Below are 56,463 nucleotides of genomic sequence, written 5' to 3' on the forward strand. Positions count from 1 at the left end.
CAGGTGGCGCTCGTCGCAGCGCTCGCGCGGGCGGGCCTCGGCTACTCCGCCGACACTCCGCTCGCCGCTCTCGCCCTGGTGCTCGGGCTGTGCACGGCCGCCGTGCTGTGGTGGCGGTTCCTCGGCGCCGGCCCCGTCGAGCGGCTCACGGCGCGGCTCACCGGGCTCGTGCCGCGCTGAGCCGCCGGCGGCCCGGCTGGGCCCGCGGCGAGGACCTGAAATCCGCTGCGAGAACCTGAGCCCGCTGCGAGAACCTGAGCCCGCTGCGGCCCGCGGCGAGCTCGCCTGAGCTCGCAAGGTCCGCGGCGACCCCGGCTGATCCGCCGACACCCGGCGGCCCGCACACGAGCGCAGGCCGCCGGGCGTCCCCTCCCTCAGCGCGCGAGCGCCGACGCCTCCTTCGCGAGGGCCGGGCCGTGCGCCGCGAGCACCAGGTCGCGCACCGCGGTGGCCGGGAGCGACGCGGCTCCGGCCGGCAGCAGGTCCGCGTCCGAGGCCAGCACGAGCGGAGTGTCCGCCGACGAGGACGGCAGCCTCCCGTGCGTGCCGCGCACGAGCGACGCGTCCAGCGGCACCAGGTTCATCGCGTAGCGCAGCCCCAGCGCCTTCTTGGCGAGGTTGCCCGCCGCCTTCGCCTTCACCAGCGGGTCGGCCGGATCGAAGAAGAGCTCGGCCGGGTCGTAGCCGGGCTTGCGGTGGATGTCGACGCCGCGGGCGAAGTCGGGCGCGCGGTCGTCGTCGAGCCAGTAGTAGTAGGTGAACCACGCCCCCGGCCGGGCGACCACGACGAACTCGCCCGAGCGCTCGTGGTCGAGGCCGTAGCGGGCCTGCGCCTCCCGGTCGAGCACCTCGTCGACGCCGTCGAGCCCCTCGAGGATCGAGCGCACCCGCGGCAGGTCCGCCGCGTCCTGCACGTAGACGTGCGCGACCTGGTGGTCGGCGACGGCGAACGCGCGCGACGTCCACGGGTCCAGCTGCTCGCGGCCGTCCTGCACGTAGACCTCGAGCAGGCCCTCGCGGCGGAGCGCCCGGTTCACGTCGACCGGGGTGTCGGCGTCGGCGATCCCGTACTCGGCGACCACGATCACCGAGGCGCCCAGCGCCTCCGCGTCGTCGAGCAGCGGAGCGAGCACCACGTCGAGCTCCGACGCGGCCCGGCGCGCCTCGGGCGAGTCCGGTCCGAAGCGCTGGAGGTCGTAGTCGAGGTGCGGCAGGTACGCCGTGGTCAGCTCGGGCGGTCCGGACCCGTCTCCGGCCAGCACGTGCCGGGTCGCGTCGACCATCCACTGGGTCGAGCGGAGCGACGCGGTCGGCCCCCAGTACTGGAACAGCGGGAAGGCGCCGAAGCGCGAGACCAGCTCGTCGTGCAGCGCCGGCGGGCGCACGTAGGCGTCCGGCGACTTGCGGCCGTCGGCGTGGTAGATCGGGCGCGGAGTGACGGTGACGTCGGTCGACGCCCCCATCGCGTACCACCAGCCGATGTTGGCCGCGCGGTACGGCTCGCCGCTCAGCCGGCGCGCGGTCTCCCAGACCTTCTCCCCCGTGACCAGGCGGTTGTGCTGGCGCCACAGGTGCACCTCGCCGAGGTCGCGGAAGTACCAGCCGTTGCCGACGATCCCGTGCTGCGCGGGCATCGAGCCGGTGAGCATGGTCGACTGCACGCTGCAGGTGACCGCGGGCAGGACCGTGTCCAGCGGCAGGCGCCCGCCCCCGCGGGCCAGCCGCGAGAGGCGGGGCATGTCGGCGAGCGCCGTCGAGGTCAGCCCGACCACGTCGAGCAGCAGCACGGGCCTCACAGCGCCGCCGCCTGCGGGAGGAGGGGCGCCAGCAGCGCCTCTCGGGAGGCGGGCGTGAGCAGGTGCGCGGCCGCCCAGGCGAGCTCGGCGCCGATGCCCGTCGAGAGGTCGCTCGGGGCGTCGGCGAGCACCGACCAGGTGTAGGTCTCGACGTCGAGGTGGATCTCGTCGTACGGCCAGGCGGCGTCGACCGCCGAGACCGCCTCCGCCAGGACGGCCGTGGTGGCCGAGAGCGGCGCCTCCGGCCGGTGGTGCAGCGGCACGTGGAAGTGCACGCGCCACGGGCCGGTGCCGGGGAGCGTGTCCAGCGCCTCGGGCAGATCGTCCACGCGGAGCACTCCGTCGATCCCGTTCTCGCGGGTCTGGTGCAGGTAGCGCTTCTCGACGAACGGGGTGAGCGCGGCGCGGCCCGAGGGGTCCTCCAGGTGGAGCGCGGCCGAGGCCTGCACCTTGACCACGCGCAGGCCCGCGTCGCGGATGCGGCGGACGGCCGAGACCGGGTCGGCGAAGGAGACGGCGAGGTGGCAGGTGTCGAGGCACACGCCCACGTACGCCGGGTCGACCACTCCGATGCGCGGGTGCAGCCAGTCGACGACGTCGTCCACGGTGTCGAGGATGCAGCCGGGCTCGGGCTCGATCGCCAGGCGGATCGCGTGGCCGGTGGAGCGGCGCAGGTCGCGCAGCTCCTCGACGAGCCGGGCGAGGTTGCGGCAGGCGGCCTCGTCCTGCTCCCGTCCCCAGCCCTCGCGCCAGCCCAGAGGCAGCGTCGAGATGCTGCCGTCGGCGCCGGCGGGCAGCAGGTCGGCCAGGATCCGCGCGCAGTCGATCGTGTACTGCAGGCGCTCCGGCGTGGTCCAGTCGGGGCGGTAGACGTCGAGCTTCACGACCTCGGCGTGGAACGCGGCGTACGGGAAGGCGTTGAGCGTGCGCACCTCCAGGCCGTTGCGCTGCAGGGCCGCGCGGAGGACGGCGCGGTCCTCGGCGCTGGCGACCAGGCGGGCCGCGAGGTCGCGCGGGATCCACAGGCCGACTCCGACCAGTGCGAGCCCGGCGGCCACGCGCGCGGGTCCGGCGTAGACGTCGAGCTGGCGGACGACTCCGGCCAGGTCCTCGGCGGGATGGACGTTGGTGCAGTAGGAGAGGTGCATCACACGACCTCCGCCACGCGCGGCGCGCCCCGGAGCACGGAGTTGCCCTCGAAGGTGCGGCCGGCCGACTCCTGCACGTCGAAGCCCGCGACGGGCGAGAGGTCCAGGCGTCCGCTCTGCCCGTAGAACTCGACCGGGTTCTGCCAGAGCAGCCGGTCCACGTCGCCCGCGCTGAAGCCGGCGACGAGGAGGAGGCGGCCGGTCTTCGCGGTCGTGAGCGGGTCGGAGCGGCCCCAGTCGGCGGCGGAGTTGACCAGCACGCGGTCCAGCCCGATCCGCTCGACCAGCGTCACCAGGCGCGTCTCGTCCATCTTCGTGTCGGGGTAGATGGAGAATCCCATCCAGCAGCCGGAGTCGCGGACCGCGTCGACGGTGACCTCGTTGAGGTGGTCGACGAGGACCCGCCCGGGCTCGAGCCCCGAGTCGGCGACGACCTCGAGGGTGCGGCGGGTGCCCGACTCCTTGTCGCGGTGCGGGGTGTGCACCATCGCGGGGAGGCCGTGCTCGCCGGCGAGCTCGAGCTGCTGGCGGAAGACCTGGTCCTCCTCGGGGGTGAGCGAGTCGTAGCCGGTCTCGCCGACCGCGACGACGCCGTCCTTGGCGAGGTAGCGGTCGAGCTCGGGCAGGACGGCCCGGCAGCGCGGGTCGTTCGCCTCCTTCGGGTTGAGCCCGATGGTGCAGTGGTGGCGGATGCCGAACTGCGCGGCGCGGAAGCGCTCCCAGCCGATCAGGGCGTCGAAGTAGTCCGTGAACGAGCCGACGTTCGTGCGCGGCTGGCCGAGCCAGAAGGAGGGTTCGACGACCGCGCGGACGCCGGCGTCGAACATCGCCTGGTAGTCGTCGGTGGTGCGGGAGGTCATGTGGATGTGCGGGTCGAAGATGCGCATCGTCGCGCCTTTCTCATCGGTGGTGGTGCCCCGCGGTCGGGGCGGCGTTCGGGGGCGGTCAGCTCGGCAGGAGCACCGCCAGATCGTCCGGGAGCGGGCGCCCGGCCGCGCGGCGCTCGTCCGCGAAGCGGCCGGCCATCGCGCGCAGCTCGGCGTCGCTGCGCTCCTCCAGCCCGGCGACCGCCGCGAGCGGGACGCCGAGGAAGACGAGCTTGAGCACCCCGTGCCGCCAGGCGTGCGCGTCGAGGTGGCGGCGGGCGAAGGAGCCCATCGCCGCGGCGACGAGCCGGGTGTCGTTGGCGCGCAGGGCGTCGGCGGTCAGCTCGAGGCCGGCGAGGGTCGTCGCCGGTCCCGGGTCGCCGAGGGCGTTCAGCCCGGCCAGCACTCCGCGGCGCTCGGCGCCGTCCCCGCCGCGGTAGAGGCGGAGGAGGAGAGCGGCCAGGTCGTCGTCGCCGAGCGCCTGCGCGGCGGCCTGCACCAGGGCGGCGCGGGCCGCGTCGTCGTGCGTGCCGTGGACGAGGCCGTGCGGGTCCTCGGCGGGCCGGAGCGGCTCGCGTCCGGCCTCGCGGCCCGCGGCGGGGAAGAAGCGCTCGATCCGCGACGGGCGCTCGAGGACGGCGGAACGGGCAGCCGCGGTCCACGGGTGCTCGGCGTGCGAGGAGGCGCCGCCGAGCGCCTCCTCCATCGCCGCGAGGCTCGCCACGGCCAGGCGGGGCGCGTCGTGCGAGTGCCGGGGCAGCTCGACGGCGGCGATCCCGCGGTAGCCGATCTCGGCGAGGGTCGCGAAGGCGGCCGCGAGGTCGAGCGATCCGGTGCCGAGCTCGAGGTGCTCGTGCCGCTCCGGGAGCATGTCGTCGACTTGCACGTTCAGCAGCAGGTCCCCGGCGCTGCGGAGGGCTCCGACCACGCCGTCCGGCTCCACCACGACGCAGTGGCCGAGGTCGACCGTCAGACCGACCGACTCCGGGTCGCCGAGCTCGCGGCGCAGCAGCAGCGCGTCGGCCACCGTCTCCACCAGCATCCCCGGCTCGGGCTCGACGGCCAGCCGCACGCCGTGGCGCTCGGCCGTCGCGACGACGCCGCGCATCCGCTCGACGAGCAGCCGCCAGGCCGCGGCCGCATCGGCGCCCGCCGGCACGACCCCCGACCAGAGGGAGACGGCGTCGGCGCCCAGCAGCGCGGCGATCTCGATCGCGCGCTCGAGGAAGCGGACCCGGGGGCCGGCCTCCTCGTCGACCAGCGTGGGGCGGTGCTTCGCGAACGGGTCGAGCAGGTACCGCGCGCCCGTCTCGACGACCACGCGCAGGCCCAGCTCGTCGAGCCGCGACCGGACCGCCAGCGTCCGCTCGCGCCAGTCGGCCGCGAAGGGATCGAGGTGCGGGTGCCCGACGGTGAGCGCGACGGCGCGGTACCCCGCGGCGTGGATCACCGTGAGCGCGTCGTCGAGGGTGTGGTCGGCGAAGCCGTTGGTGCCGTAGCCGAGGACGGGTCCGGTGGCGCTCATGTGATGTCCGCCGTCCGCGGGCGGCGGAGCAGGAGGGAGCCGAGCGCGTCGAGCGCGAGCAGCGCCGCCCCCAGCTCGGGACGCTTCAGGCCGGCGAGCGCGGCCTGCAGCGGGATCATCCCGGTGATGCCCGCGCGGGTCGCCGTCCGCGCGGCCGCGGCCGTCGGCGTCCGCACGGCCTGCAGCTGCGCGGTGAGCACGAGCAGGAGCCAGCGCCCGAGGCCCGCGGCGGCGACCGCGGCGGGGGCGGCCCGGCGCTCGGCCAGAGCGCCGGCCGCGGTGGACAGCGCGATCGCCGCGGTGCCGGCCGAGACCGCTCCCGCCGCGACCGGAGTGGTCCCGTGCACCTCGCCGCGCGAGAGCACGGTGACGCCGAGCGTGTGCGCGGCCACGGCGGCGGAGGCGGGGGCCGCCGCGCGCACGCCGTCGACGCCCGCGCCGAGCAGCACGTCGAGACCGCGGCAGGCCGCCATCACGACCGGGCCCAGCGGAGTCGGCTTCGCGAGCAGGTCGTACGACCAGATCCCGGCCGCGAGCGGCAGCGAGAGCGCGAGCGAGCGCCGCCCGTCCACGACGGCCGCCACGGCGATCCCCGCCGCGGTCAGCGCGGCCGCCGTGCCCAGCGCCGCCGAGCGCCGGATGCGCCCCGAGGGGATCGGCCGCTCCGGCCGCTCCCGGGCGTCGAGCTCGGCGTCCGCGTAGTCGTTGAGCGCCATGCCCGCCGAGTAGAGCAGCGCGGAGGACAGCGGGAGCGCGACCGTGCGCGCTCCCACTCCGCGGCCCGCCCACGCTCCGCCCGCGACGGTGTCGCCGATCACGGTCAGCGCGGCCTTCGCGCGGACGAGCTCGAGGTAGTCGCGCAGCTCAGCCATCGCTCCGCGTCCCGCTCGTCACCGGGGTGCGGCGCTCGGCGACGAGCGCGCCGGTGCGGGCGGACCAGGCCACCAGCTCCGCGGTCTGCTCGGCGAAGCCGTGCACGTCGCTGCCCCACGGGTCCTTGAAGAAGAAGCCGAGCTCGCCGACCGGGCCCGAGACGCCGGCCTCGTCCGCGAGCGCCAGCAGGCGGGCGAGGTCGAGGATCAGCGGCGCCGCGAGGGCCGAGTCGTACGCCGACCAGATCGTCTGCACCGTGATCCGCGAGCCGAGGAAGCCCTCCGCGTGCACGTGGTCCCAGGCGGTCTTGACGTCGCCGAGGTCCGGGACGTTGTCGATGTGGAGTGGAGTGACGACGTCGTCGCCGAGGAGGCTGCGGAGTCCGCGGTTCTTCGAGACGAGCTTCGAGCGCACCGCCTCCGGGTCGGCGAGGGTCTGCCCGTCGCCGCCGCCGAGGAGGTTCGCCCCCGCCCAGGAGAGCACGCGCATCCCGCGCGCCGTGAACATCGGCGCGAGCACGCTGCGGAGCAGGGTCTCCCCCGTCTTGCCGTCCTGGCCGGCGATCGGGATCCCGGCCTCGGCGGCCCACTCCTCCAGGGCCGGCAGAGCCAGCGCGGTCGACGGAGTGAAGCAGGCGTAGGCCGCGCCCGCGACGACGGCCGAGAGGGCGGCGATCGAGCTCGGCGGCAGGAGGCGCTCGCCCGGACGCGCCAGGGCGGCGCGCAGAGCGGCGAGGTCGTGGAACTCGGGACGGTCGACCGGCAGCACCTCGGTCGAGGCGACGTCGATCACGACGACCCGGGCGAGGCCGTGGCGCTCGCGGAAGGCGACGATGTCGGCGGCCCGGCGGTCGATCTCCTCCTGCTGCGACGCGGCGTCGGAGGGGGCGAGGCGGATCTCGGCGTCGGTCGCGTCGATCCGGTCGGCCACCTCGGCGACGACCGAGGTCGGGAACATGCCGCCGGCCGCGAGGCCCGTGGCCTTCTCGAGCAGCGGAGTCGGCGAGACGTCGTGGCCGCCGATGACGATGTCGGCGAACCCGGCGAGCGGGACGTCCTCGAAGGCGGGGGTCGCGGTGGCGCACCCCGAGCTGGGCGCGGCTCCGGCGGCGATGGCGTGCAGGCCCACGGCGGCCGTGGTGGCGACGCTGCCCCGGGCCCCGATCAGCCAGAGGCCGATGGGCCCGCTCGATCGGGGGGCGCCTGTGGTGGTGGTGTCGGACGAGGTCATCGTTCTCTCCTGTCTGGAAGGGCTGGCTGAGCGGCGATCGTCGGGGCGCACCCGGGCGATCGGAGTGGGGAGGGGCCGCGGCGGGGCGCGCGACGCGCCTCCGCCTGGCCGTGTCGCGCACGACCCGCACGGGGGGCCCGCTGAGATTGCGCGACCGTGCGACGCCTGGTTTCCTCAGGTGTGCTGTCCCCCGAACCCGTCCTCCGGGCCGAGAGAAGGAGCTGAGCGTGGCCGAGCGCGCGGGTACCGCGACCGGCGACATGCTGAGGCTGTTCGCCGACGGTCGGCCGCGCACCCGCGCCGAGCTGGTCGAGGAGACGGGCCTCGCGCGGACCGCGGTGATGACGCGCCTGGAGCAGTTCTTCGAGCTCGGACTGATCGCGCACCTCGACCGCGCTCCGTCGACCGGCGGCCGTCCGTCCGCGCGTCTCGTCTTCGACCCGGCCGTCCGCTCGCTCCTGGCCATCGACCTGGGCGCGGCGCACTCGACCATCGCGCTGACCGACTTCGACGGCCGCATCATCGCCGAGCGCCGCGAGGAGCTCGACATCGCGCAGGGCCCCGTGGCGGTGCTCGGACACGCGCTCGACGTCTGCGACGGGATCCTCGCCGCGGCCGGCGTCGACCGCTCCGCCCTCGCGGGCATCGGGGTCGGCGTGCCCGGCCCGGTGGAGCACGCGAGCGGCCGCCCGGTGCGCCCGCCGATCATGCCCGGCTGGGACGGCTTCGACATCCCCGCCTTCGTGCGCCGGCGCTACGACACCACGGTGCTCGTCGACAACGACGTGAACCTGCTGGCGCTCGGCGAGCGGGCCTCGCGCTTCCCGCACGCCCTCGACCTGATGTTCGTGAAGGTCGGCACCGGCATCGGCGCGGGCATCGTCTCGTCCGGGCTGCTCCAGCGCGGAGCCCTCGGCTCCGCCGGTGATCTCGGCCACGTCCAGGTGCCGCGCACGGCCCCGGCCGCGGCGGGCGGTCAGGAGGGGGACCTCGAGGCGGTCGCGGGCGGCTCCGCTCTGGCCGCCGGGCTCGCCCGGGCGGGCCGCGACGTGCAGTCGGTGCGCGAGCTGATCGACCTGCTGAAGGCGCGCGATCCCGAAGCCGTCGAGGCGGCGCGGATCGCGGGACTCCAGCTCGGCGAGGTGCTGGCCACCTGCGTGAGCCTGCTGAACCCCTCCGTCATCGTGCTGGGCGGCGCGGTCGCCCTCGCCAGCCCGGAGATCCTGACGGCCGTGCGCTCGGTGATCGACGAGCGCTCTCTCCCCCTCGCGACGCAGCGGCTCGACGTCGTGACCGCCGAGCTGGGCGGCAGCGGGGGCGTGCGCGGTGCCGCGCTGATGCTGCGCGGGCACCTGCTCAGCCCCGCCGTGGTGGACGGCTTCCTCGAGCAGCTGCGCGCCGAGGGGCGGGCGGTCCGCTAGAGCGGCGGCCGCGCGCCCGGAGGCGGCGGGCCGCGCCGGCGCGATCCCCCGCGGACCGCGTCGGCCGCACCCGGTCAGGAGCGGACCTCCGCGCGGTCGGCGTCCTCCGGCTGGGCGCCGAGAGCGGCGGCGACGGCGGCGTCGATGCGCGCCTGCTCCCCCGCGGCCCGGCGGCGGCGGCGGACGACGGTCAGCACGATGAGCCCGATGAGCAGGGCGAGGAGGAGCACGGCGCTCCACGGCACGGCCGCGGCCGAGGTCTCGGCGGTGGCGACCGGCACGTCGGGGACGACGACGGCGGAGTCGGCCTGTGAGGCCTGGTCGGCGGTGACGACGGTGCCCGAGAGCGCGGCGCGGGCGGTCGCGACGAAGAGCGGCCAGACTCCGGCGACGGTCACGGTGCGCGAGACGGAGGTTCCGGGGAGGAGCTCGGGCAGCGGCTCCGGGTCGGTCGCGGACACCGGCGCGAGGCCGAAGAGGCCGGCGACGCTGATCTCGGCGCCCGGCGCGATGCGGGTGTTGCCCGCGTTGGTCACGGTGTAGTCGACGGTCGCGGAGCCGGGGGCGAAGGGGTTCCAGCCGCCCTCGTACGAGACGGCGAGGCCGTCGATCGACAGGCGCGGGGCGAGCTCGCCGCCGACGCGGAGGTACATGCGCGAGCCCAGGCGCCGGTCGACCGAGACTCCGGTCTCGCCCTGCACCAGGATCGAGGAGACGACGCCCGCGGCGTAGTCGCCCGGGGTCACGTCGTCGGGGACGACGACCTCGAACGGGACCTGCACGCTCTCGCCGGCAGGCACGGTGACCTCGGGCTCGGGGAACGCGATCCAGCTGCCGAGCTGCGTCGAGGGCTCCGCGGCGGGGAGCAGGTCGAGCTGGCCGGCCTCGGTGATGAAGCCGTCGGAGCCGTAGACGCGGAACGTCTGCTCCTCGTCGTCGTAGTTGGAGACGATCAGGGCGTCGCTGAGGCGTCCGCCGGGATCGAGGGCGTAGGCGTAGTTCGGCCGCTCGCTGCCCTGCTCGGTGTCGGCGGGGCGCACCCCCCAGGTGACCGGCGTGGAGGCGGGGTCCGCCTCCTGGGCACCCGCCTGAGCCGAGAGGCCGCCGGCTACGAGGAGCGTCATCAGCAGCAGGGCGGCGGTGGTGCGGGACGTGCGTGGCATGAGCGACATCGATCAGGCTTCCGTTGCAAGGGGGGATGCCTCCCCGCGGGACGCCGCTCCGGTGCGCGGCACGCCGAGCGGGGCGTACCGGAGTGGCGTCCCGCGGGGAGACGGGGGGAGGGTGGGGCGGCCCGGAGGCCGCCCCACCGGTGCTAGCCGAGCGCGGTGAGCGTCAGCGTCGCGGTGTAGGTGCCGGTTCCGACCGAGAGCGGGAGCTTCAGGTCGAGGTCGGCGCCCAGGACCGAGGATCCGGTCGGGTGCTGCGCCGCGGCGGAGCCGAGGACGCGGGGCGTGGCGAGGCCGTTGCCCGAGTCGAACCCGGAGGGGACGGCAGCGCCGGCGACGGCACCGCCCGTGTTCTCCAGGACCTCGGGGGTCCAGCCGAGGTGCTTGCCCGAGAACGTCTTCTCGCCGGAGCGGAAGTCGCTCAGCTGGCCGGTGACCGACCAGGCCGGGCCGTTGAGGCGGGTGTCGGTCACGCGGACCGGCACGAGCTCACCGGAGGCGGCGAAGTGGTCGCCCTGCTCCTCGGCGACGCCGAGGTTCACCAGGTTGCTGGTGCCCTCGAGCGTCCAGGTCAGCTCGCCCTTGTTGGCCTCGGGGACGATGACGGCCACGGCCTGGTCGCCGGCCGCCGCAGCGCCCGCCGCCGTTCCCGTGAAGGTGCCGTCGACTCCGGCGGCGGTGTTGCCCGCGCCGAAGTTGACTGCCGGCGCGTTGTCGGTGAGCGCGATGCGCCCGCCGACCGTCGAGCCCGCGAGCTGGACGTTGCCGGAGTTGCCCGAGAGCGTGAGGTTCCCGCCCACCGTGTTGCCGAGGGCCGAGGCCGAGCCGTCCTCGTTCGCGCCCAGGAGGACGCCGCGCGAGGAGCCGGTGACGGCGAGCGAGCCGCCGACGATGGCGCCCTGCACGTTCACGCCGAAGTCGCTGCCGGCGAAGGTGGCGTCGCCGCCGACGCTGGTGCGATCGACGTCGACGTAGTTCGCCGCGTCGGTGCTGACCGAGCCGTCGACCGAGAGGTCGCTGAACTCGACGTCGATCCCGCCGGCCTCGACCATGCCGCCGACCGTGAGGTCGCGCAGGTAGAGGAAGCCGCTGCGGCTGCCGTCCGAGAACGACACGACGTCTCCGCCGACGCTGGTGCCGTCGATCGAGATGCCGTACGCGTCGGTGCCGATGACGTCGCCGCCGATGGTCGCCGAGGTGGCGTCCAGCCAGGCGTCGTCGCCGACGATGACGTTGCCGGTGACGGTCACGTTGCCGAGCACGCAGGTCTGGCCCGCGCCGACGTTGAGGTCTCCGGTGATCGTCTGGTTCCCGAGCTCGGTGGTGCAGTCCGTCGTCGCCGCGAAGGCGGACGGTGCGGCGACCATCGCGAGGGAGGCGGCCGCGAGGACCGCCGTGGGCGTCTTCCACTTCATGGGGGTTCTCCTCGGTGCGCTCGTGCGCGTCGTGCTGGTGGTGGTGCTGTCGGTGCGGCGCGCGCGGCGCGGGGTGCGCTCAGCCACGGAGCGCAGCGATCGCGGAGTAGCTGCGGGAAGCGGCCTCGAGGGAGTTCCCCGTGCTCGGCGGCGTCGCCAGCGTGGGAGCGGTGTCCTGCTCCCAGACGCCGAAGCGCTGGCCGCGGTCGCGCAGCTCCGAGAGGAACGCCTGGTAGGGCAGGTTGCCCGCGCCGAACTCGACGATGTCGTAGCCGTTGGTGTTGGCGTTGTTCGTCTTGCCGTCCTTGAGGTGCAGGATCGGGTAGCGGCGCGGGTTGCGCTTGATGTAGTCGAGCGGCTCGAAGCCCGGGTAGAGCTTCTTGCCGACGTACGCCCAGTAGACGTCCATCTCGAGGTACACGTGACGCGGGTCGGTGTTGTCGTAGAAGAGGTCGTACAGGCGGGTCTTGGGGTCGTCCGTGGCGAACCCGAACTCACCGGCGTGGTTGTGCTGGTAGAGCTTCATGCCCGCGGCCGAGACCTGCTGGCCCCACTTGTTCCACTCCTCCGCCGCGGCGAGGTAGCCCGCCTTGGTGTTGACGTTGGTGGGCGCGTTGCCGGTGCCGAGGTGCGGCGTGCCGAGGATCTGCGCGATCTCGATCTGCTTGCCCAGCTCCGAGCGGAGGAGGTTGGTGCCGACGTGCGAGCCGACGGCGCGGAGGCCGTTGTCGTCGAGCAGCTGGCGGATCTGCTGCGGCGTGATCGCTCCGACGTTGCCCTGGGTGTACCCGGCGAACTCGATCTCGCTGTAGCCGATGCGGCCGAGCTCCTCGAAGACGGCCCGGAAGCCGAGCGACGAGACCTTGTCGCGGACGCTGTAGAGCTGGATGCCGATGCGGTTGATCGGGACCAGGCGCGTGGATCCGGACGAGGGCGCGGGGGCGGCCGTGGCGGGCGCCGCGAGGGCTCCCGCTCCGACGCCGACCGCGACGGTCGATGCGGCCAGGGCCGTCATCAGCGAGCGCCGGCTCATCGGCTTGGCCGTGATGGATGCGTGGTGGTGGTGCATCATTTCTCCTTCGAAATGGCAGATGGTGCAGGGGGTGGGGGGGCCGGCCGGCCCGGTCGAGCCGGCCGGCCCCTGCGCGGGGGCTACTGCTGGACGGTGAGGTTCAGCAGCGCCGACGCGGCGTTGGTGTCCGCCGTGGCGGTGTGGGTGACGGTCAGCTTGTAGCTGCCCGCCGCGAGCTTCGGGAGCGTCACCACGACGTGCCCGTTCTCGTCGAGGGTCCCGGTGAGCATCGCGACGGTGGAGAGGTTCCTCTTCACCATCACGCTCACCTGACCGGTGCCGGCGACACCCGTCGAGGACTTCGCGTCGACCGTGACCTGCGCGCTGGCGCCCGGCTTGACCGGGTTGGGCGAGACGGTCGCGGTGAGCTCCGAGGCGGCCTTCGAGACGATCAGGCGGGCGGTGCCCTCCGAGGCCTTGAAGGTGGCGTCCGAGCCGTACGCCGCACGGAGGGTGTGGGTGCCGGCGCCGAGGGTCTTCGGCAGGGCGAAGGTCGCCTTGCCGTCCTTCAGCGTCGCGCGGCCCAGCTCGGTGGCGCCCTCGTAGAGGACGACCTCTCCGCCGGGGTTCCCACCCTGACCGGTGACCGTGACGGTCGCCTCGCCGGGTGCCCCGAAGGTCACGCGGGGAGCCGAGAGCGCCACGGTGGTGGTCGACGCGGCGGTCGGGGCGTTCGCCGCGGCCAGGTCGATCGTGAACTTCACCGTGCCGACCGCCGAGACGTTGCCGCCGGTGTCGGTGGCGCGGTACTGGATCGTCCGGGCGCCGTTCGTGGTGAACGGGACCGTGTACGCGCCGTTGACGGCGCGGACCGTGGTCCACGTCGTGCCGTTGTCGGCGGAGTACTGGACGGTGGAGATCGCTCCGTTGTCCGTGGCGGTGAGGCCGAGGGTCACGGGCTTGTTGTAGACGCCGCCGACGCCCGCAGGCGCTGCCGGGTCGAGGGTCGCCGCGACGGTCGGAGCCGTCTTGTCACCGGCGCCGACACCCTGGAAGGTGAGGGAGTCGAGCGACAGGCCGCTGGGCGAGGTCACGTAGAGCGAGCCGGTGCCGCGGGGGACGTTGGTGCCGAAGGGGACGAGGACGTCCTTCCAGCCGGCTCCCGCGGGGATGGTCGCCGTTCCGAAGGGCGCTGCGTCGGCAGCGTTCCAGCGGAGGTCGACGGTGCCCTCACCGGTGGCGCGGACCACGACGCCGGTCAGGTTGGCGAAGTTCACCGGGTCCCAGCGCAGGAAGGATCCCGCACCGAGTCCGCTGACGGCGTTGCCGCCGCTGGCGGTGGTGTCCGCGTAGGGCAGGACGCCCTCACGGGCGGCGTGCTCCGCCTCCTGCGTCTTCGGGTTCAGCCGCAGCGTCGCCTCGGCCGCAGCCGGGGGCAGGCCGTTGAAGCCGCCGTCCGTGTAGGTCACGACGACGGTGCCGTACAGCAGCGCGCCGGGGCCGTGCTCGGGCGAGTCCTTGGACGTCGGGAACGCTCCCTTGGCACCGGTGCCGGTGACCTCGGGGTGGGCGTGCTCGTCGTGGCCGAGGCCGTAGGTCCAGCCCACGCGGCTGCTGACGATCTGGTCGCCGTCCTCAGCGTCCTTGCCGGTCACCTGGTAGGGGATCGCGTCGCCCCAGTTGAAGAACGAGCCGTTGCCGGGCGTCTGGATCTGGATCTGCGGCGCCTGGTTGCCGACCGAGATGACCCGCGAGGTCAGGCTGAACTTGCCCTTGGCGTCGGTGACGCGCAGACGGGCCGTGAACTGTCCGAGCTCGGTGTAGGTCTTCTTGACGGTCACTCCGGTGGCGTCGAAGGTGCCGTCGCCGTCGAAGTCCCAGTCGTAGGTGAGCGCGTCGCCCTCGGGGTCGGTCGATCCCTTGGCGTCGAACGTGACCTCGAGCGGGGTCTGCGAGGCGGACAGGGGGGTCGCGGTGAAGCGGGCCTGCGGCGCCTTGTTGCCCTCGGCGTAGTCGATCCGGTACAGGCCCGCGTCGGGGTTGGCGCGGAAGAATCCGTCGCCGTACTCGATCACGTACATCGACCCGTCGGGGCCGAACTCCATGTCCATCGGGTTGTCGTGGATCGGCTGCGCGGCCTGGCTGAGCGCCGCGTTGGGGAGGAAGTCCTCGATGTGCGTGACCGCGCGGTCCTCATCGAGCGTGAACGCCGCGATGTAGTCCTGCGAGAACTCGCCGAAGAAGGTCTTCTTGTCCCAGTACTCCGGGAACTTCGACGTCGAGGTGTTCTCCGCGTCGAAGTGGTACACCGGTCCGCCCATGGGGCCCTGGCCGTTGCTGGTTCCGAAGTTGACGAGCTCGTCGAACGGCTGGTCGCCGGGGTTGTCGCCGTAGTAGACGGTCGCCGCCTTGGCGTCCGGGATGTCGACGAGGCCGGTGTTCCAGCGCGAGTTGTTCTTCAGGTTCTCCGGGTCGAAGAAGCCGCGGGGCGTCGACGTCTCGAAGTTCCACTCGTTGTACGGCGCGTTGGGTCCGTGGACGTAGGGCCAGCCGGAGTTGTGCGGCTCGTCCAGTCCGGTCGCGTTCCACTCGACGAGGCCCATCGGGCCGCGGACGCCGTCGGCCGCAGCGGCCTTCGTGGCGTCGGGGCCGTAGTCGCCCCAGGAGAGGGTGTTCGTCTCGGCGTCGACGTCGATCTTGAACGGGTTGCGGACGCCCATCACGAAGATCTCGGGGCGGGTCTTCTCGGTTCCCACCGGGAAGAGGTTGCCCTCGGGGATCGTGTACGAGCCGTCCTCCTGCACGGTGATCCGGAGGATCTTGCCGCGGAGGTCGTTCGTGTTGCCGGCGCCGCGACGCGAGTCGAAGCCCGGGTTCATGCGGGGCGCGTCGTTGTTCGGCGCGAAGCCCGCGGCACCCGGAGCGCTCGCCGGCGTGTTGTCGCCGGTGGAGAGGTACAGGTTGCCGTCGGCGTCCCAGTCGAAGTCGGCACCCACGTGGCAGCACTGCCCGCGCTGGGTCTCGATGTCGATGATCTTCTGCTCGCTCGCGAGGTCGAGGCCCGAGCCGGTCCACTTGAACCGGGAGAGGCGGTTGATGCCCTTCCACTGGTCCCAGTAGCTGTCGGTCGCGCCCTCGGGCAGCATGTTCGGAGCCGCGCCGGTCGGGGTGTTCCCGGGGGGCGCGTAGACGAGGTAGACCCACTTGTTCTCGGCGAAGTCGGGGTCGATGCCGACGGACTGCAGTCCGTCCTCCGAGTTCTGGTACACGGGGATCGTGTTGACGACACGGGTGGTGCCGGTCTTGGGGTCGGTGTGGCGGATCTCGCCGTTCCGAGCGGTGTGGAGGACCGACTTGTCCGGGAGGACGGCCAGGTCGAGGGGCTCGCCGACGTTCTTCGTCAGCAGGACCTTCTCGTAGTTGCTCCAGTCGAGAGCGGATGCTCCGCCCTCGGAACCGTGGTCCACTCCGTCGTGGGCCGAGGCGGGCAGGCCGAGGGCGGTGAGTCCGGAGACCGTCACCATCCCGGCGATGCCGAGTGCGAGAAGACGCCTGATGCTTCTTCTCGAGGATCGCTTACCATTCATGCGTGATGTGATTCCTTCAATGAGGTGTTCATCGCAGAGGCCGGGTCCGTCGCTGTCCGCACGACTGAGCGGATCCGGTCTCCTCCTGTCCGGCCCTGGGGCCGGTGTCTTGCACTCCTCCTCCTCTCGCGGATGCCGGTGGCGCTGCGCTGCGGGTCGTCAGTGATCCCGGGGCGGCGCCGAGGTGGGGGCCGGCGCGGGATGGTTCCCGCGCCGACCCGGGCTGGTGGGGCCGATCAGGACTCGAAGGCCGAGGGCAGGTACTCGGAGACGTTGTCCTTGGTGACGACCGGCGCGAAGAGCTGGATCTGGCGCGGGACGCCGAGCGAGCTGGTGTCGGCCATCGACTTGTTCTGCTCGACGAGGCGGGCGAGCTTGATGCCGTCCGCGGCCTGGGTCGAGGGGTAGACGACCGTGGCCTTGACGACGGAGTCGTCGGCCTCGATCGCGCGCATCACGTTGGCCGAGCCGGCGCCGCCGACGAAGAGGAACTCGTCCCGTCCGGCGGTGTCGATCGCCGCGAGGACGCCGACGCCCTGGTCGTCGTCGTGGTTCCAGATGGCGTCGATCTTCGGCGCGGCCTGGAGGAGGTTGGCGGCGGCCTGCTCTCCGCCCTGGACGGTGAAGTCGGCGGCGACGCGGTTGTCCACGTCGAGTCCGCAGCCCTCGAGCGCGTCCGAGAAGCCCTGGCTGCGCTCCTGGGTCAGCGGGAGGGAGTCGATGCCGGCGATCTCGGCGACGACGGCGTCGGGGTTGTCGCCGAGCTCCTCGCAGATGTAGGTGCCGGCGCTGACGCCCATGCCGTAGTTGTCGCCGAGGATGGTCGATCGGGCGGCGAAGGGGCTGGAGAACTCGCGGTCCACGTTGATGACGGTGATGCCCGCCTCCATCGCCTGGGTGGCGACCTGCGTGAGCGCCGCTCCGTCGATCGGCAGGAGCACGATCGCGTCGACGCCGTCGTTGATGAAGGTCTCGACCTGGCTGATCTGGAGGTTGACGTCGTTGGTGCCCTCCGCGGTGCGGAGCTCCACGTCGTCGTACTTCTCGGCCTCGGCGATGGCGGCGCGGCTGACCGCGCCCATCCAGCCGTGGTCGGCGGCGGGAGCGGTGAAGCCGATGACGACGTTGTCGCCGGAGGCGTCGTTGTCCGAGGCGGCCACGGCGGCGGCGGTCCCGCCGGAGGCGGCGTTGCCGGTCTCGACCGGGGCGTTCGAGATGCAGCCGGTGAGCATCAGCGCGACGGCGCCGAAGGCGACGCCGGCCGAGCCGAGTCGGGCGGTGCGGGAGAGGCGGCTGCGGGTGAAGGGGCGTGCGGGCATGGAAGTGATCTCCTTCGATCGATCCGAGGGGTCCGAGGGCACACGTGTCCTCGGAGAGGTGACCTGAGTGGTCGGGTGGGTGCTGTGTGCGGGAGGAGCGGGGCCGGAGCCCCGGGGTCAGGATTTCCGGCCGCGGGCGGCGAACCGCTGCTGCAGCAGGACGGCGGCGACGATGATCGCGCCCTTCGCGACGGCCTGTGTCGAGGTCGACATGTTGTTCTGGGTGAACACGTTGGTCAGGGTCGTGAAGATGAGGACGCCGAACACGGTGCCGACGATGGTGCCGCGGCCGCCGGCCAGCAGCGTGCCTCCGACCACGACCGCCGCGATGGCGTCGAGCTCGTAGAGGAGGCCGTTGGTGGAGCTGCCGGCGGTGGTGCGGGCGAGCATCATGACGGCGGCGATGCCGGCGGTGAGCCCGGCGAGGCCGTAGACGTACATGGTGTGACGGCGGACCTTGATGCCGGCGAGGCGGGCCGCCTCCGGGTTGCCGCCGACCGCGATGGTGCGGCGTCCGAAGGTGGTGCGGTTGAGCAGGATCCAGCCGGCGACGGCGACGACCACGAAGATCAGCACGAGCACCGGGATGCCGAGCACGTCGGCGCGGAAGAAGTCGAGGAACGGCGTGACCGTGACGACCTGCGTCTGGCGGTTCGAGATCAGCTCGGCGAAGCCGCGGGCGGCGACCAGCATCGCCAGGGTCGCCATGAAGGCGACGACCCGGCCGTAGGCGATCAGCGCGCCGTTGATCAGGCCGCAGACGAGGCCGACGACGACCGCGGTGAGCACGATCACCAGCCAGGAGGTGTTGGCCGCGTAGTACTGGGTCGAGACCGTGCTCGCCCAGACCGTCGCGAGCCCCATCACGGAGCCGACCGAGAGGTCGATGCCGCCGGAGGTGATCACGAAGGTCATCCCGATGCTCAGCACGCCGATGACGGCGGCGAGGCGGAGGATCGTGAGCACGTTGTCGACGCTGGCGAAGCGCTCCCCCGCGGTCGCGAATCCGACGATGCAGAGGATCACCAGCGCGAGCAGCAGCCCCACGTTGCGGCCGAGGGAGCCCTGCATGAGGCGGGCCGTCCCGGAGCGGGAGTCCTTGGTCGGGGCGCCGCCGGAGGAGCCTCCGGTCGCGGCCGACGCGTGACGGGCGGCGTCCTCCTGCGGACCGCCGATCGACGGCGACGCGGTGTCGAGCTGTCCGCTCACGCTGCACTTCCTTCCATGACGAGATCGAGCACGCGGTGCTCGTCGATCGAATCGGCCGGGCCCTCGTGGACCACGGCGCCGTCGGAGATCACGAGCACTCGGTCGGAGAGTCCGAGGACCTCGCCGATCTCGCTGGAGACCACGAGCACGGCGGCGCCGTTGGTCGCGAGGTCCCTGATCAGGGTGTAGATCTCGGCCCGCGCGCCGACGTCGACCCCGCGGGTCGGCTCGTCGAGCAGCAGGACACGGCAGCCGCGCACGAGCCAGCGGGCGAGGAGCGCCTTCTGCTGGTTGCCTCCGGAGAGGGTGCGGGCGTCGCGGTCGACCCCGGAGGGCCGCAGGTCGAGGGAGACCGCCTGCTCGGCCGCCGCCGCGCGCTCGGAGCGCTCGTCGAGGAAGCCGCGCTTGGCGAAGCGGTCGAAGGTCGAGAGGGTGATGTTGCGGTAGACCGGCTCGTCCAGGAGCAGGCCCTGGCTCTTGCGCTCCTCCGGGCAGAGGCCGATGCCGGCGTCGACCGCCGAGGTGACGGAGCCGGCGCGCAGGCGCTTGCCCGCCACGCTGACCGTCCCGGTGGTGGCGCGGCGCGCCCCGTAGATGGTCTCGAGGATCTCGGAGCGGCCGGAGCCGACCAGCCCCGCGAGGCCGACGACCTCGCCGGCGCGGATCTCGAGGGAGACGTCCGAGAAGGAGCCCTGCAGGCCCAGCTTCTCGACCTTCAGCAGCGTCTCGGCCTCGACGTCGAGCTCCTGGCGGTCCGGGAAGACGTACTCGACGGCGCGGCCGGTCATCAGGGTGATGAGCTTCGAGGTGGGGGTGTCGGCGACCGCGAGGTTCTGCGCGACGGTCGCGCCGTCCTTGATCACGGTGATCCGGTCGCCGATGGCGCGGATCTCGTCGAGGCGGTGCGAGATGTAGACGATGGCGACGCCGGAGGCGGTGAGCTGGCGCACCACGTGGAAGAGGTTCTCCACCTCCTCGGAGTCGAGCACCGCGGAGGGCTCGTCCATGATGATGACCCGCGCGTCGTGCGAGAGGGCGCGGGCCATCTGCACGATCTGCTTGCCGGCGGCGGAGAGCGTGCCGACCTCGCGGTTCGGCGAGATCTCGGAGTGGCCGAGGCGCTCCATCAGCTCGCGGGTGATCCTCGTGGCCTTCGCCCGGGCGGTGAAGCCGCCGCGGGAGAGCTCGTGGCCGAGGAAGATGTTCTCGGCGACGGAGAGGCCGTCGACGACGTCGAGCTCCTGGTACATCGTCGCGATGCCCAGGGCGAGGGCCGCCGTCGGGGACGGGATCGTGACGACGTTCCCGTCGACGAGGATCTCGCCCTCGGTGGGCTGGTGGGCCCCGGCGAGGGTCTTGATGAGGGTGGACTTGCCGGCGCCGTTCTGGCCGAGGAGGCAGTGCACCTCACCGGGTCGGACATCGAGGTCGACGCCGTCGAGAGCACGGGCGCCGGGGAAGACCTTCACGATGCCGCGCATCTGCAGAAGCAGCTGCTGAGACTCGTCGGAGGTGCGGGGAAGAGGCTGTGCAGCAGTGCTGCGGGGGTCTGCGGTGACCATGCGGATGAAGCTACTTCCACTTACGTCGCGGGTCAAGCAAAAGTTCTGAACCGATTCGAAGGCGGTTCGAGTGATCGCCCAGTCGCCCGGAAGGCTTCCTGCTACCGCGTCAGGGCTGGGATCCGCGGGATTACGCGACATCTGACGGCGGCGGTTGAGACATTCCGTCCGTGATAGAGCGCTCTCCGAACCCTATGAACGCGCTCATGTCCGTGCAGCCCGGGCGCGTCGCCCCGGAGGCGGCCTCGCCGAGCGCGGTAGCGCCCGCGCCCCGACCCGTGGCAGGGTCGTACGGCCGACGAAAGGACGACGATGTCGAACGACCGAGCCCTGCGCGTCGCGATGGTGGGGACCGCCTTCATGGGCCGCACCCACTCGCACGCTTGGCGCACCGCCTCCCGCTTCTTCCCCCTCCCCCTCCGCCCCGAGCTCGCCGTGCTCGTGGGGAGCAACCCCGACTCGACCGCGGAGCGCGCCGAGCGGCTGGGCTGGAGCGAGGCCTCCACCGACTGGCGGGCCGTCATCGCCCGCGACGACATCGACCTCGTCGACATCTGCACCCCGGGCGACACCCACGCCGAGATCGCCATCGCGGCCCTCGAGGCCGGCAAGCACGTGCTGTGCGAGAAGCCCCTGGCCAACTCCGTCGAGGAGGCGGAGCGGATGGTCGCCGCGGCCGCCGCCTCCGGGAAGGTGGCGATGTGCGGCTTCAGCTACCGCCGCACCCCGGCCCTCGCCCTCGCGAAGCGCTTCATCGAGGAGGGCCGCCTCGGCGACATCCGGCACGTGCGCGCCCAGTACCTGCAGGACTGGCTGTCCGACTCCGAGGCGCCGCTGACCTGGCGCCTGCAGAAGGAGCGCGCCGGCTCGGGCGCCCTCGGTGACATCGGCGCGCACAGCATCGACACCGCCCAGTGGCTGACCGGCCGAGGCATCACCTCGGTCTCGGCGACGCTGCGCACCTTCACCACCGAGCGCCCCGTGCTCAGCGAGCAGGTCGGCCTCGGCGGCCGCGCAGGTGCCGACGCCCCGCGCGGCGCCGTGACCGTCGACGACGCCGCGGCCTTCACCGCCTCCTTCGAGGGCGGCGCCCTGGGCGTCTTCGAGGCGACCCGCGTCGCGACCGGCCGCCGCAACGCCAACCGGATCGAGGTGAACGGCGAGCTCGGCTCGATCGCGTTCGACTTCGAGCGGATGAACGAGCTCGAGTACTACGACGCCCGCGACCCCGAGGAGGCGCAGGGCTTCCGGCGCATCCAGGTCACCGAGCCGGCGCACCCGTACATGTCCGCCTGGTGGCCGACCGGGCACGGCATCGGCTACGAGCACCTCTTCACGCACCAGGTCGTCGACCTCGTCGAGGCGATCGCCGGCGGCACGGCGGTCACGCCCACCTTCGCCGACGCCCTCGACGTGCAGCGAGTCCTCGACGCGGTGGCCACCAGCGCCGGCGCGTCGTCCGTCTCCACGCCGGTCGCCCGCTGACCCGCCCGTCCCCTCCCCGCGAGATGCCGCTCCGGTACGCCTCCCCTGCGTGTCGCGTACCCGAGCGGCCTCTCGCGAAGGGGGACGGAGGGCTGGTGCGGGACGCGTTCGGCGCCGTGCGCCGATCCTGCGCCATAATGCGCCTATGAGCAAGAAGATTGACGCCGCGCATCGCGCGCTGGTAGACGCCCTCGACAAGCACGCCCGACTCGTCTCGGACAAGGAGTCGAAGCCGCGGAAGGTCGAACGGGCGGGAGCCGAGCTCCGCGCCGCGACGAAGGCGTACGCCGCGCTCGTGTCCGCGCGCACCGGCGCCGCGAGCCCCTTCGCCGACCTGGCCGACCCCCGCCTGGACAAGCCGACCATCGCGTCGCTCCGGGCCGAGCGCGACGCGATCGCGAAGCGGATCGCCAAGCACGAGGCGTCGGCGGGCGAGGACGGCGCGCTCGCGAGCTGAGCGCCCGGCGCGGCGCGGTCAGGCGCTGAGCTGCAGCCCCAGCGGTCTCGAGAGCTCGTGCGCGCGGCACGACGCGATCCCGCGATGAGCGGCCGCCACGGCGCGCTCAGGCGGTGAGCGCGCGCCTCCGCTGCCTCCGAGTCGCCGTGTTACGCGCGGGTTCCGCGCGGGTCCGACCGCCTTCGTAAGGTGATCCCCGGGATCCGCGCAGTCGCGGCGCCGAGCGACCGGAGGCCGGTCGCAGCGCCGGCGGTGACCAGCACCGCCCGGTCGGTGCCGAGTGCCCGGATCCTCTCCACGGAAGGATCCCCACAGCCATGACCCTGCGCACCCGACTCCTCGCGACCTCCGCGATCGCCGCCTCCGCCGCCCTCCTCCTCGCCGGCTGCTCCGGCGCGGGCGGCGGCGACGACACCGTCCGCATCGGCGTGGTCGGCGCGAGCGACCCCTACTGGGCCACCTACGAGAAGGCCGCCGCCGACGCCGGGATCGACGTCGAGATCGTCGACTTCAGCGACTACAACCAGCCCAACCCCGCCCTCACCGAGGGCGAGATCGACCTCAACCAGTTCCAGCACATCGCCTACCTGGCGCAGTACAACACCTCGGCCGACGCCGACCTCGTGCCGATCGGCGCGACCGCGATCTACCCGCTCGGCCTCTACTCCTCGCAGTACGACGACGTCGCGGACATCCCCGCCGGCTCCACCGTCGCGATCCCCAACGACGAGACCAATCAGGCGCGCGCGCTGCTGGTGCTGCAGTCGGCCGGGCTCGTCGAGCTGAAGGACGGCGGCGGAGTGCTCTCGAACGTCGACGACGTCGAGTCCTCCTCGAAGGTGGAGGTCACCGCGCTCGAGGCCTCCCTCACCCCGACGTCGCTCCCGGACGTGGCCGCCGCGATCATCAACAACGACTTCATCGAGAACGCGGGCCTCAAGGCCTCGGACGCGATCGCCCAGGACGACCCGAGCGACCCCGCCTCCCTGCTCTACACGAACATCTTCGCCGCCCGGGCCGACGACGCCGAGAACGAGACCTACACGAAGCTCGTCTCGATCTACCAGGACAGCCAGGACGTGCTCGACGGCGTCTCGGAGCAGTCCGGCGGCACCGCGGTCTTCCTGAAGACCCCCGCCTCCGAGCTGGAGACCTCGCTCGAGTCCGCCGAGACCGACATCTCCGCCGCCTCCTGACTCCGGCACCCGCGGCACCGCGCCGGTCGGGTCCTCCGCTCGCGGAGCTCCCCACCGGCGCGGTCCCGCGCCTCCCCCGCAACAGAAAGGGCGCCCCGTGCCGCTCATCCGCATGACCGACGTGCGCAAGGTGTACCCCGGCGCAGGGCGCGGCGCCGCCCCGACCGCGGCCGTCGACGGCGTGAGCCTCGAGATCGAGGCGGGCGACGTCTACGGCGTGATCGGCTACTCCGGCGCCGGCAAGAGCACGCTCGCGCGCCTCGTCAACGCCCTGGAGCCCGCGACCAGCGGCAGCATCGAGATCGACGGCCGCGAGACCGTGGGCCTGCCCGAGCGCGAGCTGCGCCGGCTGCGCCTGGGGATCGGGATGATCTTCCAGCAGTTCAACCTGTTCGGCTCGAAGACCGTGGGGCAGAACGTCGCCTACCCGCTGCAGGTCGCGGGCGTCCCGCGCGCGGAGCAGCGCGCCCGCGTCGACGAGATGCTCCGCTTCGTCGGCCTGAGCGACAAGGCGCGCAGCCACCCGGAGCAGCTCTCGGGCGGGCAGAAGCAGCGCGTCGGCATCGCCCGCGCCCTCGCCGCCTCCCCGCGCATCCTGCTGGCCGACGAGGCCACCAGCGCGCTCGACCCGGACACCACCGGCGAGGTGCTCGCCCTCCTCCGCCGCATCAACGAGGAGCTGGGCGTCACCATCGTCGTGATCACCCACGAGATGGACGTGGTCCAGCAGCTCGCGACGAAGGTCGCGGTGATGGAGTCGGGCCGCATCGTGGAGCGCGGGCCCGTCTTCGACGTGTTCTCGGCCCCGCGCGAGCCGGTCACCCGCCGCTTCGTCTCCACGGTCGTCCGCTCGGTGCCCTCGCCCGCGGAGGCGGCCGTGCTGCGCGCGCGCCACCGCGGCCGGCTGGTCACGCTCTCGTTCTCGGACGACTCCGCCTCCCAGGGCGACGTCTTCGCCGAGGTCGCGGCCGCCGGCGTGCCGCTCGAGCTCGTCTACGGCGGCATCACCGACGTCCGCGGGCGGGCCTTCGGCCACCTCACGGTCGCCCTCGACGCGCCGGACGGCGTCGTCGACCCCCTCCTCGCCCGCCTCGGCGGACGCGTCGCCCTCACGGAGGTGCCCCGATGAACGAGCTGATCCCGCTCCTGCCCAAGCTCGTCCAGGCGACCGGCGAGACGCTCTACATCGTCGCGCTGAGCCTCCTCTTCGGCGGGCTCGGCGGACTGCTGATCGGACTGGGCCTCGCGCTCACCCGCGGCGGCGCCCTCTACGCGAACCGGGTGGTCTACGGACTGCTCAACGTGATCGTGAACGTGTTCCGGCCGATCCCGTTCATCATCTTCATCGCCGCGGCCCAGCCGCTGGCCCGGCTGGTGGTCGGCTCCGGCATCGGCACGGACGCCATCGTCTTCACCCTCTCGCTCGGCGCCGCATTCGGCATCGGGCGGATCGTGGAGCAGAACCTGCTGACCGTGCAGCCCGGCGTGATCGAGGCGGCGCGGTCGGTCGGAGCGAGCCGGTTCCGGATCGTCCGCACGGTGCTGCTGCCGGAGGCGCTCGGTCCGCTGATCCTCGGCTACACGTTCGTGTTCGTCGCCGTGATCGACATGTCGGCGGTCGCCGGCTACATCGGCGCCGGCGGGCTCGGCAACTTCGCGATCCAGTACGGCTACCGGCAGTTCGAGCCGGTCGTCACCTGGGCCGCGGTGCTCGTGATCATCGTGATCGTGCAGCTGGTGCAGCTGCTCGGCAACGTGCTGGCCCGGCGCGTCCTGCGCCGCTGAGGCCGCCCCCCGCACGAACGCGAGACGCCACTCCGGTACGCGACACGCAAGGGTCGCTGTACCGGAGTGGCGTCTCGTGGAGGCCCGTCCGCCGGGGCGGGAGGCGTCAGTAGCGCGGCTTGCGCTCCGGGCGCTCGCTCGAGCGGCTCGGGCCGCTGGGGCGTGCGCCGCGGTCGGCGCCGGCGCGGCTCGGACGGCGGTCCGGCTTCAGCTCGATCAGCTGGCCGCTGATGCGGGTGTCGGCGAGGCGGTCGAGCACGTCCTGGGGCAGGTCGGCCGGCAGCTCCACGATCGAGAAGTCCGGGCGGATGTCGATGTGCCCGAAGTCGCCGCGGTTGAGGCCGCCCTCGTTCGCGAGCGCGCCCACGATCTGGCGGGGCTCGACGCGCTGGCGGCGGCCGACCTCGATCCGGTACGAGGCGAGGTTGCTGTTCGCCGGGCGCTGACGGCGCTCGGGACGCTCGCCGCGGTCGCCGCCGCGGTCGAAGCGGTCGCCGCGCTCGGGTCGGTCGCCGCGGTCGGGCCGGGAGTCGCGGTCCTCGCGCTCGCGACGGGCGAAGCGGGGGTCGTCGGGCGAGAGCAGCAGCGGCTCCTCGCCCTGCGCGACGATGGCCAGCGCGGCGGCGACGTCCGACTCGACCACGTCGTGGTGCTCGACGTAGTGGCCGATGATGTCGCGGAAGCGCTGCAGGCGCTCGGTGTCGGCGAGCGCCGCGGTGATCGCGTCGTCGAAGCGCGAGAGGCGGGTGACGTTGACGTCCTCGACGCTCGGCATCCGCATCTCGGTCAGCGGCTGGCGGGTGGCCTTCTCGATGGCGGCGAGAAGGCGGCGCTCGCGCGGCGTGACGAAGCTGATCGCCGCTCCGCTGCGCCCCGCGCGACCGGTGCGGCCGATGCGGTGGACGTACGACTCGGTGTCGATCGGGATGTCGTAGTTGACGACGTGGCTGATGCGCTCGACGTCGAGGCCGCGGGCGGCGACGTCGGTCGCGACGAGGATGTCGAGCTTGCCCGACTTCAGCTGCTCGACGGTGCGCTCGCGCTGTGCCTGGGCCACGTCTCCGCTGATCGCCGCCGCGGTGTAGCCGCGGGCGCGCAGCTTCTCGGCCAGCGTCTCCGTCTCGCTCTTCGTGCGAACGAACACGATCATGCCCTCGAAGTTCTCGACCTCGAGGATGCGGGTGAGCGCGTCGACCTTCTGCGGGTACGACACCATCAGGTAGCGCTGGGTGGTGTTGACGGAGGTCGTGGTCTTGTTCTTGACCGTGATCTCCTCCGGCTCCTTCAGGTACTTGCCCGAGATGCGGCGGATCTGCGCGGGCATCGTGGCCGAGAACAGCGCGATCTGCTTCTCGACGGGGGTGTCGGCGAGGATCGTCTCGACGTCCTCCGCGAAGCCCATCTTGAGCATCTCGTCGGCCTCGTCGAGAACCAGGAACTTCAGCTGCGAGAGGTCGAGGGTGCCCTTCTCGAGGTGGTCCATGATGCGGCCGGGCGTGCCGACGACGACGTGGACGCCGCGGCGGAGCGCGGAGAGCTGGGTGCCGTAGCCCTGGCCGCCGTAGACGGGGAGGACGTGGACGCCGCGGAGGCCGGACGCGTAGCGCTCGAACGCCTCGCAGACCTGCAGCGCGAGCTCGCGGGTCGGGGCCAGCACGAGGGCCTGCGGCGTCTTCTGCGAGACGTCGAGGCGCGAGAGGATCGGCAGCGCGAACGCCGCGGTCTTGCCGGTGCCGGTCTGGGCGACGCCGAGGACGTCGCGGCCGGAGAGGAGGGACGGGATCGTCGCGGCCTGGATGGCCGAGGGCGTCTCGTAGCCGACCTCCTTGAGGGCCTTGAGGACCGGGTCGGAGAGACCGAGGTCGGAGAAGGTGAGCGTGGGGGCGCTCTCGGAAGCGGTGTCGGCTTCGGGGGCGGAATCGGGGGTATCGGTGGACGCCATGGTGCAACGGTAGTGCTCCGGCGGCGCCGCCGTCCGAGGGAACCCCGAACGCTCGGGCGATCCCGACCCTCCGGAGGCGCCTCGAGCGCCCGTCACGGGGTGAAGTCGAGCAGCACCTTGCTCGAGCGCGAGGCGTCGCGGGCGAGCTCGAAGGCCTCGAGCGCGCGCTCCAGCGGCACCACCTGCGTGACCACCGGCGCCACCGCGAGGCTTCCGTCGGCGAGCGCCGCCAGCACCTCGTCGATCTCGTCGACGAAGCGGAAGGAGCCGATCAGGCGCAGCTCCCGGGTGATCGCGAGCGAGATCAGGGCCGGCTGCTCGCCCGAGGGGAGGAGTCCCACCATCACGACGGTGCCGCCGCGGGCGGCGCCCCGGACGGCCGAGGCGAGGCCGCGCGGGCTGCCCGAGGACTCGAAGACGACGTCGGCCGCGACCTCGGCGATCGCGTCGGCGTCGGTCGCGCGGATCGTCCGGGTCGCGCCGACCGCGCGGGCGATCGCGAGGGGCTCCTCGGCCAGGTCGACCGCGACGATCTCGGCCGCCCCCGCCCGCTTCAGCACGGCGACGATCAGCGCTCCGATCGGGCCGCTGCCGATCACCAGCGCGCGCCGTCCCGACACCTCCCCCGCGCGGGACACCGCGTGCCAGGCGACGCCCGCCGGCTCCGCGAGCGCCGCCTCCCGGAGCCCGAGACCGGCGGGCAGCTCGCGGAGCATGCGCGCCGGCAGCACCGCGTGGCGGGCGAACGCGCCCTGGGTGTGCGGCATCCGCGCGGCGCTGCCCAGGTAGGTGCCCTCGGTCGCGAGGTTCGGGCGCCCGTCTGGCCACTCGCCGCGCGCGGTCGCGGGGTGCACGGCGACGGCCGCGCCGACCGGGGGTCCGGAGCCGTCCGCCGCTGCCTCGACGACCGTGCCGACCACCTCGTGGCCGAGCGTCAGCGGCTCGCGGAGGATCGACTCGCCCGCGGCGCCGTGCGTCCAGTAGTGCAGATCGGAGCCGCAGATCCCGCCGTACGCGACGGCGACGAGAGCCTCGCCGGGGCCGCGCGGCGCGAGCGGCGCGTCCTCGACGCGGAGGTCGCCGGCGGCGTGGACGACGACGCGGGTGGTGGAGGCGGGGACGAGCGCGGTCATGCGGGTTCCGTTCGGTGGGTCGAGGGGTGGCTCAGACGACGACGGTCATGCCGCCGTCGATGAAGACGACCTGCCCGTTGACGTAGTCCGAGCCGTCGGAGGCGAGCCAGACGGCAGGGCCGATCAGGTCCTCGACGCGGCCCCAGCGCGCGGCGGGCGTGCGGCCGAGGATCCAGCTGTTGAACGCCTCGTCGTCGACGAGGCCCTGCGTCATCTCGGTGTGGATGTAGCCCGGCGCGATCGCGTTGACCTGGATGCCGTGCTGCGCCCACTCCGCCGTCATCGCGCGGGTGAGGTTGCGGATCCCGCCCTTCGAGGCGGTGTAGGGCGCGATCGTCGGCCGCGCGAGATCGGCCTGCACCGAGGCGACGTTGACGATCTTCCCGGTGCCGCGCGGGATCATCCGCTTCGCCGCCGCCCGGCCGACCACGAAGGCGCTGGTGAGGTTCGTGCGCAGCACCCGCTCCCAGTCGGCGACCTCGAGCTCGAGCAGGGGCACGCGGTGCTGGACGCCGGCGTTGTTGACCAGGATGCGCAGCGGGCCCACCGCCTCCTCGATCCACGCGACGCCCGCCTCGGCGGCCGCGTCATCGGTGACGTCGAAGGCGCGGGCGTGGATCCGCGGGCGGTCGTCGGTGCCGGCGAACCGCTCCGCGAGCTCGGCTCGGGCGGCCTCGAGGCGCTCGGGGTCGAGGCCGTTCAGGACGACGGTGGCGCCCGCCTCGGCGAGGCCGGTGGCGACGGCGCGGCCGATGCCGCGGCTGGATCCGGTGACGAGCGCCACGCGGTCGGTCAGGTCGAAGAGCACGGTTCCTCCAGAGGGTCGGAGCGGATGTCAGGGCTGCGGAGGCGCCGCGCGCGGAGGGCCCGCGACAGTGCGGCTCGCGAGCGCACCGATCCCGTCGAGGGCGATCAGCACCTCCTGGCCGGGCCCGACCTCGACGGCCGTGCCGGGCGAGCCGGTGAGGACGACGTCTCCCGGGTGGAGCGTGAGGTGGGAGGTGAGGTGCACCAGGATCTCGGCGGCGCGCCAGCCGAGGCGCTCGGTCGAGGAGACGGCCCGCACCTCCCCGTCGACGCTCACCGTGATGCCGACCGCGTCGACGTCGACTCCGGTCTCGATCCACGGTCCGAGCGGCGTCCAGCCGTCGCCGTTCTTGCCCTGGAGGAAGAGGCCGTCGGCGGCGATCATCCCGGGAGCGGTGACGTCGTTCGCGACCGTCGCTCCGAGCACGTGCGCGAGCGCGTCCTCGGGCGTGAGGTGCCGCGCGGTGCGGCCGATGACCAGGGCGAGCTCGCCCTCGACGACCACCGGGCCGATGCCCTCGTCGAGGACGATCGGGTCGCCGGGCCCGGCCAGCGTGTGCGCGGTCTTGTGGAAGGCCTGCGGCGGCAGCAGCCGGTCGGCAGCGGAGCCGTTGTGCGCCATGCCGAGGATGACGCGCGGCTCCACCGGGGCCAGCAGCTGCGCGCCCTCGACAAGCCAGCGGCGGCCCGTCTCGACCGGCTCCGCGGCGAAGGCGTCCTCGATCTCGCGCCACTCCCCCGCGACCTGGAGGACGACGGCCGGTCCGTCCTCGGCCCGGATCCGCGCGAGGCGCATCAGCGGACGCCCCTCGGCTCGACGCCGGTGATGCTGCTCGTTCTGCTGGTCGCCACGGTGCCTCGCTCACTCCGGCCCGCAGAGGCGGGATGGGTCGAGCGTAACAGCCCAGTGAACGGCATTCAACAGAATGGACGGCGAGGCGTCAGGCGGGTGCTCCGGCGACGAGGGGCGGGCGGCCGAGCGCCGCGGCGGCCTCGCGGAGGGCCGCGACGACCTCCTCCTGATCGTCGCCGACCGGCCGGACCAGCGAGACGCCGACCGCGACCGAGAGATCGGAGCGGGTGGCGGCCGGGACCGCGACGGCGACGCCCAGGACGCTGGGGTGCAGCTCGCCGTCGTCGATCGCGTAGCCGCGCACGCGCGCCGCGGCGACCTTGCGGAGCAGCTCGCGGGTCGAGGACGTGGACCGGTCGGTGAAGACGACGATGTCGCGGTCGTCGGCGAAGCGCTCGGCGATCTCGCTGTCGTCGAGCTCGGCCAGAAGCGCCGTTCCGACGGCCGTGGCGGAGGCGGGGTACCGGTCGCCGACGCTCGCGGAGAGCGCGAACCGCTCCCGCCCCTCGTGCACCGCCAGGTAGAGGACCCGCGTGCCGTCGAGCAGCGCGATCTGCACCAGCTGACGCGAGAGCACCGGCGACTCCTCGCAGAGCCGGTAGAACTCGCGCACCGGGTCGAAGCCGGCGAGGTAGTGGCTGCCGAGCTCGACGGTGCGCCGACCGAGGAGGAAGCCGGAGCCGACGCGGCGGATGAGCCGGCCCTCCTCGAGTGCGGCGCAGAGGTTCGAGGTCGACGACTTGGCGATCCCGAGCTCGCGGGCGATGTCCGTCAGCGTGCGCGGGCCGCCCGCGTCGGCCAGGAGGTCGAGGATCCGCATGGCGCGCGACACGGCGGGGGCGCCCGAGCCCCTGTCGGAGTCGACCGTCGTCGGGGGCGCATCGGGGCGGGCCATGGCGTCCTCTTCCGGGGGCGGGGTCAGTAGAACTCCACCGTATCGACTCGGTTGATCAGGGGCTCCCCGTCGAGGAAGCGGGTGGCGTTGCGCGCGAAGAGCTCGGCGATCAGGCGGTCCTCCGCGACGTTCAGCGCCGCGGTGTGGGGGCTGATCAGGACGCTCGGGTGGCTCCAGAGCGGGCTGCTCTGCTCGAGCGGCTCCTCCGCCACCACGTCAAGCGCGGCGAAGCCGACGCGGCCGTCGTCGAGCGCGGCGAGCAGCGCCTCCTCGTCGACGACCGTCCCGCGGCCGACGCTGACGAACGAGGCGCCGGGGCGCAGTGCGGCGAAGAACTCGGAGCCGACCAGCTTCTCGGTGGCGGCGGTGCCGGGGAGCGTGACGACGACCCCGTCGATCCGGCCCGCCACCTCCGCGATCGCGTCGGGGGCGACGATCTCGTCGACGTGCTCCACCTCGGTCTCGTGGCGGCTCGTGCCGATCACGCGGGCGCCGAGCTGCTGGAGCTTGCGGGCGGTTGCGCGCCCGATCGTGCCGAGCCCCACGATCAGGACCGTCTGCTCCGAGATCAGCCCCATCGTCCACCGGCCGCCCCAGACGCGCTCGCACTGGAGGGATTGGAGGCGCGGGAGGGACTTGGCGCCGGCCAGGAGTCCGAAGACCCCGAACTCGGCGAGCGGCTCGGAGTGGACTCCCGCGGAGGTCGAGAACGCGATGCGCTCGAGCTGCGCGTCGTCGAGCCCCGCGGCCCGCACCTGCGCGCCTCCGCCCGCGGGCATCGTCTGCACCCAGCGGAGGCGCGGATTCGCGGCCGCCGTGCGCGCGAGCGCGGCGGGGGTCTCGTCCGGCACGCCGTAGAGCACGTCCGCGGAGTCGACGAGCTCGTCGAAGGCGCGCTGCTGCTCCGGGGTGCGCCGGAAGGAGGGGTCTCCGCCGTGGTCGCCGGGGTGGCGCATCGGAGGGAGGAGGCTCTGGTCGGCGACGACGTCGAGGCGCGGCTCGAGCTCGACGATGCGGGCGATCAGCTCGGAGCTGAGCGGCGAGGCGATGACGACGCGGAGGCGATCGGTCACGGGTGTCCCTTCGCGGGACGGTGCGGGAGGCTCTCCCCCGGATCGGCCCGCGCCCACCCTACTTCACTCCTGTGAACCCTGTTCGATATGCTGGGCGCATGCCGGACACCACGACCGCCGCCCTCCCCCCCGCGCGCACCGGCTTCGTCGGGCTCGGGAGCATGGGCGCCCCGATGGCCCGGCGCCTCGTCGCCGCCGGCGTCCCGCTCGGGATCACCGCGCGCCCCGCGTCCGCCGACCGCGCCCGCCGCGCCGTCCCCGGGGCGCAGTGGCACGACTCCGCCCGCTCGCTCGCCGCCGCCTCGGACGTGCTGATCGTGATGGTGCCGGACCTGCCGCAGCTCGAGGAGGTGCTCGAAGGAGAGGAGGGAGTGCTCGCCGCGGGGTCGGACCTCGTGCTCGTCGTCTGCTCCAGCGTGTCCGCCACCGGCCTGCGCGAGCTGGCGGGACGCCACCCGCGGCTCCGCCTCGTCGACGCCCCCGTCAGCGGCGGCACCGAGGGCGCCGAGGCGGGGACCCTCTCGATCATGGTCGGCGGGGCGGAGGAGGACGTCGCCCGGGTGCTGCCCGTCCTGTCCGCCTGCGGGACCGCCGTCCGCCTCGGGCCGCTCGGCGCCGGCGAGGTGGCGAAGGCCTGCAACCAGCTCGTCGTCGCCGCGACCATGACCGCGATCGCGGAGGCCGCCGTCATCGCCGAGCGCTCCGGCCTCGACCTCGACACGCTGCTCGCCCTGCTGCAGGGCGGCTACGCGGGCAGCCGCGTGCTCGAGACCAAGCGCAATGCCCTGGTCGCCCGCGACTACACGCCGACCGGCGTCGCCTCCTTCATGGACAAGGACCTGCGGGCCGCGGCCGACGAGGCGGAGGCGACGGGCACCTCCGCTCCGCTGCTCGGCACGCTCCGCACCGTGTTCCACGACCTGGTCGACGCCGGCCTCGGCGACGAGGACCTCGCGGTGGTGCACCGCTTCGTCGCCGAGCGCTGAGGCGGGGAGCGTTCGCGCAGAGGCCGGGCGGAGACGTCCCGCTGCGCGCCGGGACACCGGCGAGGGGGCGGTGTCTCGGCGGAGAGGCGCCCGCGCGAGAGCAGCCTCCGCGCGTCGACGCAAGGGCCCCCGCTCCGGGCGTCCCCGACCTAACGTCGGAGGAACGGCATCATCGAGCGAAGGAGCACGACATGGCATCAGGAGTCGCAACGGTCTGGGTCCCCGTCACGGACATGGAGCGGGCGGTCGCGTTCTACCGCGACACGCTCGGCCTCGAGGTCAAGGACACCTCGGACGACTGGTCGGAGCTGGACGCCGGCGGGCTGATGATCGGCCTGAACGCCCGCGAGTCGGCCACGGTCGCGGAGCAGGGCGGGGCGGTCATCTCGTTCCAGCCCGAGGGCTCGATCGAGGACGAGCTGGAGCGCCTCACGGCGCGGGGCGCGTCGATCCAGGGCGAGATCAGCGACCACGAGTGGGGCCGCATCCTCCCCTTCAAGGACTCGGAGGGCAACGACCTCCAGTTCTACTCGCCGCCGCAGAGCTGAGCGGAGGGCCGCCGTCGAGGCGGCCGCGACGAGCGGCGGGCGGGCCGGAGCCGGAAGGCTGCGGTCCGCCCGCCGCTGTGCGTCGCGCGGGCGGTCGTTCCCCGCGCAGGTGCGTCGCCCGGCCGGTGCGGTCCTCGGATCGTCTCTCCGCCGCACCTGAGGCCTCACTTACAGCCCTTCTCCGCACCTGAGGTCATAGGATCAGCTGTCCGCCGCATCTGCGGACTCCTGATCCGGAGGTCCCCGTGCGTCGTCGCCTGCTCCCCCTCGTCCCGGCCGCTGCCGCGCTCCTCCTGCTCGCCGGCTGCTCCGCTCCGTCGACCCCCGCCGGCGATGCGGCCACCGGCGGCGCGACGTCCTCGGCCGGCGGCTCCCTCACGGTCTTCGCCGCCGCCTCGCTGAAGGGCGCGTTCACCGAGCTCGCCACGGGGTTCGAGGCCGCCGAGCCCGGAGCCGAGGTCGAGCTCTCCTTCGCCGGCTCCTCCGACCTCGCGACGCAGATCGTCAACGGCGCCCCGGCCGACGTCTTCGCCTCCGCCGACGAGCGCACGATGTCCACCGTCGCCGAGGCCGGGCTCGTCGACGGGGACCCGGTCGACATCGCCACGAACACGCTCGAGATCGCCGTGCCCCCCGGCAACCCGGCACAGGTCGCCTCGCTCGCCGACCTCGCCCGGCCCGGGACCGCCACCGTCGTCTGCGCGCCGCAGGTGCCGTGCGGAGCGGCGGCCGCCGCGGTCGAGCAGGCCGCCGGGGTCGACATCTCCCCCGTGAGCGAGGAGTCGTCGGTCACCGACGTGCTCGGCAAGGTGTCCTCGGGCGAGGCGGACGCCGGGCTCGTCTACGCGACCGACGTCCGCGGGGCCGCGGGCTCGGTCACCGGCATCCCCTTCGCCGAGGCCTCGGAGGCGGTGAACACGTACCCGATCGCGGCGCTGACCGGAGCGGGCGACCCGGCCACGGCGGCGGCCTTCGTCGCGTACGTCGCCTCCGACGCCGGACGCGCGGCGCTCGCGGCGGCCGGGTTCGGAGCGCCGTGAGGAGCGTCGCGGCGTCGGACGAGGGGTGCAGGACGGTCAGCGGGTCGGTCATAGGAGGGTCGTAGGACGGTCATCGGAGGCGCAGAGCCCCGGCGGCCAGGGTTGCTCGCGACGGACACCACGATCGACGAGGAGCACGACCATGACCCGCATCCCGGAGCCCCGCAGCACGCCCGACGGACCGGCCTACGAGGGCCGCCGCCTCGACCGCCCCGAGGAGGAGGTGGTCGACCAGGGCCTCCCGTTCGACGTGGGGACCCTCTTCTCACGTCGCGGCGTGCTGACGCTGGTCGGCGCGGGGGCGGCGACCCTCGGGCTCGCGGCGTGCGCCACCGGAGGACCGGGATCCGCCTCCTCCGCCGCCGCGACCGCCGCCGCGACTCCCACCGCGACCGCCACGGCCGGGACCGCCACCGCGGTCGCCGGCGAGATCCCCGACGAGACGGCCGGACCCTACCCGGGCGACGGCTCGAACGGGGTCGACGTCCTCGAGCGCTCCGGGATCGTCCGCAGCGACCTGCGGACCAGCATCGGCGGCGGCGCGACGGCCGACGGGGTCCCCCTGGCGCTCACTCTGACGATCCTCGACGCGGCGAACGGGGGCGTGCCGTTCGCCGGAGCCGCCGTGTACGTCTGGCACTGCGACGCGCACGGGGACTACTCGATGTACTCCAGCGGCGTCGAGGACGAGACGTACCTCCGCGGCGTGCAGGTCGCCGACGCGTCGGGCGTCGTCTCCTTCGCCTCGATCGTCCCGGCCTGCTACTCCGGCCGGTGGCCGCACATCCACTTCGAGGTGCACCCGGGAGTGGACTCGATCACCGACGCGTCGAACGCGATCGCGACCTCGCAGGTCGCCCTGCAGGAGGAGGCGTGCACCGCGGTCTACGCCCTCGACGCGTACGCGGGCTCGGCCGCGAACCTCGCCCGGGTCGGCCTGGACTCGGACTCCGTCTTCGGCGACGACGGTGGAGCCCTGCAGCTCGCGACGATGTCCGGCAGCCCGGCGTCCGGCTACTCCGCGGCACTCACGGCGAGCGTCGACACCCGCACCGCGCCGACCGCGGGCGCCGCACCCCGCAGCCGCTGAACCCCCGTCCTCCTCCGCGGGACGCCGCTCCGGTCCGCGACACGCCGACGGCGGCGTACCGGAGCGGCCTCTCGCGAGAGGGGAACGGGCGTCAGCGCAGGAGGCGGCGGGCGACGGCCACGGCGCCGAGGGCGGCGAGGACCCAGGGGCCGCCGACGAGCAGCGGGTCGAGGATCTGGTGGCGCACGTCGGTCCGGCCGCGGCGCGAGGCGATCGGGCGCGCGTGCACCTCGGCCAGCACACCGGTCTCGGTGATCGGATCGTCCGGCCGTGTCGTGAGCAGCGAGCGGAGGTGCGCCCCGGTCGACTCCACCCGGTCGCCCAGCACGAGCAGCAGCCAGTGCGCGTGGCGCCCCTCGCTGAACCGGTCGTAGGCGTAGCGGCGGATCGCGCCCGAGATCCCGTTGAGGGGCTGCGCCGTGCCGAAGACGGCGGGCAGCTCGAGGTGCTCGATGCTCTTCTCGCGACGGCCGTGCGTCCGCATCCTCTCCGGGCGCTCCCAGTGCGCGCCCGAGACGAGGTCGCTGCGCTCGCGGGGGAAGGCGGGCCGGTCGGCGGGATCGAGGTCGGCGCCCCAGCCCGTGATGCGGGCACGCAGCTCCTCGGCGGTCGGCACGCGGACGGGGCGGTCGGCGGTGTACGGCACGGGATCCTCCTACGGGACGACGACGGTCTTGATGCAGCCGTCGAGCTTGGACGAGAACAGGTGGTACCCCTCGGCGATGTGCTCGAGCGGGATGCGGTGCGTGATCAGGTCGCTGGGCGTGATGTGCCCGGCACGGATGTGCTCGAACAGGCGCGGCCACTGGCGGGTGACGGGGGCCTGGTTCATCCGCAGCGTGAGGCCCTTGTTGACGGCGTCGCCGAACTTGACGGCGCTCGCGAGCGGACCGTAGGCGCCCATCACCGAGACGGTGCCGCCCTTGCGGACGCCGTCGATCGCCCAGTTGAGCGCGATCGGCGAGCCGCCCTGCAGCGTGAGCTCGGCGCCGGTGACGTGCTGGAGGAGGTTCCCGTCGGCCTCCGCCCCGACCGCGTCGATCACGACGTCGGCGCCGAGCCCGCCGGTGGTCTTCTTGAGGGTGACGATGAGGTCGTCCTCCTCGGGGTAGTCGATGGTCTCCGCGAAGGCGAACTCGCGGGCCTTGGCGAGCCGGTAGTCGATCTGGTCGACGACGATGACGCGGCCGGCGCCCATCAGCCAGGCGGACCGCGCGGCGGCCAGGCCGACCGGTCCGGCTCCGAGCACCACGACCGTGTCGCCCTCGACGATGTCGCCGAGCTGCGCGCCGAAGTAGCCGGTCGAGAAGGCGTCGGTGAGCATCAGGGCGTCCTCGTGCGGCAGCCACTCGGGGATCTTCGTCGGGCCCACGTCGGCGAAAGGGACGCGCACGTACTCCGCCTGCCCGCCGTCGTAGCCGCCTGCCGAGTGCGAGTAGCCGTAGATGCCGCCGATCGCGGTGGCGTTCGGATTCACGTTGTGGCAGTTGGAGTAGAGGCCGCGGGAGCAGAACCAGCAGGAGCCGCAGGAGATGGTGAAGGGGACCATCACCGTGTCGCCGACGCTGAGGTCCTGCACCGACGAGCCCACCTCGTCGACCACGCCGATGAACTCGTGGCCGAAGGTGTGGCCGATCCGGGTGTCCGGGAGCAGCCCGTGGTAGAGGTGCAGGTCGGATCCGCAGATCGCCGCCATCGTCACCCGGACGATCGCGTCGTTCGGGTGCTCGATCCTCGGCCGGTCCTTCTCCTCCACGCGGACCTTGTAGGGGCCCCGGTAGACCATCGCGCGTATGCCGCCTCCTGTGTCGTCGTCCCTTCAGCGTGCGTCGTGCTCCCGCCGGTCCTCCAGGGGGTTGCGCGCGGGGCCCGGGATCCCCAGCGCCCGTTCCTCCGCGTTCCTCTCCTCCCTCTCCGCGAGATGCCACCCGGATGCGCGGCACGCCGCAGGAGGCGTACCGCAGCGGCATCTCGTGGAGGAGACGGACACGGCACGGGCTCAGCCGCGGACGTAGGATCGACTCCATGCCGCAGATACGGATCAGAGACGCCGCCGCCGCGCTCGGCGTGAGCGACGACACGCTGCGGCGCTGGATCGAGAACGGGACGCTCGAGAGCGCGAAGGACGCGTCCGGGAGACGCGTCGTCGACGGCCTCGAGGTCGCCCGGCTCGCCCGCGCGAACGCCGTGCTGCCGGAGGATCCGTCCCCGGTCGCGCGCTCGGCCCGCAACCGCTTCGTCGGAATCGTCACCGGCATCGTGATGGACACCGTGATGGCGCAGGTCGAGCTGCAGTGCGGTCCGCACCGCGTGGTCTCGCTGATGAGCAGCGAAGCGGTCCGCGAGCTCGGGCTCGAGCCCGGGTCTCCCGCGGTGGCGGTGGTCAAGGCGACCACGGTCATCGTCGAGACGCCGCTCGCCCGCGGCTGATGCGCACCGGGTCCGGCCTGCCGCGCTGGATCGTGGCCGTCGCCGCGCTCGGCGCCCTGCTGGTGCTGCTCCCGCTCGCCGCGATCCTCGCCCGCGTCGACTGGCCGCAGTTCCTGCCGCTGATCACCTCCGACTCCTCCGTCGCCGCGCTCCTGCTGAGCCTGCGCACCTCCGCCGTCGCGACCCTGCTGTGCCTGCTGCTCGGCACCCCGATGGCCCTCGTGCTCGCCCGCACGGCCTTCCCCGGCCAGCGCCTGCTCCGCTCGCTGGTGCTGCTGCCGCTGGTGCTCCCGCCGGTGGTCGGCGGGCTGGCGCTGCTCTTCACCTTCGGGCGGATGGGCCTGCTCGGCGGCGCACTGGAGGCCCTCGGCGTCCGCATCGCGTTCTCGACCACCGCCGTCGTGATCGCGCAGACCTTCGTGGCCCTGCCGTTCCTGGTGCTGACGCTCGAGGGCGCGCTGCGCAGCGCCGGCGCGCGGTACGAGTCGGTCGCCGCGACGCTCGGCGCCTCCCCCGGGACGGTGCTCCGGCGGATCACGCTGCCGCTGATCCTGCCGGGCCTCGCCTCGGGCACGATCCTCTCGTTCGCGCGGGCGCTGGGCGAGTTCGGAGCGACGCTGACCTTCGCCGGCAGCCTCGAGGGCACGACGCGCACCCTCCCGCTCGAGATCTACCTGCAGCGCGAGAGCGATCCGGACGCGGCGGTCGCCCTCGCGCTGGTGCTCGTGGTGGTCGCAGTGCTCGTGATCGGTCTCGCGCACGGCCGCTCCGCCCGAGGGGTGCCGCGGTGAGCCTGCTGCTGGAGGCGCGGCTCGAGGCGCGCGGGATCGACGTGCGGATCGACGTGGCCGAGGGCGAGACGATCGCGTTGCTCGGGCCCAACGGCGCGGGCAAGTCGACCGTGCTCGAGCTGATCGCCGGCCTCGTCCGCGCCGACTCCGGGCGGGCGACCGCCGGCGGCGACCTGCTCTTCGACGACCGCCGGTGGACTCCTCCGCACCGCCGCCCCGTCGCCCTGCTGGCGCAGGACCCGCTGCTGTTCCCGCACCTCAGCGTGCGCGAGAACGCGGCGTTCGGTCCGCGCAGCGCCGGCGCCGGACGGGCGCGGTCCCGCGAGCGGGCCGAGCGCGAGCTGGCCGCAGCGGGCGTGGCCGACCTGGCCGACCGGCGCCCGGGGAGCCTCTCCGGCGGCCAGGCGCAGCGGGTCGCCCTCGCCCGAGCCCTCGCGACCGACCCGCGCCTCCTGCTGCTCGACGAGCCGCTGGCCGCGGTCGACGCCCGGACCGCCCCGGTCCTCCGCCGGATGCTCCGCGAGGTGCTCGCCGACCGCTCGGCGATCGTGGTCACCCACGACGTGCTCGACGCCTGGACCCTCGCCGACCGGGTGCTGGTGCTGCACGGCGGCCGTGTGGTGGAGGAGGGGCCGACCGCCCGGGTCCTCACGCGCCCGCGCACCGCGTTCACCGCCGAGCTCGCCGGGCTCGAGCTGCTCGAGGGCGTCCGCACCGCGACGGGTCTGCGCACCGCCGACGGCCACGAGCTGTCCGGAGTCGCGGCCGAGCCGGTCGCGGTCGGCGCCGCGGTGCTCGCCGCGGTCCGTCCCTCCGCCGTCTCCGTCGGAGAGGGAGGCCTCCGCGCCGTGATCACCGATGTGGAGCAGCGGGGAGACGCGGTGCGGGTGCGCAGCGCGCTCCTGACCGCCGACGCCCCGGCGGCCGACGCGGCGCGCCTCGACCTCGCGCCCGGCCGCGAGGCAGGCTTCACCGTCGCTCCGGAGGATCTGCTGGTCTACCCGGCGTGAGGGGCGGGCACGAGGAGACTGCTCGCCATCCGGTGTGAATCCGTCCCTCGGACCGCCCTGTGCTCGACGTGAGGGACGGCGCGAGCGCCCGTCCCGCTACTCCGCCCCGCCGCCGTCCCCGCCGGGCGCAGCGCCGGACAGCGGGAGCCGCGCCCTCAGCCGCGCCCCCGCCAGCACGGGCGAGTCCGAGAGCTCCAACGAGCCCCCGTAGACCGCGAGGTGCCGCTCCAGCCGCGCCAGGCCCGAGCGCGTCGACCCCTCGACGAGTCCGCGGCCGTCGTCGTCGAGGGTGAGCGCCACGACGCCCGCCTCCTCGTCGCCGCGCACCCGCAGCGAGGAGGCGCCGCCGTGCTTCAGCGCGTTGGTGACCGCCTCCTCCAGGAACCGGACCAGGAGCATCCGCTGGTCGAGCGGCGGCTCGGCACCCTCGGCGGCGAGCGCCGGGATGCGGCCGAGGTCGAGGTCGACGGCGATCTCGGGAGGGAGGCGCGCGACGAGGTCGCGGACGGCGGGGACCAGGCCGTGGTCGATCTCGACCGGGTAGAGGGCGTGGCCGACTGCGCGCACCTCGTCCTCGCGGAGCCGGTCGAGCCGGGCGGCGATGGCGAGCAGCCGCTCCGAGGCCGCCTCGTCGGATGTGCTCGCGACCGCGTGCAGCTCGGCGGTCAGCACCACGAGTCCGTTCTGGAGGCCGCCGTGCAGGCTCTGCGCGACGTCGCGCCGCACCCGCAGCTCCTCCCGCTGCAGGGCCTGCACCGCCTCGAGCGCCTGCACGGAGGCGCGGGCGTGCTCCCGCTCCTTCTCGCGCACGCGCCGTGCCGCGCGCACGAGCAGGTAGCCGTAGGCGGTGATCAGCGCGATCACCGTGGATCCGACGACCAGCTCGACCGCGAGAGCGGGGAGGGCCGAGAGCGGGTAGACGCCGGTCAGCACCTGGAGGCAGCAGCGGAGGAGTCCCATCCCCACGGCGATGACCGCCGTCCGGGCCACCCGGCCGCTGCCGGTCGAGCGCTCGGGACGCAGCACCGCGACCAGGGCGATCGCGAGCCCGATCGTCGACACGTTGACCAGGACGCGCGTCGTCACGTCGAGCAGCGGCCCCGGATCGACGCCCCGCAGCGTCCGCGACAGCATCCCGAGCGCGAAGACGGCCTGGAGCGCGGCCAGCAGCGAGAGGACGCCGCCGAGGAGGGCCATCGCTCCGAGGACGATGCGGTTGTCCTCGCGCGCGTCGCGCGGGCCGGCGCTCATCCGGTGTGCTCGAGGAAGAGGAGCGTCGCGTCGACCCGCGGGTTGCGCTCGCCGTCCGAGCGGACGCCGAGGGACGCGTAGACGGCGTTGACGTGGTTGTCGACCGAGCGGACCGCGATGCCGAGGCGCTCGCCGATCGCGGCGTTGGTCAACCCCGATGCGAGACCCGAGAGCACCTCGTACTGGCGCGGGCTCAGCGCGGCGACCGGGGAGTCTCGGCGAGCCGCGCGGGCCGCGACCAGCGCCGGATCGAGCACGGTGCGGCCGTCCGCCGTCGCGCGGACGGACGCGAGCAGGGCGGGGGCGGAGAGGGAGGAGGTCTTCGAGAGGTAGCTCCAGCCGCGGGCCTCGGCGCGGTCGAGGCGGAGGAAGCGGTGCATCGCGTCGACGGCCGAGAGCAGGACGATGCCCAGCCCCGGCGCGGTGGACCGCAGCCGGCGCCCGAGCTCGATGCCGTCCCCGTCGCCGAGCTCGATGTCGAGTATCGCCACGTCGAGCTCCGCGGGCCGCAGCACCGACCGCGCCTCCGTGGCGGATCCGGCCTCCACGACGCTCCGCACGCCCGGCACCGCGCGCAGCAGCGACGACAGCATGTGCCGGTAGAGGGGCTGGTCGTCGACGACGGCCAGCCTGAGCTCCGGAACGCCCCCCACGGATGTCATCCGCCCATCTTCACCCATGCTCCGGAGGTCGAGGCGTCCCTCGACCGGGGGTCACAGCGCGAGGATCCGCGTCGGCTCGCGGGCGGCGGCGGACGCCTGCCCCGTGAGCGGGGGGATCAGGAGTGACGGGGCGGGGTCGATGAGGCGGGCGCGGAGGGGCGGGTGGCGGCGAAGGGCGGCGAGGAGCGGAGCCGCACGCCGTTCCTGAGCACCCCACCGCGCCGCTCAGGACAGCCGGACGCCCGTCAGCGCGAGGCCCGCGGCGGCCGCCGCGACGGCGAGCGCCGCCGTGCCGACGCCGTAGCCCAGGCCGGCCGCCCAGCGCCGGTCGAGCAGCAGCCGCGCGGTCTCGACGCTCGCCGTGCTGAACGTGGTGAAGCCGCCGAGCACGCCCGTCCCGAGCACGGCCCGCCACACCGGGTCGAGGACGCCGGCCAGCACGAGCCCGGTGACGACTCCGAGCAGCAGCGACCCGCTCACGTTGATCAGCGCGGTGCCGACCGGCCAGCGCGCCGGCACGAGCGACCGCGCGACCCCGTCGACGACGAGCCGTGCGGCCGCTCCGACTCCGCCCGCGAGAGCGACCGCGAGCAGCAGGCCGGGCGTCACGCCGCCGCCCTCCGCCGCCCCGCGACCGCGATGCCCAGCGCCGCGGCGAGCACGCCCAGCACGAGCGTGCCGCCGGTGTAGAGCAGGTACTCCACGACGTGGCCGCCCTCGAGCAGCGCGACCGTGTCGAGCGAGAAGGTGCTGTAGGTCGTGAATCCGCCCAGCACGCCGGTGCCGAGCAGGAGGCGCAGGGTGCGGCGCCCGCCCTCGTCCGGCCCGCGCCGCGCCAGCGCCTCGAGCAGGAGGCCCAGGAGGAACGCGCCCGGCAGGTTCACGGCGAGCGTCGCGACCGGCACGACGCCCAACGGGGGCAGTGCGGCGCCGATCGCGGCACGGGCAGCCGTGCCGACGGCTCCGCCCGCCGCGACGAGGAGGATCGCGGAGGGGCGCAGGTGGAGGGGTCGCGTCACTCCGCGAGGTCCCAGGGCGCCGGGCGCGACGGGTCGCGGTCGGCGCGCGGGACGACGAGCACGGGGCGGTGCTGGCGGTGAGCGAGGTGGGCGGCGACGCTCCCGCTGAGGAACTCGGCGATGCTCGCGAGCACGCCCGCGTCGCGGGTGCCGACCACGATCATCCGCGCGTCGACCTCCTCGGCGACCTCGGCGAGCGCCAGGGCGGGCTCGCCCCGCGCCGCGCGCAGCGACCACTGCACGGTGCTGCCGTCCAGCTCGTGCTCGACCGTCTCGCGGAGCCCGGGCGGGAGGGACGGGCCTTCGCCGCGGTCGGCCGCGGCGCCGACGAAGCCGAGCGGGATGCCGCCTGTCATCGGATCGACGTACTCGCCGACGAGGTACGGATCGGCCGAGACCGACACGAGCAGCAGGGCGGCTCCGGCGTCGGCGGCGACGCGGGCGGCGGTGCGCAGGACCTCGGGTCGCTGGCCGTCGACGATGCCGACGAGGACGGGCCCGGTGGGGGTGGGTGCGGTCATGAGGAGCTCCTTCCCGGTTGCGCCCCATCCTGGCACCGCGCGGGCGCGAGCGGTCGGAGCATCCGTGCCGGATCCGTCGTGATCGTTCCGTTATGCACGGGCCTCGGGCTAGAGTGGCTCGTCGCCGGATCCCCACCGGCGCCCGACCCCCGTCACCACCGTCATCCGAGGAGAACGCACGCGTGTCGAAGCCAGGCATTCCCACCCCTGAGGAGAGTGCCGGCACCCCGACCACTGCATCCCTGACCCGGCGCGAGGCCCGCGAGGCCGAGCGACGTGCGGCCCTGGCCGAGGCGGAGACGGGCGCGGCGACCGCCGGTGCCGCGGTCGAGGGCAGCGGATCGGACGACTCCGCCGCTTCCGCAGGCGCTGGCGACGCCGCGCCCACCGCCGTCGACGCCGCAACGGCCGCGGCGACCGCTCCGACCGTCTCGGTCGAGGTCCCCGCCGTCGCCTCCCCCGCCTCCCGGTCGATCCCGGCCTCACCGCGCCGCGCGTCCGCCTCCCGCCCCGTCGCTCCCCGCGCCGCCGAACCCGCCCGAGCCCGTGGCCTCAGCCGTCGCGCCCTCGCCTTCGGCACCTTCTCGGTGGTCGGCGGCCTCTTCGCCACGGCCGCGATCCCCGCGTACGGCGCCCGCAGCTCCTCCGCCACCGCGACCGGCCGCGCCGCCGCGAACCGGGTCGGCCTCCAGAACCTCACCGTCTCCTCCGACGCCGCCGGCCAGACCGCCGTCCGCGACGCCTTCGCCGCCCCGACCCAGGCGCAGCTCGACGAGGCCAGCCGCCAGGCGGCCGTGCTCTCCGGATCCAACGGCGGCGAGTTCTCGACCGTGCAGACCCGCGCGGTCGGCGACGACTACCCGTGGCCCTACGAGACCATCGACGACGACGGCGGCGGACTCTCGCCCCTCGGCTACTACTACCGCGAGTGCGTCGACTTCGTGGCCTGGCGCCTCAACCGCGACGCCGGTCGCACCTCCGCGCCGTGGAAGTACACGTGGGGGAACATCACCCCGCTCGGCGGCAGCGCCTACGAGTGGCCGGACAACTGGGCCGCGAAGGGCTGGGCGACCAGCAGCGTCCCGATCGTCGGCTGCGTCGCGTGGTGGACCTACAACCACGTCTCGTACGTGCAGAAGGTCAACGACGACGGCACCGTGCTCCTCGAGGAGTACAACTACGGCGGCAAGCACAGCTACGTGACCCGCACCTTCCCCACCGCGCAGGTCCCGCTCTTCCTGTACCCGCCGGTCCTGTAGGGGGCCCGTTCCCGTCGCGCGTCGGCGGGCGGGAGCGTCGCAGTCCTGCTCCCGGCGCGCGTCAGCCGAGCGCTGTGAGGAGTATCGCGAAGGCTGCCGTCGTCGGATCGACGAGCGCCATGTGGTCGGCGTCGGTGAGCTCGTGCAGCTGCACGGCGAGATGCCGGTCGGCGTATCGGCGGCTGTAGGCGACGGGGACGTCCTCGTCGAGCACGCCGTGGATCAGCGTGGTCGGCTGCGGCGGCGCGGGCAGCTGCGCGGGGTCGGCGCCCGGGAGCAGCGCGAGGTCACCGCCGAGGAGCTCGCCCACGGCGTCGTCGCTGAGGCGGTCGGCGGAGGCGGCGGCCAGGTCGAGCACGCCCGCCAGCGCCACCACGGCCGCGACGAGCGGCGACGGACGGGCGGCCTGCGACCAGACGGCGAGGTGGCCGCCGGCGGAGTGGCCGACGAGGGTGACCGGCCCGGCGCCGGGCAGCAGTGCCGGGAGCGCCGCGAGCACGGCCAGGACGTCGTCGCCGGTGCCCGGCCAGCCGCCTCCCGGGTCACCCGTGCGCCGGTACTCGGGGAGGAGCACGTCGTGCCCGCGGTCGGCCAGCGCCGCCGCGAGCGGCCGGGCGTGCCGCCGGTCCCACCGCGCGCGCCAGAATCCGCCGTGCACGAGCACGACCGGCCGGCGCGCCTCGCCGGGCGCCCCGCGGAAGACGTCCGCGATCTGCTCCGGCGCCTCCCCGTACCGGCGCACCTCGTCCGGCTCGCGCCCCTCCGTCTGCTGCATCCCCCCAGTACCTCCCCGCGAGACGCCACGTCGGTGCGCCCGGCACGGCGTGTCGCGTACCGGAGCGGCATCCCTCGGAGAGGGAGGGGACCGCGTCAGGACTCGAACCAGCCCCGGGGGTGGTGGTCGGCCGTGAGGGGCGTGCGCGGCCGAGTCGGGCGGGCCCAGCGGACGGCGTTCGCCAGCACGCGCCGGATGTCCGGGTGGTGGTAGACGGGGTAGTCCTGGTCGCCGGGCGAGAAGTAGAAGACCTTCCCGAGGCCGCGGGTGTAGGTCACGCCGGAGCGGAACACCTCGCCGCCGGTGAACGTCGACAGGAACACCGTCTCCTCCGGCACCGGGATGTCGAAGTACTCGCCGTACATCTCCTGCTCGGGGATGATCAGCGGGCTGGGCACGCCCTCGGCTATCGGATGGGTGGGCGCGATCGTCCAGACCAGCTCGCGGTCGCGGTCGTTGCGCCACTTCAGCGAGCAGGTCGTGCCCATGAGCGCCTTGAAGATCGACGAGTAGTGGCCCGAGTGCAGGACCAGGATCCCCATCCCCTCCTGCACGTGCCGCAGGACGCGCTGGACGACCTCGTCCGACACCTCCTCGTGCGCGATGTGCCCCCACCACAGCAGCACGTCCGTCGTCGCGAGCGCCTCCTCGGTGAGCCCGTGCTCGGGCTCGGGGAGCGTCGCGGTACGCACCGAGACGGCGTCGCCGAGCGACTCCGCGAGCCCGTCCGCGATGACGCGGTGGATGCCGTCCGGGTAGTGGCGCAGCACGGTCTCGTCGCCGCGGGTCTCGTGGCGGAACTCGTTCCAGACGAGGACCTCGATCGGGGCGCTCATGCGACCGCCACCTCCTTCTTCTCGGCGGCGGAGCGGTAGATCGCGTCGACCACCCGGCTGCGGTGCAGCGCGTACTCGCCGTAGTGGCCGGAGTAGCGGGGGCCGCCCGCGGGCGCGTCGGCTCCCGAGGCGATCGCCTCCAGGAACTCGGCGATGACCGAGCGGTGGTGTCCGGCGGGGACCTTCACGTCGGGGTGCGAGACGGTCGGCGCTCCGGCGACCTCGGAGTAGAGCGTCAGAGTCCCCTCCGTGGCGTAGTCGGCGATGTGGAGGCGCGCGCCCCCGGCCGAGCCGAGCAGCTCGACCTCGATGTCCTCGTCGACCTTGGAGTAGCTGGCCCAGGAGGCGTCGAGCTGGAGCGAGCGGCCGTTGTCGAGGCGCAGCAGGGCGCTCGAGAAGTCCTCCACCTCGAACGCGTGCGTGCCGGTGGCGGCGACGCCGTGCGGGCGCCCTCCGCGGCCGGAGCGGCCGATCTCGCCGTACGCGACCGCCGAGACGCTGGTCACGCGCGGCTCGTCGAGCAGGTGCAGCGCGATGTCGAGCACGTGGGAGCCGAGGTCGATGAGCGGGCCGCCGCCGGCGAGCTCCTTGCTGGTGAACCAGGAGCCGATGCCGGGGATGCCGGTGCGCCGCTGCCAGCTCGCGCGGGCGTGGTAGACGTCGCCGAGCGGTGCGTCGTCGAGGTAGTCGCGGAGGAAGGCGACGTCGGCGCGGCGGCGGTGGTTGTAGGCGATCTCGAGCACGCGGTCGTTCGTGCGGGCGGCCTCGACCATCTCGGCCGCCAGCTCGGCGGTGGTGGCGAGCGGCTTCTCGCAGAAGACGTGCTTGCCGCTCGCGAGCGCGGCCACGGCGATCGGGTGGTGCAGGTGGTTCGGGACGCCGATGGAGACGACGTCGAGGTCGTCGCGGGCGACGAGGTCCTCCCAGTCGGCGTAGAGGTCGGGGACGCCGCGGGTCGCGCCGAGTTCGTGCAGGCGCGCCTCCTCCTGGCCGGCGAGCGCGACGACGCGGGCGCCGGGCAGGGACTGGAAGGCGTCGAGGTGGGTGGTGCCGGCGAAGCCGAGGCCGACGACCCCCACGCGCAGCTCAGTGGTGTTCTCTGTCATGCGCCGAGCCTACTCGAATCGATTCGAGCACTCCACGGGCGGTGCGGCTTCCCGGAGCGCCGGGCAGGCCGGGCGTCAGGCCGCGAGGCGCGCCTCGAGCGCGGCGAGCGACGCGCGCAGGGCCGGCGCCTCGAGGGCGTCGCCGTCGGCGGCGGCGTGCGCGGCGGCGAACGCCTGGACCTGGCGGTGCAGCTCGACGCGGGTCCCGCCGCGGGCGACGACCGCGAGCCGCTCGGCGAGGCGCACGCCGGCGCGGACGACGAGCGGCTGCTCCATCGCGTACGAGCGCAGGGCGAGGAACACGTCGGCCAGCAGCTCGCCCGCTCGGGGCCACGGGACGACCAGGCGGACGACTCCGTCGGCGTCGGAGTAGCGGCCGCGCGCCTCCGGCCGGCCGCAGAGGTCGACGAGCGCGCTGGTCAGGGCCTCGACGGCGCCGACCGCGGTGTACGGGTCGTTCGTGCCGGTCGCGAGCCCGCGGACTCCGATCTCGACCACCTGCTGGACGGCGTAGCGGAGGTCCTGGTGCGGGGTGCGGGCGTCGGCGACGACGACCGCGGCGACCGCCTCCTCCTGGGCGACCGACCCCTCCAGGACCTCGAGCACCGGGTCGCCGACGAGGACGTGGTCGCCGGGCAGCGCGAGCACCCGGAGCCGCGTGTCGCCGCGGCGGGCCAGGGCGACCAGCCGCTCGATCTCGAGCTGCTCGACGTAGCCGCCGCGCACCGCCCGCAGGACGACCGGCTCGCGCCCCGCCGGCGGCAGGGCCTCCTCCGCCAGCAGGGCCTTCTCCGGATCCGTCGACTCCTCCCCGTCCTCCGGATGCAGCCGCCCGATGACGTCGACGAGCTCGCCGAGCACCCGCTGCTGCAGCGTCGTCACCTGCACCGACAGCGCGATGTGGTGGATGAAGTAGACGAGCACCGCGACGTCGCCCACCGCGAGCAGCACCGAGAACGAGACGGCCACCACCGGCACGAACGTCAGCGACGCGTCCTCCTCCGTGTGCACCGCGCGCAGCACGATCAGCGAGTAGAGGAACGTGGACGTGAGCACCGCCAGGACGACCTGGTTGCCGCGGTCGGCCATGAAGTTGCGGACCAGCCGGGGCCCGTAGGCGGAGGACGTGGTCGCCAGCACCGAGATCGTGATCGAGAACGAGGTCGCAGCGACGCCGAGCATCGTCCCGCCGATCGCCGAGAGGATCGCCCGGCCGCCGGTCGGCGACAGGTCCTCGATCAGGGGGATGTCGCTGACGCCGGCGCGGACCAGCAGATGGTCGACCTCGACCAGCCCCAGCGCCAGCCCGACGGCGAGGACGCCGAACAGGGCCGGGAGGAACCAGAAGGATTCGCGGAGGTGGAGGAGCCGGGAGCGCATCCTCGAAGGCTAGAGCGGCGCCTCCTCGCGGGCCGCGCCGCCGCGGAGGCTTGCGCGCCGGGCCGGGACGTGCCGCGGTGCCCGGTGCGGGGGCGTCCTCGCGACGGACGCCGCGGACGCACCGGAGGCGCCGACCCACGGGGATCGGCGCCTCCACCGGGCGTCAGGTGACGTTGATGAGCGTGCGCTGCCAGCCGGAGGATCCGTCGGGCGCGACCGGCGCGCGGTCCTCGATCTGGACCATGCCGTTCTTGTCGACCGCGCGGACCGCGACGTAGTGCGAGCCCGGCTGGGCGTCCCAGTCGACGAACCACTGCACCCAGGTGTCGAGGTTGACCGGGGTCGAGAGCGTCGCCTCCTGCCAGTCGCCGTTGTCGATGCTCACCTCGACCTTCTCGATGCCGATGCTCTGCGCCCAGGCGACGCCAGCGATCTTGAGAGCGCCCGAGGTGACGGGGACACCGATCCGCGGGGTGTCGATCCGCGAGGACATCTTGATGGGGGCCTCGGCGGAGTAGCCGCGCGGGGTCCAGTAGGCCTGGTCGGCCTCGAAGGTGGTGACCTTGAGCTCGGTGAGCCACTTGGTGGCCGAGACGTAGCCGTAGAGGCCGGGCACGATCATCCGCACCGGGAAGCCGTGCTCGAACGGGAGGGGCTCGCCGTTCATGCCGACGGCGAGGATCGCGTCGAGGTTGTCGTCCGTGACCGCGGTGATCGGGGTGGACGCCGTGTAGCCGTCGCTGCTGGTCGAGAGGAGCATGTCGGCTCCGCTCTGCACGCCGGCCATCTTCAGCACGTCGCGCAGCGGGACGCCGAGCCACTTGGCGTTGCCGACGAGGTTGCCGCCGACCTGGTTCGAGACGCAGGTGAGGGTGATGCCGTACTCGTCGAGGCCCATGTCGAAGATCTGCTGGAGGTTCAGCGTCACCTCGCGGTCGACCATGCCGGTGATCTTCAGCGACCAGGCCGACGGGTCCAGGTTGGGCACGGTGAGGGCGGTGTCGACGCGGTAGAAGTCGGCGTTCGGCGTGTAGAGCGGCGTGATGCCCTCGATGTCGAGCTCGGCGCCCGCGGGGACCGAGACGGTGCTGCGCGGAGACGGGAGGCGCAGGGCGTCGCGCACACCGGCGAGGGAGGAGGTCGCCGCGTTGACCAGTCGGGCACCGGTGCCGACGACGGCCGCGCCGACGGCGGAGATCAGCGCGATGCGGAAGAAGCCGCGGCGCTCGAGGGCGCCCGGACGGGCCTCGGAGGATGTTCCCCTGGCCTCCGAGGCCCGGGCTGCACGCCAGCCGCGCAGGCGCGTGAAGAGGAGGTGCATGACGACGACGGCGACGACGAGTCCGACCAGCGTGGGCACCGCGGCGAGCGGCGACGCTCCGGTACGGGTCACGATGGCGGCGATCGAGAGGCCGCCGGCGATCACGAGCAGCACCTGGCCGAGCGGCGGGCGGACCAGCTGGAGCACTCCGGCGATCGCGGCGGCGACGACGACCGCGGCGCCCACGCTGCCGAGCAGGAAGGTCTTGTCGTTCTCGCCGAACGTCTCGATCGCGAACTCCTTGAGCGGGCGCGGGACGATGTCGACGATGAAGGCGCCGAGGGCGAGCACGGGGCTCGCGGTGCGGGCGACCGCGAGGGCGATGAGCTCGGCGACGGCGAGGAGGACTCCGCCCGTGACGATGCCCGCGAGGGCGGCGAGCAGGAAGTAGAGAGCTCGATGCTCGCGCACGGGTGCCGCTGTCTGGTTCATGGAGGAGAGTTTTCTCCCGCGACCTGCCGTTTCCCAGGGTGTCCCTGGTTTGGTCGTGTAGGCGCCTTTTTCATAACGAACAGGTAACGCACAGCGGCGGCATCTCGACGGGATCACCTCTCGCTCGGCCCGCCGCCGGGCCTCACCGCGCGCGACGCCCCCGCCGGAGGACCGCCGCGTTCGCGGTGACGATGAGGGCGATGCCGATCCATCCGGCCGCGCCGACGTCCTGCCCGAGCACGACCGCGCCGATGAGGGCGGCCAGGACGGGGTTGGCGCTCATGAGCGTCCCGAACACGCTCGCCGGGAGCCTCCGGAGCGCGATCACGTCCGCCACGAACGGGACGGCCGTCGCCAGGACGCCGGCGCCGACCGCCAGGAGCACGGTGCCCGCGTCGGGGCGCGTCGTGACGAGCGTCCAGACGGCGACAGGCAGGAAGACGGCGGCGGAGATCCCGGTCGCCGTGGCGGTCCCCTGCGCTCCGGGCAGCCGGAGTCCGATGATCCGGTTGAGCAGGATGTACGCGGCCCAGCAGCACGCGGCCGCGAGACCGAGCGCGATCCCCAGCTGGTCGGACGAGGGCCTCGGCCCGGCGATCGCGACGACGCCCGCTCCGGCGACGAGGGCGCAGAGCGCGCTGGTCCTGCTCCGGGAGCCGAGGAGCGCGACCGCCAGCGGCCCGCAGAACTCCAGGGTCACCGCCAGCCCCAGCCCGATGCGGTCGATGGCCGCGTAGAGCGTGAGGTTCATCGCTCCGAACACCACGGCGAGGAGCAGGACGGGCCACCACTGCGCGCGGGTCAGGTCGCGGATCCGCGGCCGGACGACCGGGAGGAGGATCAGCGCTGCGACGATCTGCCGGACGGCGACCACTCCGACGGAGCCCAGGACCGGGAAGGCCAGCGTCCCGGAGGCCGCCCCGACCTGGTTCGAGAGGGCGCTCGCGAGGGCGGTCGCGACGCCGACGGTCCGGCCGTCGCCGGAGAGCTGCTTCGTCATGCCGGAAGTCTGCGAGCCGTGCGGCCCCGGCTCACAATGCGTCACCGGTCCGATCGATGCGGGAACCGCATGAATAGGATGCGGTCATGGATCTGGAACTGCGCCACCTCCGGTCGTTCGTCGGCGTCGTGGACGCCGGGACCTTCACCGACGCGGGGATCGACCTCGGCATCTCCCAGACGGCGGTCTCCCGCAACGTCGCGGCGCTCGAGTCCGTCCTCGGACGAAGGCTCCTCCACCGGACGACCCGCAGCGTCGAGCTCGCGCCGGCGGGCGAGCGGGTGCTGCGGCACGCCCGCCGCGTCCTGGCCGTCGTCGACGATCTGCGCGAGGAGGCGGCGGCGGGGACGGACACGATCCGGATCGGGTACGCCTGGTCGGCTCTCGGCGAGCACACCCAGGAGTTCCAGCGCCGCTGGGCGGCGGCGCTCCCCCGCCACGAGCTGCGGCTGATCCGCTCCAACACGCCCACCGCGGGGCTCGCGGAGGGCCTCAGCGATCTGGCGATCCTCCGGCGCGGATCTCCGGCTGCGGACGTCGAGTCGGCTCTGATCGGCACCGAGAAGCGCTACTGCGCCCTGTCCGTCGACGACCCGCTCGCCGCGAAGCGCACGGTCACCCTCGCCCAGGTGGCGACCGCTCCGCTCGCGCTCGACGACCGGACCGGGAGCACCCGGCTCGACCTCTGGCCCGAGCACGACCGGCCGCGGATCACCGTCCCGACGACCGACGTCGACGACTGGCTCACGGTGATCAGCAGCGGCTCCGCCCGCGGAGTGACCGCGGAATCGACGGTGAGCCAGTACCGACGGCAGGGCCTCGCCTACCGGGTCGTCCGCGACGCCCCGCCGGTCCCCGTGCACGCCGCGTGGATCCGGAGCGACCCGTCGCCCGTCCTGGGCGACGTCATCGGGCTGCTCCAGGGCCTCTACCGCACCTCCGACTGACGACGACGGCCGCCGGGGGCGATCCCCGGCGGCCGTCGTCGTCACGTCACTTGCAGGTGAGAGCGGAGTACGCGGCCTGCTTCATGGTCGTCACCGCGGCTCCGTCCAGGGTGGCCGTCGCGGTCACCGTCGCCGAGCCCGCGGCCACCGAGGCGGAGCGGGTGGTGAAGGCGTGGGAGGCGCTCGACCCCGGAGCGATCCCGGTGAACGACTTCGAGCCCCAGGAGGACGCGATGGTGATCGCCGCCGGGACCTTCGCGTCGTTCCGAGCGGAGACCGTCACCACGACCTTGCCCGCCACGCAGCGGCTGGTGGCCGTCACGGTGGTCGGCACCGTCGCCGCGGAGGCGCGGACGATGGAGAGGCGGTAGGTCGCGGTGGTCGTGTGGTCCTGCGCCGACGACTCGACGACCACGCTCGTCGCGCCCGACGCCGCGAGCGGCACTGTGCGGCGGAGGGTGTCGTCGATCAGCACGCCGTCGACCTTCACCAGACCGCTGGGCACGGCCGGGTCGAGGTCGAGCGAGACGCTGGTCGTGCCGGCCGGCACCGTCAGGGTGTGGTCCCGCACCCCGGCGGCGAGCGCCGGCGAGAGCGTCCCGACGTCGGAGGAGAGCTTCGTCAGCTCCGGGTCCACTGCGTAGGTGGTCGACTCCGTGGTGTAGACCCCGAAGACGCCGCCGACGTAGCTGGACCCGGTGCCCTGGAAGCGCACCGTGACGACGGGGATCTTCCGTCCCTGCGCGTCGAGCACGTACTTCCCGCTCTGGTCGCGCTTGTAGCTGTCCTTCGCGGCGAGGCCGCTGAGGACGGACGCCGGGATCCGGTCGTACTGGACGTACCAGCTCGTCGCTCCGGCCGCTCCCGAGACCACCTCGGTCTTGAGCTTCACGTCGTTGAGGTAGACGTCGAAGGTGCGTCCCGCGTCGCCGCCGTAGTAGCGGACGCCGAGGTAGTTGGCCGGCAGGGTCGGGTCGACGATCATGTCGTACTGGAAGTACGCCTCCGCCGATCGCTCGCCGTCACGGTAGCCCTCCCCGCGCCAGGTGCCGACTCCGGACCGCGCGGTCTTGTAGTTCTTGTCGGCCTCGCTGTTGTTGTTGTCGAACGAGGTGAGGGAGTCGATGGTCGTCTCGTCGACGCGCAACTGCTCCTTCTGGGTCCGGATCAGCGCCTGCGCCGCGGCCGAGTCGGGCTCGATCAGGGTCATGTACGTCGCGTAGCGGGCGTTGTAGAGGCTGTAGTACGGGGTGAAGACCCGGGCGGCGGAGGCGGCGTCGACGTTCTTCATGCCGAAGCGCATCGTGGTGCGGCCGTTGCCGTCCGCGCCGTCGGGCAGGCGCACCAGGTTGTCGCGGATCGCCGATGTCCAGGCCGCGGAGTCGCCCACGACGATGTTCGAGTTCACGGACTTGTCGGCCGTGCCCATCCGCACCAGGACGCCGGCGACGTAGGACGCCTCGACGTTCGAGCGGTTGAGCTCGGTCGCCAGCAGCACCGGTCCGTAGCGGAAGGCGGTCCAGTCGGCGCTCTCGGTGTCCGCGACGGCGGCGACCGCGGCGGGCAGCTTCCAGGTGAGGACGTCGCCGGCGGCGACGGCGACGGAGACGTAGCCGGCCTCGGCCGTGACCGTGCGGGTCGCGCCGTTCACGGTCAGCGTCGGTGCTCCGTCGATCCAGGACGGGACGCGCAGCTTCAGGGTCGTGCCCGCGGCCACGGCTCCTCCCGCCAGCGCCTCGACCCGCAGGGTCGCGGTGTCGGTGACGGGGATGTCCGCCGTCTGGCTCAGCCTCAGGTTGTTCGCCGGGGAGCGGAGCACGGAGGAGCGGAACTGGTTCACGAAGACGGTCTTCGGCTTCTCGAAGTAGATCGAGTCGCCGAGCTTCGTGAAGCTCTCGATGCCGGTGCCGTGGTCGCACCAGAACTCGTCGTGCTCGTGCCCGAAGACCTTCGCGTAGCCCGCGGTCTGCGGCTGGAAGTAGGTCACCATGCCCGTGTCCGGGTTCTGCACCGAGAGGACGCCGTTGATGAACGCCTCCTCGTAGAAGTCGGCGTACTTCACGTCCTCGGTCACCTGGAAAAGCGACCGGGTGAGCTTGAGCATGTTGTAGATGTTGCAGCCCTCGGAGGTGGAGTTCTCGCCGTAGCCGGTCGTCTGGCCGTTGGTCGCGTACTCGTGGAGGGTGCCGGGGGCGTGGAAGTGCTCGGACTGGCTGTTGCCGCCGTTGGCGTAGGTGTGGGTCTCGTCGACCATCCGCCAGAAGTTCTCGGCGGCGCGGCGGTACATGTCGAGGTCCGACTTCTCGGCGTCGGTCAGCGTCGCGTAGAGCGCCGGGTCGTCGGTGAAGACGCGGTAGCGCTTCAGCGCGCCGATCAGCTTCGGGATCGTGGTGTTCGCGTGCAGCCCGTTGAGGACGTCCTCGTTGTTCGCCAGCTTGCGGAACAGCGCCGTCTCGTCGAAGTACTCCGCCGCGCGCTTGTGCGCCGGGTCGTGCGTGGTCTCGTAGAGGCGGTAGAGCGCCTCGTTCATCCCGCCGTACTCGGTGTTGAGGAGCTGACCGGGGTTCGCCTGACGGCCCGCCCAGGCGGTGATCCAGCTGCCGAAGCCGCCGGCGACGACGAGCGCCTTCTGCGAGACGGCGTCGGGGGCGTGCTCGTGGGCGTCGAGGAGGCCCGCGAGCACCTTGTGCAGGTTGTAGAAGGGGACGAGCAGGCCGTCGCCGCCCGAGGGGAGGTAGCGGGTCGGGAACGGCGAGACGTAGCCGGCGTTCGCGGGGTCCTTCAGCGCGTACGCGTCCTGGACCTTCTTCAGCCCGTCGACGGAGGCGGTGAGCTTCGCGAGCAGGGCGGCCTTCGTGGTCGGGTCCTCGGTGGTGGCGTAGGCCTGCGAGAGCGCGGAGACGTAGTGGCCGAAGAAGTGGCCCTGGAACCGGGTGCCGTTCTCGCGCTCCCAGCCCCCGTATCCGCCGCTCGTGGTCGGGGCGAGCCCGGCCTCGCGGTAGAAGGAGTAGAGGAACATCTCGGGGTCGAGGCTCAGCAGGTACTCGACGGTCTGCTGCTCCCCGTTCTCGAGGTACGGGTCCTGCACGGAGACGTCGGACAGGCCGGCCTCCACGAGGTAGTTCGACGTCTTCACTCCCCGGGGCTGCACCTGGAGAGTGTAGGTCTTCGTGACCGCGGTGCTGCCCCCGTAGGTGGCGGAGCCGGTGAGGACGACCTGCGTCGCGGAGCCGGTGGGCGGCGTGACCGCGGCCGTGCCTCCGCTGATCGCGACGGTCGCCGGGTCGGAGGAGGTCCAGCTGAGGGCGGACCCCTTCGCGCCGACGGTGGGCAGGGTGAAGCCGGTGCTGGTGCTCGCGGGCGGGGCGACCAGCTCGAGGTCGGCCCGGGCGATGCTCGCGGGGTCGAAGGAGGGGTTCCCGGCCTTCGTCAGGGCGACGACGTCGGTGGTGGTCGCGACGCCGTTGTAGAGCGCGTAGTCGTCGAGCAGGCCGCGCAGGTGCGCGCCGTTGTACTGGGGGCCGTTGAAGCCGAGGGTCTTCGTCGAGGTGCTCTCGGAGCCGAGGACGCCGGATGCGGAGGAGGACGGCGCGGTCTTGACGACGGCGGTCTGCTTCACCCCGTTGCGGTAGAAGGCGACGGCCTTGGTGCTCTTGTCGTACGTGGCGACCACGTGCGTCCACTCCCCCGCGGGGAAGAAGCCGGAGCGGGCGGTCTCGACGGCGACCTTGTACGGCTGACCGCCGGACGGGCCGATCGAGAGGGCGAGCGGGGTGCCGTCGCCCTCGGAGGTGAGGTACCAGCCGTCGGAGTTGTAGGCGGTCTTGTTCCAGGTGAAGACCTGCTCACCGGTCATCGCGCTGGTCGGCTTGTACCAGAACGAGACGGTGAGGTCTGCGGGCTGCAGCGCCGCCGCAGTGCCGAGCGAGATCGCGTTCGATCCGGTGAACTCGAACGCCCGGCCGTTCAGGCCGGTGCCGTAGGAGGCCGTGCCCTTCTGCATCCCGAGGGCGGTACCACGACCGCTGGTGTCGGCGAGCGACCCGTCGAACGGGAGCTCGAGCACCTTCGCGGCGTCGAGCGAGGTGGTGGGGGCGGCCTGGGCCGTGGGGCCGACCGACAGGAGACCCGCCGTCAGCGCCATCACCGCCACGGTGGCCAGGGGGAGTCGTCGTCGCATTCGTGAGGCCTCTCGTCGTTGAGAAATCCGGCCCAGGAGGGCGGGCCGCCTCGAATGTTACCGTTAACAATAGTTTTCGGTGAGGTTTCGGTGAGAGGACTGACAGGGTCGTCGGGCGCTC

The 56,463-nt window shown here is 73.4% G+C and carries 50 protein-coding genes (1 of these 50 only partly in view); 16 read left to right on the forward strand and 34 right to left on the reverse strand.

Annotated elements, in window-relative coordinates; genetic code table 11:
* A partial coding sequence (locus C5C27_RS17845; RefSeq protein ID WP_219813124.1) for a hypothetical protein occupies positions 1 to 180 on the forward strand: 180 nt, incomplete at its 5' end.
* A gap of 194 nt (positions 181 to 374) precedes the next feature.
* Here the strand turns inward: C5C27_RS17845 and C5C27_RS02495 are convergent.
* Genes C5C27_RS02495 through C5C27_RS02520 form a run of 6 tightly spaced genes read right to left on the reverse strand, consistent with a single transcriptional unit; the run spans position 375 to position 7,438 of the window.
* Entirely contained in the window at positions 375 to 1,796 is a 1,422-nt protein-coding gene (locus C5C27_RS02495) for an alkaline phosphatase family protein (protein ID WP_104237951.1), read from the reverse strand.
* A complete protein-coding gene (gene eboE / locus C5C27_RS02500; protein WP_104222467.1) occupies positions 1,793 to 2,944 on the reverse strand; it encodes a metabolite traffic protein EboE in 1,152 nt (383 codons plus the stop codon). The genes C5C27_RS02495 and eboE overlap by 4 nt, the downstream gene beginning before the upstream one ends.
* On the reverse strand, positions 2,944 to 3,831 hold the full coding sequence (locus C5C27_RS02505) for a TatD family hydrolase (protein ID WP_104222466.1): 888 nt from the start codon (positions 3,829 to 3,831) through the stop codon (positions 2,944 to 2,946). Before C5C27_RS02505 ends, eboE begins: the two co-directional genes overlap by 1 nt.
* A gap of 58 nt (positions 3,832 to 3,889) precedes the next feature.
* Positions 3,890 to 5,335, reverse strand: coding sequence for an EboA domain-containing protein (locus C5C27_RS18470; RefSeq protein WP_104313525.1), 1,446 nt, complete (start codon positions 5,333 to 5,335; stop codon positions 3,890 to 3,892).
* The gene (locus tag C5C27_RS02515; RefSeq protein WP_219813125.1) at positions 5,332 to 6,207 is read right to left on the reverse strand and encodes an SCO3242 family prenyltransferase; all 876 of its coding nucleotides are present in this window, start codon (positions 6,205 to 6,207) and stop codon (positions 5,332 to 5,334) included. Before C5C27_RS02515 ends, C5C27_RS18470 begins: the two co-directional genes overlap by 4 nt.
* On the reverse strand, positions 6,200 to 7,438 hold the full coding sequence (locus C5C27_RS02520) for an inositol-3-phosphate synthase (protein WP_104313527.1): 1,239 nt from the start codon (positions 7,436 to 7,438) through the stop codon (positions 6,200 to 6,202). Before C5C27_RS02520 ends, C5C27_RS02515 begins: the two co-directional genes overlap by 8 nt.
* A 227-nt stretch (positions 7,439 to 7,665) precedes the next feature.
* Between C5C27_RS02520 and C5C27_RS02525 the strand changes: the two genes are divergently transcribed.
* A complete protein-coding gene (locus tag C5C27_RS02525; RefSeq protein ID WP_244229502.1) occupies positions 7,666 to 8,859 on the forward strand; it encodes an ROK family protein in 1,194 nt (397 codons plus the stop codon).
* 74 nt (positions 8,860 to 8,933) lie between these two features.
* Here the strand turns inward: C5C27_RS02525 and C5C27_RS02530 are convergent, their stop codons facing one another.
* The 7 genes from C5C27_RS02530 to C5C27_RS02565 form a co-directional block, all read right to left on the reverse strand.
* Positions 8,934 to 10,022, reverse strand: coding sequence for a hypothetical protein (locus tag C5C27_RS02530; RefSeq protein WP_146079590.1), 1,089 nt, complete (start codon positions 10,020 to 10,022; stop codon positions 8,934 to 8,936).
* A 152-nt stretch (positions 10,023 to 10,174) separates the two neighbouring features.
* Positions 10,175 to 11,443, reverse strand: coding sequence for a hypothetical protein (locus C5C27_RS02535; RefSeq protein ID WP_104313530.1), 1,269 nt, complete (start codon positions 11,441 to 11,443; stop codon positions 10,175 to 10,177).
* 79 nt (positions 11,444 to 11,522) lie between these two features.
* Positions 11,523 to 12,512, reverse strand: coding sequence for a sugar phosphate isomerase/epimerase (locus C5C27_RS02540; protein WP_219813126.1), 990 nt, complete (start codon positions 12,510 to 12,512; stop codon positions 11,523 to 11,525).
* An 83-nt stretch (positions 12,513 to 12,595) separates the two neighbouring features.
* On the reverse strand, positions 12,596 to 16,042 hold the full coding sequence (locus C5C27_RS02545) for a PQQ-dependent sugar dehydrogenase (protein WP_181134785.1): 3,447 nt from the start codon (positions 16,040 to 16,042) through the stop codon (positions 12,596 to 12,598).
* Between the two features lie 236 nt (positions 16,043 to 16,278).
* On the reverse strand, positions 16,279 to 17,361 hold the full coding sequence (locus C5C27_RS02550; RefSeq protein WP_104222461.1) for a substrate-binding domain-containing protein: 1,083 nt from the start codon (positions 17,359 to 17,361) through the stop codon (positions 16,279 to 16,281).
* Between the two features lie 117 nt (positions 17,362 to 17,478).
* A complete protein-coding gene (locus tag C5C27_RS02555; RefSeq protein ID WP_068256795.1) occupies positions 17,479 to 18,432 on the reverse strand; it encodes an ABC transporter permease in 954 nt (317 codons plus the stop codon).
* A 134-nt stretch (positions 18,433 to 18,566) separates the two neighbouring features.
* On the reverse strand, positions 18,567 to 20,051 hold the full coding sequence (locus tag C5C27_RS02565; RefSeq protein ID WP_219812427.1) for a sugar ABC transporter ATP-binding protein: 1,485 nt from the start codon (positions 20,049 to 20,051) through the stop codon (positions 18,567 to 18,569).
* 393 nt (positions 20,052 to 20,444) lie between these two features.
* Here C5C27_RS02565 and C5C27_RS02570 point away from each other — a divergent pair, with 393 nt between their 5' ends.
* The 5 genes from C5C27_RS02570 (at position 20,445) to C5C27_RS02590 (ending at position 25,055) form a co-directional block, all read left to right on the forward strand.
* Positions 20,445 to 21,617: a Gfo/Idh/MocA family protein gene (locus C5C27_RS02570; protein ID WP_104233530.1), complete on the forward strand. Its 1,173-nt coding sequence runs from the start codon at positions 20,445 to 20,447 to the stop codon at positions 21,615 to 21,617.
* Positions 21,618 to 21,762: 145 nt separating this feature from the next.
* On the forward strand, positions 21,763 to 22,074 hold the full coding sequence (locus C5C27_RS02575) for a hypothetical protein (RefSeq protein ID WP_104233529.1): 312 nt from the start codon (positions 21,763 to 21,765) through the stop codon (positions 22,072 to 22,074).
* A 317-nt stretch (positions 22,075 to 22,391) separates the two neighbouring features.
* Positions 22,392 to 23,270, forward strand: coding sequence for a MetQ/NlpA family ABC transporter substrate-binding protein (locus tag C5C27_RS02580; RefSeq protein ID WP_104237943.1), 879 nt, complete (start codon positions 22,392 to 22,394; stop codon positions 23,268 to 23,270).
* Positions 23,271 to 23,367: 97 nt separating this feature from the next.
* Entirely contained in the window at positions 23,368 to 24,399 is a 1,032-nt protein-coding gene (locus tag C5C27_RS02585) for a methionine ABC transporter ATP-binding protein (protein WP_258066478.1), read from the forward strand.
* Positions 24,396 to 25,055: a methionine ABC transporter permease gene (locus tag C5C27_RS02590; RefSeq protein ID WP_104237942.1), complete on the forward strand. Its 660-nt coding sequence runs from the start codon at positions 24,396 to 24,398 to the stop codon at positions 25,053 to 25,055. Before C5C27_RS02585 ends, C5C27_RS02590 begins: the two co-directional genes overlap by 4 nt.
* Before the next feature lie 106 nt (positions 25,056 to 25,161).
* Here C5C27_RS02590 and C5C27_RS02595 read toward each other — a convergent pair whose 3' ends face one another.
* The 6 genes from C5C27_RS02595 to C5C27_RS02620 form a co-directional block, all read right to left on the reverse strand.
* Positions 25,162 to 26,997: a DEAD/DEAH box helicase gene (locus C5C27_RS02595; RefSeq protein WP_104237941.1), complete on the reverse strand. Its 1,836-nt coding sequence runs from the start codon at positions 26,995 to 26,997 to the stop codon at positions 25,162 to 25,164.
* Positions 26,998 to 27,089: 92 nt separating this feature from the next.
* The gene (locus C5C27_RS02600) at positions 27,090 to 28,130 is read right to left on the reverse strand and encodes an L-idonate 5-dehydrogenase (protein WP_104237940.1); all 1,041 of its coding nucleotides are present in this window, start codon (positions 28,128 to 28,130) and stop codon (positions 27,090 to 27,092) included.
* Between the two features lie 31 nt (positions 28,131 to 28,161).
* Positions 28,162 to 28,938: an SDR family oxidoreductase gene (locus C5C27_RS02605; RefSeq protein ID WP_104313532.1), complete on the reverse strand. Its 777-nt coding sequence runs from the start codon at positions 28,936 to 28,938 to the stop codon at positions 28,162 to 28,164.
* Positions 28,939 to 28,965: 27 nt separating this feature from the next.
* Positions 28,966 to 29,733, reverse strand: coding sequence for a fumarylacetoacetate hydrolase family protein (locus C5C27_RS02610; protein WP_104313533.1), 768 nt, complete (start codon positions 29,731 to 29,733; stop codon positions 28,966 to 28,968).
* A 145-nt stretch (positions 29,734 to 29,878) separates the two neighbouring features.
* Positions 29,879 to 30,685 (reverse strand): IclR family transcriptional regulator, encoded by an 807-nt coding sequence (locus C5C27_RS02615; protein WP_104233523.1) that lies wholly within the window; start codon positions 30,683 to 30,685, stop codon positions 29,879 to 29,881.
* A 23-nt stretch (positions 30,686 to 30,708) separates the two neighbouring features.
* On the reverse strand, positions 30,709 to 31,758 hold the full coding sequence (locus C5C27_RS02620; RefSeq protein WP_258062498.1) for a D-2-hydroxyacid dehydrogenase: 1,050 nt from the start codon (positions 31,756 to 31,758) through the stop codon (positions 30,709 to 30,711).
* Positions 31,759 to 31,856: 98 nt separating this feature from the next.
* Between C5C27_RS02620 and C5C27_RS02625 the strand changes: the two genes are divergently transcribed.
* The 4 genes from C5C27_RS02625 to C5C27_RS02640 all read left to right on the forward strand — a co-directional run bounded on the left by C5C27_RS02625 (position 31,857) and on the right by C5C27_RS02640 (position 35,422).
* On the forward strand, positions 31,857 to 32,744 hold the full coding sequence (locus C5C27_RS02625) for an NAD(P)-dependent oxidoreductase (protein ID WP_104313534.1): 888 nt from the start codon (positions 31,857 to 31,859) through the stop codon (positions 32,742 to 32,744).
* A 191-nt stretch (positions 32,745 to 32,935) separates the two neighbouring features.
* A complete protein-coding gene (locus C5C27_RS02630; RefSeq protein WP_104313535.1) occupies positions 32,936 to 33,292 on the forward strand; it encodes a VOC family protein in 357 nt (118 codons plus the stop codon).
* A 245-nt stretch (positions 33,293 to 33,537) separates the two neighbouring features.
* Entirely contained in the window at positions 33,538 to 34,332 is a 795-nt protein-coding gene (modA, locus tag C5C27_RS02635) for a molybdate ABC transporter substrate-binding protein (protein WP_104313536.1), read from the forward strand.
* Positions 34,333 to 34,474: 142 nt separating this feature from the next.
* Complete coding sequence (locus tag C5C27_RS02640; protein ID WP_104313537.1) at positions 34,475 to 35,422, forward strand: intradiol ring-cleavage dioxygenase; 948 nt, start codon at positions 34,475 to 34,477, stop codon at positions 35,420 to 35,422.
* Between the two features lie 91 nt (positions 35,423 to 35,513).
* Here the strand turns inward: C5C27_RS02640 and C5C27_RS02645 are convergent, their stop codons facing one another.
* Both C5C27_RS02645 and C5C27_RS02650 read right to left on the reverse strand, forming a co-directional pair.
* Positions 35,514 to 36,068, reverse strand: a complete 555-nt coding sequence (locus C5C27_RS02645; protein ID WP_104313538.1) for a hypothetical protein — start codon at positions 36,066 to 36,068, stop codon at positions 35,514 to 35,516.
* Between the two features lie 9 nt (positions 36,069 to 36,077).
* Entirely contained in the window at positions 36,078 to 37,217 is a 1,140-nt protein-coding gene (locus C5C27_RS02650; protein ID WP_104313539.1) for a zinc-dependent alcohol dehydrogenase, read from the reverse strand.
* Between the two features lie 230 nt (positions 37,218 to 37,447).
* Between C5C27_RS02650 and C5C27_RS02655 the strand changes: the two genes are divergently transcribed.
* From C5C27_RS02655 to C5C27_RS02665, 3 genes are read left to right on the forward strand one after another with little or no spacing between them, the layout of a single operon-like run.
* Entirely contained in the window at positions 37,448 to 37,852 is a 405-nt protein-coding gene (locus C5C27_RS02655) for a molybdopterin-binding protein (protein WP_104222447.1), read from the forward strand.
* Complete coding sequence (locus tag C5C27_RS02660) at positions 37,852 to 38,643, forward strand: ABC transporter permease (protein ID WP_104313540.1); 792 nt, start codon at positions 37,852 to 37,854, stop codon at positions 38,641 to 38,643. The genes C5C27_RS02655 and C5C27_RS02660 overlap by 1 nt, the downstream gene beginning before the upstream one ends.
* Entirely contained in the window at positions 38,640 to 39,653 is a 1,014-nt protein-coding gene (locus tag C5C27_RS02665; RefSeq protein WP_104313541.1) for a sulfate/molybdate ABC transporter ATP-binding protein, read from the forward strand. Before C5C27_RS02660 ends, C5C27_RS02665 begins: the two co-directional genes overlap by 4 nt.
* Before the next feature lie 96 nt (positions 39,654 to 39,749).
* Here C5C27_RS02665 and C5C27_RS02670 read toward each other — a convergent pair whose 3' ends face one another.
* The 5 genes from C5C27_RS02670 to C5C27_RS02690 all read right to left on the reverse strand — a co-directional run bounded on the left by C5C27_RS02670 (position 39,750) and on the right by C5C27_RS02690 (position 43,106).
* Positions 39,750 to 40,904: a sensor histidine kinase gene (locus C5C27_RS02670; protein ID WP_104313542.1), complete on the reverse strand. Its 1,155-nt coding sequence runs from the start codon at positions 40,902 to 40,904 to the stop codon at positions 39,750 to 39,752.
* Positions 40,901 to 41,566 (reverse strand): response regulator transcription factor, encoded by a 666-nt coding sequence (locus C5C27_RS02675; RefSeq protein ID WP_104237929.1) that lies wholly within the window; start codon positions 41,564 to 41,566, stop codon positions 40,901 to 40,903. The genes C5C27_RS02670 and C5C27_RS02675 overlap by 4 nt, the downstream gene beginning before the upstream one ends.
* Before the next feature lie 225 nt (positions 41,567 to 41,791).
* Positions 41,792 to 42,175, reverse strand: coding sequence for a CrcB family protein (locus C5C27_RS02680; protein ID WP_104226584.1), 384 nt, complete (start codon positions 42,173 to 42,175; stop codon positions 41,792 to 41,794).
* Positions 42,172 to 42,585, reverse strand: a complete 414-nt coding sequence (locus C5C27_RS02685; protein WP_104313543.1) for a CrcB family protein — start codon at positions 42,583 to 42,585, stop codon at positions 42,172 to 42,174. The genes C5C27_RS02680 and C5C27_RS02685 overlap by 4 nt, the downstream gene beginning before the upstream one ends.
* The gene (locus C5C27_RS02690) at positions 42,582 to 43,106 is read right to left on the reverse strand and encodes a universal stress protein (protein ID WP_104239244.1); all 525 of its coding nucleotides are present in this window, start codon (positions 43,104 to 43,106) and stop codon (positions 42,582 to 42,584) included. The genes C5C27_RS02685 and C5C27_RS02690 overlap by 4 nt, the downstream gene beginning before the upstream one ends.
* A gap of 182 nt (positions 43,107 to 43,288) precedes the next feature.
* On the opposite strand from C5C27_RS02690, the gene C5C27_RS02695 reads away from it, so the two are divergent.
* Positions 43,289 to 44,365 carry a CHAP domain-containing protein gene (locus C5C27_RS02695; protein WP_104313544.1) on the forward strand — a complete coding sequence of 359 codons (1,077 nt, stop codon included), beginning with the start codon at positions 43,289 to 43,291 and terminating at the stop codon, positions 44,363 to 44,365.
* 61 nt (positions 44,366 to 44,426) lie between these two features.
* On the opposite strand, the gene C5C27_RS02700 is transcribed toward C5C27_RS02695, so the two are convergent.
* The 6 genes from C5C27_RS02700 to C5C27_RS02725 form a co-directional block, all read right to left on the reverse strand.
* Positions 44,427 to 45,140, reverse strand: a complete 714-nt coding sequence (locus C5C27_RS02700) for an alpha/beta hydrolase (RefSeq protein WP_104313545.1) — start codon at positions 45,138 to 45,140, stop codon at positions 44,427 to 44,429.
* A gap of 95 nt (positions 45,141 to 45,235) precedes the next feature.
* Positions 45,236 to 45,976 carry a ThuA domain-containing protein gene (locus C5C27_RS02705; RefSeq protein WP_104226581.1) on the reverse strand — a complete coding sequence of 247 codons (741 nt, stop codon included), beginning with the start codon at positions 45,974 to 45,976 and terminating at the stop codon, positions 45,236 to 45,238.
* On the reverse strand, positions 45,973 to 47,082 hold the full coding sequence (locus tag C5C27_RS02710) for a Gfo/Idh/MocA family protein (RefSeq protein ID WP_104239241.1): 1,110 nt from the start codon (positions 47,080 to 47,082) through the stop codon (positions 45,973 to 45,975). Before C5C27_RS02710 ends, C5C27_RS02705 begins: the two co-directional genes overlap by 4 nt.
* A gap of 75 nt (positions 47,083 to 47,157) precedes the next feature.
* Positions 47,158 to 48,462, reverse strand: coding sequence for a DUF2254 domain-containing protein (locus C5C27_RS02715; protein WP_104313546.1), 1,305 nt, complete (start codon positions 48,460 to 48,462; stop codon positions 47,158 to 47,160).
* 163 nt (positions 48,463 to 48,625) lie between these two features.
* Positions 48,626 to 50,215: a molybdopterin-dependent oxidoreductase gene (locus C5C27_RS02720; RefSeq protein ID WP_104239239.1), complete on the reverse strand. Its 1,590-nt coding sequence runs from the start codon at positions 50,213 to 50,215 to the stop codon at positions 48,626 to 48,628.
* A 142-nt stretch (positions 50,216 to 50,357) separates the two neighbouring features.
* Positions 50,358 to 51,215, reverse strand: coding sequence for a DMT family transporter (locus tag C5C27_RS02725; protein WP_104313547.1), 858 nt, complete (start codon positions 51,213 to 51,215; stop codon positions 50,358 to 50,360).
* An 86-nt stretch (positions 51,216 to 51,301) separates the two neighbouring features.
* On the opposite strand from C5C27_RS02725, the gene C5C27_RS02730 reads away from it, so the two are divergent.
* A complete protein-coding gene (locus C5C27_RS02730; protein ID WP_104313548.1) occupies positions 51,302 to 52,162 on the forward strand; it encodes a LysR family transcriptional regulator in 861 nt (286 codons plus the stop codon).
* Positions 52,163 to 52,208: 46 nt separating this feature from the next.
* Here C5C27_RS02730 and C5C27_RS02735 read toward each other — a convergent pair whose 3' ends face one another.
* Both C5C27_RS02735 and C5C27_RS02740 read right to left on the reverse strand, forming a co-directional pair.
* Complete coding sequence (locus C5C27_RS02735) at positions 52,209 to 56,342, reverse strand: beta-L-arabinofuranosidase domain-containing protein (protein ID WP_104239235.1); 4,134 nt, start codon at positions 56,340 to 56,342, stop codon at positions 52,209 to 52,211.
* Between the two features lie 119 nt (positions 56,343 to 56,461).
* Positions 56,462 to 56,463, reverse strand: a 2-nt sliver of a protein-coding gene (locus C5C27_RS02740) for an excinuclease ABC subunit UvrA (protein ID WP_104313549.1). It continues 2,539 nt past the right edge of the window; a 2-nt sliver of its 2,541-nt coding sequence is all that appears in the window; the start codon falls outside the window, past its right edge; the stop codon is cut by the window's right edge — 2 of its three bases fall inside, at positions 56,462 to 56,463.

The organism is Rathayibacter sp. AY2B7, assembly GCF_002931635.1.
Classification (GTDB): Bacteria; Actinomycetota; Actinomycetes; order Actinomycetales; family Microbacteriaceae; genus Rathayibacter.

Coding starts and splice junctions, on each gene's coding strand:
- eboE (WP_104222467.1), bottom strand. CDS start 2,944: ATGCACCTCTCCTACTGCACCAACGTCCATCCCGCCGAGGACCTGGCC.
- C5C27_RS02505 (WP_104222466.1), bottom strand. CDS start 3,831: ATGCGCATCTTCGACCCGCACATCCACATGACCTCCCGCACCACCGAC.
- C5C27_RS18470 (WP_104313525.1), bottom strand. CDS start 5,335: ATGAGCGCCACCGGACCCGTCCTCGGCTACGGCACCAACGGCTTCGCC.
- C5C27_RS02515 (WP_219813125.1), bottom strand. CDS start 6,207: ATGGCTGAGCTGCGCGACTACCTCGAGCTCGTCCGCGCGAAGGCCGCG.
- C5C27_RS02520 (WP_104313527.1), bottom strand. CDS start 7,438: ATGACCTCGTCCGACACCACCACCACAGGCGCCCCCCGATCGAGCGGG.
- C5C27_RS02530 (WP_146079590.1), bottom strand. CDS start 10,022: ATGCCACGCACGTCCCGCACCACCGCCGCCCTGCTGCTGATGACGCTC.
- C5C27_RS02535 (WP_104313530.1), bottom strand. CDS start 11,443: ATGAAGTGGAAGACGCCCACGGCGGTCCTCGCGGCCGCCTCCCTCGCG.
- C5C27_RS02540 (WP_219813126.1), bottom strand. CDS start 12,512: ATGCACCACCACCACGCATCCATCACGGCCAAGCCGATGAGCCGGCGC.
- C5C27_RS02545 (WP_181134785.1), bottom strand. CDS start 16,042: ATGAATGGTAAGCGATCCTCGAGAAGAAGCATCAGGCGTCTTCTCGCA.
- C5C27_RS02550 (WP_104222461.1), bottom strand. CDS start 17,361: ATGCCCGCACGCCCCTTCACCCGCAGCCGCCTCTCCCGCACCGCCCGA.
- C5C27_RS02555 (WP_068256795.1), bottom strand. CDS start 18,432: ATGCAGGGCTCCCTCGGCCGCAACGTGGGGCTGCTGCTCGCGCTGGTG.
- C5C27_RS02565 (WP_219812427.1), bottom strand. CDS start 20,051: ATGCGCGGCATCGTGAAGGTCTTCCCCGGCGCCCGTGCTCTCGACGGC.
- C5C27_RS02570 (WP_104233530.1), top strand. CDS start 20,445: ATGTCGAACGACCGAGCCCTGCGCGTCGCGATGGTGGGGACCGCCTTC.
- C5C27_RS02575 (WP_104233529.1), top strand. CDS start 21,763: ATGAGCAAGAAGATTGACGCCGCGCATCGCGCGCTGGTAGACGCCCTC.
- C5C27_RS02580 (WP_104237943.1), top strand. CDS start 22,392: ATGACCCTGCGCACCCGACTCCTCGCGACCTCCGCGATCGCCGCCTCC.
- C5C27_RS02590 (WP_104237942.1), top strand. CDS start 24,396: ATGAACGAGCTGATCCCGCTCCTGCCCAAGCTCGTCCAGGCGACCGGC.
- C5C27_RS02595 (WP_104237941.1), bottom strand. CDS start 26,997: ATGGCGTCCACCGATACCCCCGATTCCGCCCCCGAAGCCGACACCGCT.
- C5C27_RS02600 (WP_104237940.1), bottom strand. CDS start 28,130: ATGACCGCGCTCGTCCCCGCCTCCACCACCCGCGTCGTCGTCCACGCC.
- C5C27_RS02610 (WP_104313533.1), bottom strand. CDS start 29,733: ATGCGCCTCGCGCGGATCCGGGCCGAGGACGGACCGGCCGTCGTCCTC.
- C5C27_RS02615 (WP_104233523.1), bottom strand. CDS start 30,685: ATGGCCCGCCCCGATGCGCCCCCGACGACGGTCGACTCCGACAGGGGC.
- C5C27_RS02625 (WP_104313534.1), top strand. CDS start 31,857: ATGCCGGACACCACGACCGCCGCCCTCCCCCCCGCGCGCACCGGCTTC.
- C5C27_RS02630 (WP_104313535.1), top strand. CDS start 32,936: ATGGCATCAGGAGTCGCAACGGTCTGGGTCCCCGTCACGGACATGGAG.
- C5C27_RS02640 (WP_104313537.1), top strand. CDS start 34,475: ATGACCCGCATCCCGGAGCCCCGCAGCACGCCCGACGGACCGGCCTAC.
- C5C27_RS02655 (WP_104222447.1), top strand. CDS start 37,448: ATGCCGCAGATACGGATCAGAGACGCCGCCGCCGCGCTCGGCGTGAGC.
- C5C27_RS02660 (WP_104313540.1), top strand. CDS start 37,852: ATGCGCACCGGGTCCGGCCTGCCGCGCTGGATCGTGGCCGTCGCCGCG.
- C5C27_RS02670 (WP_104313542.1), bottom strand. CDS start 40,904: ATGAGCGCCGGCCCGCGCGACGCGCGCGAGGACAACCGCATCGTCCTC.
- C5C27_RS02675 (WP_104237929.1), bottom strand. CDS start 41,566: ATGACATCCGTGGGGGGCGTTCCGGAGCTCAGGCTGGCCGTCGTCGAC.
- C5C27_RS02690 (WP_104239244.1), bottom strand. CDS start 43,106: ATGACCGCACCCACCCCCACCGGGCCCGTCCTCGTCGGCATCGTCGAC.
- C5C27_RS02700 (WP_104313545.1), bottom strand. CDS start 45,140: ATGCAGCAGACGGAGGGGCGCGAGCCGGACGAGGTGCGCCGGTACGGG.
- C5C27_RS02705 (WP_104226581.1), bottom strand. CDS start 45,976: ATGAGCGCCCCGATCGAGGTCCTCGTCTGGAACGAGTTCCGCCACGAG.
- C5C27_RS02710 (WP_104239241.1), bottom strand. CDS start 47,082: ATGACAGAGAACACCACTGAGCTGCGCGTGGGGGTCGTCGGCCTCGGC.
- C5C27_RS02715 (WP_104313546.1), bottom strand. CDS start 48,462: ATGCGCTCCCGGCTCCTCCACCTCCGCGAATCCTTCTGGTTCCTCCCG.
- C5C27_RS02720 (WP_104239239.1), bottom strand. CDS start 50,215: ATGAACCAGACAGCGGCACCCGTGCGCGAGCATCGAGCTCTCTACTTC.
- C5C27_RS02725 (WP_104313547.1), bottom strand. CDS start 51,215: ATGACGAAGCAGCTCTCCGGCGACGGCCGGACCGTCGGCGTCGCGACC.
- C5C27_RS02730 (WP_104313548.1), top strand. CDS start 51,302: ATGGATCTGGAACTGCGCCACCTCCGGTCGTTCGTCGGCGTCGTGGAC.
- C5C27_RS02735 (WP_104239235.1), bottom strand. CDS start 56,342: ATGCGACGACGACTCCCCCTGGCCACCGTGGCGGTGATGGCGCTGACG.